Raw genomic sequence first — 57,671 nt, 5'->3', positions numbered from 1 at the left:
CAAGCCCGAGGGTGATTTTGTGGCAGTTGAGCCTTGGGGCGGCCTTTCGACCTGCTCCGATGAGGACGACGTGCTTGAGCATAAGCGTGGCTGCCTTGTCGCCAAGCCCAAGGAGACCGTTGTTCGCTCGTTCACGATTGAGATTCTGTAATTCCGTTTTGTCGACTCGTATCGCGAGGCACAAGGAGCCTGCGAGATAAGGAGCTAAAAATGATCCTCACCGTTACGATGAACCCGTCCGTCGATACACGCTATCAGCTCGATGAGCTCATTATCGACGACGTTAACCGTGTGACGCCCGAAAAGACCGCCGGCGGCAAGGGTCTCAACGTGGCCCGTGTACTGGGTCAGCTGGGCGACGACGTTGTGGCAACCGGTCTACTCGGCGGCCACATGGGCGCCTACATGGCCGAGCTCATGGATGCCAACGGCATTAAGAATGATTTTGTACCCATCAAGGGCGAGACTCGCATTTGCCTTAACATCCTCCACGCCGGCAACCAGACCGAGCTACTCGAGAGCGGCCCGACGATTGCCCCCGAGGAGCTCGATGCCTTTACCGCCAAGTTCGCCGAGCTTGCGAGCAAGGCCGCTGTCGTTACCATCTCGGGTTCGCTGCCCCGTGGTGTCGAGGCAGGCTACTACGCCAAGATCACGGGTATTGCCGAGAACGCCGGCGCCAAGGTGCTGCTCGATACCTCGGGTGCTTCGCTCGAGGCCGCCCTTAAGTCCGAAATTAAGCCCGAGCTGGTCAAGCCTAACCTGACCGAGATTAACGGCCTTCTGGGCACGAGCTTTACCACCGACGATGTGGACGAGCTCCGCGCCGCGCTCGCCTCTGATGCCCGCTTCTCCGATATCCCCTGGGTCGTCGTGTCCATGGGCGCTGCCGGCTCCGTGGGCTTCCATAATGGCCGTGCATTCCGCGCCAAGACCCCCGATATCCCCGCCGTTAACGCTACGGGCTCTGGCGATTCGACCATTGCCGGCTTCGCGCATGCGATTGCTGCTGGCGCGGATGACGAGACGGTGCTGCGTACCGCCAACACCTGCGGCAAGCTCAATGCCATGGATCCCATGACTGGCCACTTGGTTATGGATCGTTGGGACGAGGTTTACAACGGCGTTGTCGTGACCGAGCTGTAGGAGCTTGTGCGCCGCCCCCGGCATCGGTTGCTTGCTTGTGGTTAGAGTTGACGGCAAGTGCGGTAGCATTATCCCGGGGCGCGACGCCGATGCTGTCGTGTTCAATCCCGACCTTACCCTGGTCGAGACGTATGTGGGTGGCAACAGCGTCGGTAATGCATTTACCGAGTAGCTGCCAAATAAACGATCCGAGAGGGGATTTAGATGATTTACGGTGCATTGGGCGATATCGAGGAATACCGCGGAATGCTCAAGGGCCTCGACGTGCTGATCGACTGGCTCGAGGAGAACGACCCGGCACAGCTCGAGGTCGGCAGCCATCCGATTTTGGGTGAGAAGGTCTTTGCGAACGTCATGTCTCCCACGACGCGTCCCGAGGCTGAGGCTCACTATGAGACGCATCAGCGCTATCACGACCTGCAGATCGACGTCGAGGGTCGCGAGGCCTTCAAGGTCGCTACGGGCAGCCTGACGCTGGTCCAGGAGTTTGACGAGAAGGACGACTATGATCTGGTCGATTCCGACGCCTCGATCGCCGGCGATCTTGCCGACGACAAATTCGCGCTGTTCGTTGCCGGCGAGCCCCACATGCCCACGCTCGAGTTCCCGGGCGATGGCGCACAGCCGGTCAAGAAGATCTGCTTTAAGTTGCTTGCCGACGCCTACTGGGAGGAGTAGCGAGCTGCTCGGCTGAGCTGTTCGTCTGATGGCGTGATTCCCCTAGGGAAATCACGCTAGGACCCCGCCAAACGGGTTTTCCCTAGGGAAATCACGTTTGGCGGGGTTTTCTGTTTTGAATAGGGAAGCCTCATTTATTTGCGAAGAACATCGGCTAGCCGCAGGATTGAAATCATCGACCGATAAGTGAGTTCCACTTTTTCGCCCGCAAGCAGTCGTTTCGAGCCAATCTCATCTAGCCCCACAAGCCGAGAAAACAGCGGGCCGCTCATCGTGCCCTCGTCAATTGATTCCCTTATGGTCTTCAAAACGTCCGTATCATGAAGCGATGCCGAGCTGTAGGGGGCAACACGAGCGGAACTCTCAATTAACGACGAGACAAAAGGATGGAGATGCTTTGGACATAGTCCATCAAACACCACATCCCCATTGTCGTTCGAGCCGACCAGGCGCCAAGTATAATGATCGACCCAGTCATCCCCGTCGTATATGGCGTTCATGAGCAACTTCCCGTCTAGAGAGAGAAACCTATTTGGACATCGGGGCGCAAGACCGCAATCCATATCGGGCCTGCAGCAGCTCCAACCCAACGCACCACATAGGTTCCCTTTCGTACATGTGTATCAATCTGCCCCGAAATGCCGGTGAATGCAATTCCAGACCCGTTTGTCGGATAGCAATCGACGTATTTTTGTTTTCCGCTCACAACCTTGTATAGATATATCGTTCCAGCAAAAGAGAAGGGATCGTTCGCAATTTTGTCCGGAAGAACTTGCCACCTCAAAATCCCGCTACCAATATGGTCAAGCTTGACCGTTCCGCCGTCCCCCTCAAAAGTGGCAAGGGGATTTACCCAAGACTGAGAGTCGGCATCGCCCTCCTTAGCAGTTATCAGCAGACTGCCCGTATAAGACTGCTGAGGCTCACCTTCAGGACAGACAGCCTTGGCCCAAGAAGGGCCACTCAGGCAGAACAGTCCGAGCAGCATCAATACCAACAAAAGAAAACCCTTAGTTCTTTTCATCTATATCCCCAACGTCTCTCCCCATTTGTATATCGTGACTATTTTAGATCTATATGGCCAATTCGAGCCCTCACCATGGCAATTGTTGCAGCTGGGTTTCTTTTCATTAAGATTTCACTTTGGTAAATCCCCGCCCCTAAGCATTAAACCCGAAGTCCACCGAGTGGGCCGCTGTTGACGTGGCGATGCTTGGATTGGCGCGCACGCACTCAAAATCGGCAACAAAAAAGCCGCCCGAAGGCGGCTATCTTGAGCAATGGAGCCAGCGACCGGGCTCGAACCGGTGACCCCCGCTTTACGAGAGCGGTGCTCTACCAACTGAGCTACGCTGGCGGCCATGTGATGACGCAACTGAGGCGCCAACGGCTGTCTATGATACGGGACATCGCACATCCGCGCAAGTGTTCTGACGGCTTTTCTCACTTTAAATGCACTAATATTAGAGGCGTGATGTCTGCAGTGCCCATTTGGTACTTGACCTGCTGTTGAGTTGGTGGCCGACGTCCCGCTCGTATGGGTCTCAAACAGAATGGGGCAGCCATGGCTCAACCCAAGATCCTTCTCACGCGTATCGATGACCGTTTCATTTACGGGCAAGACGTTGAGCTGTGGAACGAAGCCGTGGGTTCCAATCTTGTCTTAATCGTCAACGATGAGATCGCGGCGGATTCGCGCCAATGGGCACCCATGAGGGTGGCGGCGCCAGAAGGCGTTTGGACGCGGTTTTTCTCGGTGCAAAGGACCATCGACATCATTTATACCGCAACGCCGCGCCAATGGATTCTCATCATGGTGGCGTCGCCCACGGATGCACTCGCGCTGGTTAAGGGCGGTGTGCCAATAACCAAGATCAGCATCGGCCATATGCGGGCGAGGGAGGGCAAGCGCTCTGCAACGCCTGCCATTGCCGTAGGCGATACGGACATCGCCGCCTTCAAAGAGTTGCAAAAGCTCGGCATAGAGCTAGAAATCCGTTATCTCCCCAGTTCCGCCCCCGACCCCATTGGCAATCTGTTCAACTGATCCCTTGGGGACGGAGGAAAACGGATCATTTTGCCCTTGCGAGGGATGCGCGCGATGCCGCCTGTCAAAAACTATGCCCATTTACTACGTTTGGTCGGCTATCGCCGAGCATGTCGAATTTGAGAAAAACAAAACCGCAGGTAGACGGCTTGCGAATTTAACAAAAACCGGTGCATGGTCGAGCATCCCGGGCTAAACGTAGTAAATGGGCATAGTTTTGATATGTCACTCATACAGTCACAGCGAAAATGAGCCAAAAGATGAAAAAACGCCCGTCGGCGGTGGTGCCGGCGGGCGTTGCTGTGCGATATGTCGCGTTGTGGGCTTAGTGCCTCATAAAGTGATATTCGATCACATTGCTATAGGGATGACCCGGGCCCACAATGCCCTGCGGGAACAGAGGCTGGTGCGGCGTGTCGGGGTACATCTCGGCCTCGAGGGCAAAGCCGGCGCCCCAGCCATAGTTGGCATCGTCCTTGGCGTGCTCGTCGCCCAGCCAGTTGCCGGTGTAGAGCTGCACGCCCGGGGCAGTGGTGTAGTAGTCCATCTCACGACCGGTCCACATCTCCTCGACGTGCATCGCGCGGCGCAGGTTGCGGCCGTACTGATAGCCATCGATGCACAGGCAGTGATCGTAGCCACGGGCCTGCTTGATCTGCGGGTCGTCGGCCTCCATGCCGGGTGCGACGGGGCGAAGCTCGCGAAAGTCAAACGGTGTTCCCTCGACCGGAGCGATCTCGCCGGTGGGGATGTTCTGCTCGTTAATGGGCAGGTAGTGGGCGGCGTTGGCGACAAAGAAATGTTCGCAGTCCATGCCGGCGTTATGGCCTGCAAGGTTAAAGTACGTGTGGTTGGTCATGGACACGTAGGTGGCGCGGTCGCTCTCGCAGCCATAATCGATGCGGAAGACGCCGGTGCGCGTAACGGTAAACACGGCCGTAAAGGTTCGGTTGCCGGGCAGGCCCAGCTCGCCATCCTTAAGCGAGGTGGTCATGCGCACGGCGTTATGGACCTCGTCGAGCTCAACATCCCACACACGTTTGTGCAGGCCGTGCTCAAGGTCGCTGTGCAGGTTGTTGGCGCCCTCGTTGGCGGGCATATGCCAGTCCGTGCCGTCGATGGCGATCGTGGCGCCAGCGGTGCGGTTTGCCACAGGGCCGATGGTCGCGCCAAAGCAGGCGGGGTTGTCAAAGTAATCCTCGAGCTTATCGAAGCCCAGCGCCACATCGCGCACGTTGCCGGGAATGTCGGGCACATCGATACCAAGCACCGTGGCGCCATAGTCCATAATGCGAACGCAGATCTCGGGCCCGTCGAGGGTGTAACGATGAACGGGGGTACCGCACGGCGCGGTGCCGAAAAGCTCGGAAGTGATCATTTAGTTCCTAACATCGAGGTATTTCCGACAAACTGTAGCGCGAACAGGCGAGATTATCACTACACCCCACTAAAGCAGGGGGTATTTTTCTCAAAAAAGTGATGATTGACTTACTGTGGACAAACAAAAAGAAACCCGCCGGGATGCGACGGGTTTCTTCCACAGGGGATATGTGGCAATGAGTTAGGCGTTTGCCTTTGCGGACTCGGCTTCCTTAGCAGCCTTGAGGTCCTCCTCGGTAAACTTGCCGGTGGTGAGTGGCGAGAGGGTGCACTTATCCTGCTTCGCGTACTCGATGTTACGGGCGATCATCTGCTTGCGATACCAAGCAAAGAGCACGACGTAGATGACGATAGCAACGACCGTAGCGATAATCATGGTCACATCGCCCGTGGTCGCCTTGCCCACGAAGAAGGCCAGGAACTTCTCGACAGGTCCTTCCATGGTGGTCTGAGAGATCAGGCCGGTAACACCATCGGGGAAAGCGCCGACAGTCTTAGCGGTGAAGGTAACGAAATCGGCGACGAGGGTGCCAGCGCCCAGGAAGACGGGCAACAGGACAGCACCGATAACGACCATGCGGATCACGCGGCCGCGGGTGACAACGAGCAGTGCCGGCGTCAGGCCCATGGCGATGATGCCGCCGAGCGGCAGCAGGCCGTTCCAAGTGCCAGTCGGGGAGAGGGGGCAGGGAACGTTGGCGAGCAGCAGTGCCTCACCCAGCATGATGGGGGCAAGGATGTTAGCGGCAGCCCAGATCTCGGCGCGGCCGGCGATGAAGGGCCAGTCGAGGCCGACGTTGAGGGTACGGCCCTGGAGCCACTTGCTGTTGTTGGCAAAGTCGGAGATGCCCTGAGACAGCGGCTCAACGGCTGCGATGAACCAAGAACCGATCATCGAGAACAGCTCAAGGCAGGTTGCGGCGGTAAAGGCGAGCGTGCAGATCTGCTGCGGGGTCTGGTGCGAAAGCAGACCGACGAAGACGCCCAGGTAAATACCAATAGCAAACTTGGAGCCCCAGAAGCCAATCATGTTGTTGAGCTTGGCAGCATCGAAGTCGTACTTATCGAGGAAGGGGAGCGCCTTGTCGATGATCTTGTTGAGCAGCATGGCCAGCGGGTTCATCATGTAGTTCATGTGAGTCGTGGTCATGGGGTTCTCCTCGGGAGCACCCAAAAGATCGTTGAACGTGGGCTTCATAAGGTCGGAGTTCATGATCTTCATGACGCCGACGAAGACGACGAGCAGCGTGGCGACGACAATGTTGGCACCAAAGTAGATGCAGGCAAGGCCGACAAAGGCGAGGTGCCAAACGTCAAAGATGTCGACGTCGATGGTGTTGGTCTTGGCGAGCACGATCATCGCGATGTTGACGATGACGAGAACCATCAGGAAGTACAGCGTGTAGGGAGAACCCCAGGTGATGGTGGCCAGCGGTGCCCAACCCACGTCGGTAACGGTGAGCTGAAGGCCGGTGGACTCAACGAACGTCGTCATGGCGCTCGAGAAGGCCGTCGTCAGAATGTTGATGATGGCACCGATGCCGGTAATGGCGATACCGAGCTTAAGGCCGCCCTCGAGGGCCTTGGTAAACTTTACTTTGAAGAGTAGGGCGATAACCGTCAAAACGATGGTCATCATAGGGGCTGCGCCAAGGTCGATCAGCGGCTGAAAGACGGCATTAGCAAACCCGATTACTGCGTCCATGTCTCCCTCTTTCCTAAAAGAGAATTTCCTTTTCCGTATGTTGCCTTAAAAAAGGAAGATGCCGTTCCCGGTCGTCATCTTCCTTAAAGCCAAAAATTGCGCAGAGCGAAGCTGCAAAAGATTAGTTGAGACCCTTTTCCTTGATAATGGCCTCGATCTTGTCGTAAACCGGCTTAGCCATGGCAGGCATGCGGTAAAGGATCGGGCCAGCGTCGACGATCGGGGTCTTAACCTCAAAGCCAAAGTCGGTCTTGGCGATCTGTGCGAAGATGTCGTACTGAGAGAGCATCTCCTCGTTGACGTCCTTGATCATCACGGCGTCGCAGTGCAGGTTGTAGCCGCGATTCTTGAACTCGGACTCGATGGCGTCCTTGATCTGATGGCTGGAGTTAACACCGGCGCCACAAGCTGCGAGAACCTTAATCATGATGAATTCCTTTCTCTATGCGGGTTATTCCGCGGATTCCTAAGGGTAATTGGCTAGTCGGCAGGAAAGTTGTCGACCAAGAACTGGTAGATGGCCTTGGCGTCGGTCATGGAGAACAGCTCCTTGACGCGATCGGTGCCAAGAGCGTTAACGAAGTCCATGATCTTGGCGAGGATGCCCACCTGGGCCTCCTTGTCGTCGTTGAGAATCATGAACAGGAACGAGACGGGGAAGGTCTGCGAGGGGTCGATCATGGAGTGCCACTCAACGGGGGTCGTCAGCTTGACGGGGACGATGCGACGGGTGTGAACGAACTCGACCTCGGTGTGAGGTACGGCAAAGCTGGGCAACTCGGGGTCGACGACGGACATATCCATGCCGGTGGGGTAGCCCTTTTCGCGCTCGATGATGTTCTCGAGAAACGCGGGCGCAACATAGTTTTTGAGTGACAGCTTATTGGCGATCTCGGTAAAGACCTCTTCTTGCGTGGTGCGGTCGCAAACAAACACGGTGTCTTCGAAGAACAGATTGCTCTCTGCGGACATGTCTGCAACTCCTTCCGTTCCATGCAGATCGAACGTGTTCGAATCTGTTTGTTTAAGTTGCTTATTATTTAAGTCTAAGAGAATTAGTGTGTCAATCTGTTTTCTACTGTTCGGAAAAGTTCAATTTGTTTTATTGAGGTGCATCGGATTGAGATGATCTTAAAATTGCAGCTTTTTGCCTATGTATAGCTGAAGTTGATGTGTCGGATACATTCGATATTCAACGTTTGGCGTTTACTATCCTACCGTTCACCGGGAAAAATCGACCGTTTAGGGTGAGTGAGCATAAATGTTCGATTACTATAAATGCGAACAAAACCACTCAAAGGAGTAAAAATGATCAAGGCGGAGCGTCAGGATAAGGTTCGTCAGCTGCTCGAGGAACAGGGGACGGTCTCGGTAAAAGAGATTTCTGATGCGTTAGGTGTCTCGGACATGACGATCCGCCGCGACCTTGAGGAACTTGCGAGCCTAGGCGAGATCGAGCGCGTGCACGGCGGAGCCCGCAGTGCACAGGGCCGTCCCCACGCTATGCTGCGCCATGAGTATTCGCACAGCGAAAAGCGCACTAAGCATGCCGAGGAAAAGCTGCAGATCGCGCGCCGCGCTGTGGAGCTTATCGAGGAAGGCTCGACCATCTTCTTGGGTACGGGCACCACGGTTGAGCAGATGGCCTCGATGCTGCCGGCGTTTCGCCTGCGCATTGTGACCAATTCGCTTTCGGTGTTTAACTTGCTCGAGGCGCGCGAAGACTGCGACCTGTGCCTCGTGGGCGGCATGTATCGCCGCCGCACCGCCGCCTTTGTGGGGCCAATGGCCGAGGATACCCTGCGCGCGCTGGGAATCGACGCAGCCTATATCGGCGCCAACGGCATTTTGAACGGCGACGTGTCCACGTCTAACATGGAAGAGGGCCGCATCCAGCAGCTCGCCTTTAGCAAGGCCGACTCGCGCTATCTGATCGCCGACTCCAGCAAGATCGGCAAGCGCGACTTCTACACCTTCTGCCGCCTGGACAATTTGGACGCCGTGGTGTGCGAGCCGGGTATTACCGCCGAGGACCGCACTGCCATCGAGGAACACACGCGAGTCATTTGTTAACTGGCGCTGCAGGCGAGGTAGTCATTGGGGACAGTCTTGGTGCGCTCCGTTGTCCTCCCGTTCGGTTTTTTACTGGGTGGGTATACTTCCATCCGCAATACAGACCGGACTGAGGAGGTATCCAAATGCCGGATAACGGGTCAATACAAAAAAGAGATGCGCGCGAGATGGCTCATGGGCGTCCTGTCCAGATAACCGAGCACACGACGGTAACCGAGCTGCAGCCCAGCCTGTCCGATGTCGTGTGCGCAAACAAAAAGCTGCAGATTGGCTTTATCGTTGCACTCGTGGTACTGGCGCTGCTGTCGGGCTTTGTGGCTCGTCCGCATTTTGCCGATACCAAAACATGGGACTCCACCATCGAGGTCATCGATCAAAAGAAAGGCAACGTACTGGCGCTCACGACCTCGTGCGTGGCGCTGTCTGCGGGCATTACCGCGCTGCCGGGTGATACGGGAACGCCGGTTGCCGAGCAGCTCGCGCAGCTTTCGGGTAACTTGGGCATCGTGCTTGCCGTGCTCTACCTCGAGAAATACCTGCTGACCATTTTGTGGTCGGTTGGCCTGGGTATCCTGATCCCGTTTGCGCTGGTACTCTTTGCGGTGTCGCTCGGCATTCACGGGCGCTGGAGCACGAGCGCCGTCCTGCGCCGTGCGGCGACGCGCGTGCTGGTGGTTGCCGTGATCGGCATGGCGCTTGTGCCCGCGAGCGTATGGGTGTCGCAAAAGGTCGATGAGACGTATCAGGTGAGTATCGAGCAGACAGAGCAAAAGGCGACTGAAGCGAGCAAGGCGAGCTCCACAAAGAGCGAGAAGAAATCCGAGACCACGGAAAACAAGAATGTGCTTGAGCAGCTGACCGATGGGGCATCGAGTTTACTCACATCGGTGACCGACAGTGCCAAGTCGATGACCGATAAGGTGGTGCAACAGGTGACCGATCTGATCGAAGGCGTCATCGTGATGATCGTGACCTCGTGCGTTATCCCGTTGCTGGTGCTCGCGGCGTTTCTGTGGCTGGGGCACACGCTGCTGGGGATCGATATCTCTGGCCCGGCGAACTATTTGACGGGTCGTTTTCTGAGGGCTCCGTCCAAACATGCCAAGAAGAGCGGACAGTCTGAGTAGGCGGCAAAGCGATCCTTGGAAGACCAACCGTAAGAAGGGCGGCCGAGACACGTTCTCGGCCGCCCTATTTGTTTGTTGAATACGTGGCAGGCTAGGTTTTCCCGTTCCCAAACGGTCAGCAATCATCCGTGAACGGTATTTGTTCAAAATAGAACAAAGACAAACAAATAATTGTTGCAGTTGATGTTCGAATGTGTTCAAATAAACATGAACAGTGAAGAACCGCACATTCAGATGCCCGGACCTGAACGCGATTCAACACTTCCAAACAGAAACTACGCACCTGCGTATCTCTCAAGGAGGATGTCATGAGGGTTGTAATCGCTTCCGATGCCGACGGTATGTCGATGAAGGAGTCCATCAAGGAGATGCTCATCGCCGACGGTCACGAGGTCGTCGACTATTCCGAGACCCCTGCCGCGGACTTTGTCGATTCCGCGACCGCCGTTGCCAAGGACCTGCTGGAGCACAAGGATTCCCAGGGCTTCGCATTCGATAAGTACGGCGTCGGCTCCTATATGGCCGCCGTCAAGATCAAGGGCATGGTCGTAGCCAACATTTCCGACGAGCGTTCCGCTTACATGACCCGCGAGCACAACGGTTCGCGCATGGTCACCATGGGCCCGGGCGTTGTGGGCACCGAGGTCGCCAAGAAGATCGCCCGCGAGTTCCTGCGCGCTCAGTACGCCGGCGGCCGTCACCAGATCCGTGTCGACATGCTCAACAAGATGGCCTAACGAGAGCCACCGAGAACTCGAACTTCTACCTCAACTTGTGAATTCAGACGAAAGGACGTTCTGATGAAGAAGACCATCGCAATCGGTTGCGACCATATCGTTACGGACGAGAAGACCTATCTGGCCGACCGCCTGGAGCAGGCTGGCTACAAGGTGCTCGACTGTGGCACCTACAGCCACACCCGTACGCACTATCCCATCTACGGTAAGGCCGTGGGCGAGGCCGTTGCCAGCGGCAAGGCCGACTTTGGCGTGGCCCTGTGCGGCACCGGCATCGGCATCACCAACGCCGTCAACAAGGTTCCCGGCGCCCGTTGCGCCCTGGTTCGCGACATGACCTCCGCCCTGTATGCCCGTCGCGAGCTCAACGCCAACATCGTGGGCTTTGGCGGCAAGATCACCGGCGAGTTCCTGATGGCCGATATCATGCTTGCCTTCCTGGAGGAGCCCTACGAGAAGACCCCCGAGCACGATGCCCTGATTGCCAAGATCGATGCCTGCAATAAGGCCGACGCTGAGGCTCAGGCTGACCCGCACTTCTTTGACGAGTTCCTCGAGAAGTGGGACCGCGGCGAGTATCACGACTAAGGAGGTTACGCGGTTTTACCAAACCGCGTAACGGATCGACGCTGCGCGGCGCTCAGGCACCCCATCTCGCTGCTCAAACCGTCGCTCGCGTACATGAAGTACGCGTCGCTCCTCTTTCGCGGCGACCTGGGGCACCTGAGCGCCGCTCGCTGACGTTGGGGGTATCTGCAGGGTTACCGCTGTTGTTGCGAAGCTTTCTGGTTCGGTAAGCTGCTCCGATAACACGTTTGCTTGCTGAGCTTGTGTGCTTCGTTTTGGCGGTACCCGGCATTCTGCAGCTTTTCAATTGACGGCTCGCGTTTCTGTGAGGGGGCGCGGGCCGGTTTTCTATCAGCCCTATTGACTTGGCGGGCTGTCGTAAGAAAGGGAAGGCTCCTATGGAGTTTGTTCTTGATAACGGTTTGATTTGTGTGGCGTTGACCACGGCGGGCGGGTCGTTCACTTCTATTGCGGCCAACGGCCGTGAGTACCTGTGGCAGGGCGATCCGGCGGTCTGGTCGGGCCAGGCACCCATTTGCTTTCCGATTTGCGGCGGCCTTCGTGGCGGCCGCGCGATGACCATGGGCGGCCGCGAGGTCAAGCTTGCCCGCCACGGCTTTGCCCGCAAGCAGGAGTGGAAGCTCGAGGAGCAGGGCGACAGCATGGTTGCGCTGAGCCTAAGCTCTGCCGACCACGCCGAGCTACTCGAGCAGTATCCGTATCCGTTTAAGATCGTCGCGCGCTACACGATCGATGCGGCTAAGGTGGCCGTGTCGTACGAGGTGACCAATGAGGGCACCGAGGATATGCCATTCTTTGTGGGCGGTCACCCCGGCTTTAAGTGCCCGCTCGACGAGGGCGAGTCCTATGACGATTATGAGCTTCGTTTTGAGCAGCGTGAGGCCACCGAGCTCTGTACTGCCGTTCCCTCGACTGGCCTGATTGATGTTGAGCATCGCAGCAAGAACCCCATGATCGACCAGAGCCTGCCGCTTACCCACGAACTCTTCGACTTCGCGGAGACCATCTTTGACGTGCTCGAGAGCCGCGTGGTTACGCTGACCAAGAAAACCGAGGACAAGGGCGTGCGCCTGGCGTTCCCCGATATGCCGTACCTGATTGTGTGGAGCAAGCCCGAGGGCGACTTTGTGGCTGTTGAACCGTGGGGTGGTCTGTCCACCTGCTCCGACGAGGACGATATTCTGGAGCACAAACGTGGCTGCCTGGTGGCCAAGCCGGGAGAGACCGTCACTCGCTGCTTTGAGATCGAGATCCTTTAAAGAGCTATCGTATGTTTGGGGTCGCACACGTCGTGCCCCGGAAACAGGAGTTCAATATGATTCTGACCGTTACCATGAACCCGTCGATTGATACGCGCTATCAGCTCGACAAGCTGATCATCGACGATGTTAACCGTGTGACGCCCGAAAAGACCGCTGGCGGTAAGGGCCTCAACGTGAGCCGCGTGCTGCTGCAGCTGGGCGACGATGTGCTTGCGACCGGTCTGCTCGGCGGCCACATGGGTGCCTATATGGCCGAGCTTATGGATGCCGATGACGTCAAGAACGACTTTGTGCCCATTGCCGGTGAGACGCGCATTTGCCTGAATATTCTGCACGAGGGTAATCAGACCGAGCTGCTGGAGAGCGGCCCGCAGATCGCCCCGGCCGAGCTCGAGGCCTTTACGGCTAAGTTCGCCGAGCTTGCAGCGAAGGCGGACGTTGTGACGCTTTCGGGCTCGCTGCCGCGTGGCGTCGATGCCGGCTACTATGCCGAGCTCGTCAAGATCGCCGAGGAGGCGGGCGCTAAGGTGCTGCTCGACACCTCGGGTGCATCGCTGGAGGCCGCGCTGGAGTCCGACGCTAAGCCTGAGCTCGTAAAGCCCAACCTGACCGAGATTAACGGCCTGCTGGGTACGTCCTTTACGATCGATGATGTCGATGCCCCGCGCGAGGCGCTTGCCGCCGATGGCCGCTTTGCCGATATTCCCTGGGTTGTCGTTTCGATGGGCGCTGCCGGTTCGGTGGGCTTCCATGAGGGTCGCGCGTTCCGCGCCAAGACGCCCGCGATTGCGGCTGTGAACGCGACGGGTTCCGGCGACTCGACCATCGCCGGCTTTGCGCATGCCATTGCTGCTGGTGCCGACGATGTCGCGGTGCTCAAGACCGCCAATACCTGCGGCAAGCTCAACGCCATGGATCCCAAGACCGGCCACCTGGTTATGGACCGCTGGGACGAGATCTACAACAACGTTGAAGTAACGGAGCTTTAATAGTTACGCGGTTTTACCAAACCGCGTAACGGCTCGACGCTGCAAGCCCGCCCGAGCGGCAAACTGCCTTTCAACTTCGGCGGCATGACCAGAAGGTCAATGCCGCCTCGTTTCAAGGCACCTTGCTCACTCTGGCGGGCTTTCGCTGTCGTTGCCAAAACATCGGCGCTGCTTTGGCCGACATTTGGCGCCACCTTGTCTCAAATGCGATCCGCTCGATGTCGTTGCCAAAACATCGACATCGAGCGGATCGGCGATAACATGGCCACCCTCGTGGACGGTGTGGTTGCCGCTGATCTTGGAATGGCCAGGCGCGTGCACGTAGAGCACCTGGCGGTCGCCGATGGGGCGGTACTGCCGTATGGACTTATAAAGCAGAAGAGATGCAGATAGAAAAAGTAGAGTACGTTAACATGCGTCCGACGATAGCGGGCCTCGGCGCGGGATGTATTTCTGCCCGGGCCGGCATTCACGCTATTCAGATCTCTCAAGGGTGAAGGTGATCCTGTGGCAAGGCGCCCGTCCAACGATACCAGTTCGCGTCCGGTCTCCATGGCCGACGTCGCCCGCGCTGCTGGCGTTTCGCAGCAGACGGTTTCGCGCGTCGCCAACGGCTTGCCCAACGTTAACGAACAGACGCGCCGGCGCGTGCAGGCCGCTATGCAAGAGCTTGGCTTTCGTCCGAGTTATGCCGGTCGCTCGCTGCGTGACGGCCGTTACCATTCGGTCGGGCTGTGCGTCAACGATGTCACCAAGTTTGGCAACCTTTCAATGATCGACGGCATCGCCAGTGCTGCTCGCGAGCATAATTGCGCCATCACGCTGGTCGAGATGTCCAAGACCGAGGAGTTTTCGCTTGCCGAGGCCACGCGTCGTATGGCCGCGCTGCCCGTGGACGGTATCATCATCGGCATGAGTCGCATGGCGCCCGATTTTGAGACGTTCGATCCGTTGCCGGGCATTGGAACGGTCATCGTTACCATGTACGCGCATCCGCGCGTGACCACGGTCGATTCCGACCATTACGGCTGCTCGCTATTGCTTATGGATCATCTGTTTGAGCTGGGGCACGAGCAGATTCGCTATATTGGCGGCCCGTCGTTCTCGGTCGACGAGCAATTTCGTCGCGCCGGTTGGCAGGATGCGCTCGAGCGTAAGCACATTAAGCCGCAGGCGCCACTCGAGGGCGACTGGTCTGCCAACAGCGGCTACGAGGCCGCTCGGTACCTGGCTGAGCACGACCGCACCATGACGGCGATTTATGCGGCAAACGACCAAATGGCAAACGGCGCCATCGCCGCGCTGCGCGATAGCGGCTTGCGCGTGCCCGAGGACGTGAGCGTGGTGGGCGTTGATGACTCGCTCGATGATTTTGTAGCACACAACGAGCTCACGACCGTTCGATTCGACTTGCATCAGCGTGGGCGCGAGGTGTTCGAGCATGCGGTTCCCGAGGCGGATACGGTGGGCAAAACCGTTGCCATTCGTATTCCCGGCCAGCTCATCATTCGACATAGCACGGCGATACCGCGCTCATAGTTTGTGCTGGTAAACGGCGATTTATCGCATTTCAATAACAATCGGTAAGGATGCCGGCAGATAGCTGTTGGGATGCAGCCGAGTGCTATGATAGACGGGCTCTTTTGTCTATCTAGGAGGCTTTGCCTGATGGAGATCACCAAGGATATCCGCTACGTTGGCGTCGACGATCACGACATTGACCTGTTCGAGGGCCAGTACGATGTGTCCGAAAACGGTATGGCATACAACAGCTACGTTATCTTGGGCGAAAAGATCGCTGTCGCCGATTCGGTCGACGGCGGTTTTGTCGACGAGTGGCTCGGTAACATCGAAGCCGTGCTCGACGGCCGCACGCCCGATTACCTGGTCGTTCACCATATGGAGCCCGATCACTCCGCTGGCATCGCTGCCTTTATGGAGCGCTATCCCCAGGCACAGATTGTGGCTAGCATGGGCGCCTTCCGCATGATGGTCAACTACTTTGGCACCGACTACCCCGAGCGCAAGATGGTCGTCAAAGAGGGCGACGTGCTCGATCTGGGCAGTCACAGCCTAACGTTTGTCGGCGCTCCCAACGTGCACTGGCCCGAGGTGCTGTTCTCTTACGAGGCCACCGACAAGGTGCTCTTTAGTGCCGACGGCTTTGGCAAGTTTGGCGCCAACGACATCGAGGATCCGGAAGGGTGGGCCTGCGAGGCGCGCCGTTACTACTTTGGCATCGTCGGCAAGTTCGGCAAGTTTGTGCAGGCCGTGCTCAAGAAGGCCGCCGATCTGGACATCCAGGTTATCTGTCCGCTCCATGGCCCCGTGCTAACCGAGAACCTGGGCTACTACCTCGACACCTACAACACCTGGTCGAGCTATCAGCCCGAGGACGAGGGAATCACCATTGCCTACGCGAGCGTCTACGGCCACCTGAAGGCCGCCGTCGATGAGCTCGCATCTGCGCTCGAGGCCCGCGGCCAGAAGGTCTCCGTTTTTGACTTGGCTCGCGACGACATGGCCGAGGCCGTTGAGGATGCGTTCCGCTATGACCGTCTGGTACTCGCTTCCATTACCTATCAGGGCGAGATCTTCCCGTTCATGAGCACCTTTATCCACACGCTTGCCGAGCATGCCTACCAGAACCGTACCGTGGCGCTTGTCGAGGCCGGTTCCTGGGCGCCCACTGCCGCCAAGGTAATGACCAAGGAGCTCGAGGGTATGAAGGACATCACCCTGACGCAGAACAAGGTGACTGTCCTGGGTTCGCTCAACGACGCCTCGCGCGCTCAGATCGAGGCCCTCGCTGACGAGCTCTCCAAGTAACGACACGTTCACTTTTAACGCTCAAACCACCACAAAGGGGACAGGCACCTTTGTGGTGGTTTTTGTTTAAGCGCCGGCGATGAGGAGATTTGGGCGGGCGTTGTCGACGATCTCGGCGATTGAGGTGGCGACGGCGTGATCGGGGTCACGGTCCATCACGATGGCGTTGACGTCGATTAGCTCGGCAAAGCGGTACATGCCGCGTCCGTTGACCTTGCTGGCGTCCATGAGGGCAACGCCTTGACGGGCGGCGGAGATCATGGCTGTTTTGGTCTCGGCCATCTGCGGAAAGTCGGTCGTAAAGCCGCAGCCGGGAACAAAAGCGCCGGGGCACATGACGGCAAGGTCGGCATGGACCATTTGGAGCGCCTGCATGGTGAGCGGTCCGTACAGATAGCGATGACCTTTGCGCAGTGCCCCGCCCAGCATGACGACATCGACCGAGGGCATGCTCTCGTCGATGTAATCGGCAATGGTAATGTCGGCCGTGATGACGGTGATGCCATCGCGCTGGTCGAGGAGCCGGACAAACTCGAGCGCCGTGGTGCCCGAGTCGACGAGCAGCGTGTCGCCGTCATTGACGAGCTCGATGGCGCTTTGCGCGATGGCCTGCTTGGCGGCGACATTGACGTTGATACGGCGATCCTGGGTGGATACGGTCAGTCGCTTCTGGAGCGACACAGCGCCACCATGCGTGCGGCGCAGCTTGCCGGACTCGGCGAGCGCGTCTAGGTCGGCGCGGGCGGTAACGGAGGACACGCCAAAAGTCTGGGCGATTTCTGCCACTTGCACTGAGGCGTTATGTTCGAGCATTTCCATAATGGCGGCGCGACGCTCATCGGCGAAAGCTCGGGTTGTTGCATGGGCCATATCCGCTCCATCATCGTCTGAAATTTGCAGGAATTGTGTTGAGTCTATTTTCGTTCATTTTCTTTTTAAGTAAGAAAACGCCTTTCGATTACTTACTTTTTCTATAAAAGAAAGATGATCAAAGCTCAAAACTCAATTTCGAACACGCACGCTCGGGTTCGACCCCTTCCGTTTGCTTTTCAAAAATGAAGGTTGGACCTCGCGCGATGACAATATCTCGCACATGCATACCCGCTGAATTTCATACAATGAGCGCAGCAAAACGCAAGGTAAAACACCTTGTGAACAACTACGCCCGATGTCCAGATGCGGGCGAGGGAGAGGAGCAAACGCTCATGGCACTTGTTACCACCGAAAAGATGCTCAAGGACGCTCAGGCCGGCCGCTACGCCGTCGGCGCGTTCAACGTCGAGAACCTCGAGTTCGTTATGGCCGTTCTGGCCGCTGCCGAGGAGACCAAGTCCCCCGTCATCATGCAGACCACCCCGGGCACCATCAAGACCGCTGGTCTGGACTACTTCTACGGCATGGTCAAGGCTGCCGCCGAGCGCGCTTCCGTGCCCGTTGCCCTGCACCTCGATCACGGCGATGGCTATGACCGCTGCATGCAGGCTTTCCGCACGGGCTACACCTCCGTCATGATCGACGGTTCGCACGAGTCTTTCGAGGACAACATCGCTCTGACCAAGTCCGTCGCCGATGCTGGCCGCGCCATGGGCGTGCCCGTCGAGGCCGAGCTCGGTAAGGTTGGCGGCAAGGAGGACGACGGTCCCGCGGTTGAGGGCGAGAGCCCCTACACCGATCCTGCCGAGGCCAAGGAGTTTGTTGAGCGCACCGGCTGCACCTCGCTGGCCATTGGCGTTGGCACCAGCCACGGCGTGTACACGAGCGATCCTCACATCGAGCAGTCCGTGGTCAAGGCCATTCGCGACGCCGTCGACGTGCCGCTGGTCCTGCACGGCACCTCCGGTGTGCCCGATGAGCAGGTTGCCGAGGCTGTGAAGAACGGCATCTGCAAGGTTAACTACGCCACCGAGCTGCGTCAGGCTTACACCAAGGGCTTCATGGCCTACATGGCCGAGAACCCCGCCTGCTTCGATCCTAAGAAGCCGGCCAAGGAGGGCATGCGCGAGATCACCGAGCTGGTTAAGATCCGCATGACCAACCTCAACTCTGTGGGCAAAGCAGAGTAACAGCAAGGGTACTCCGACTCGCTACATATCCCGGGGAGGGACGAGGGCTTAGTTCCCCAATCGTCCTCGGGCATGCAAAAAGCCTCGCTGCGCACTTCGTGCGGCGAGGCTTTTTGCCCCCTGCGGAAAGATTGGGGAACTAAGCCCTCGTCCCTCCCAGGTTGACCTACTCGAGGTCGTCGCCCTTGTGGCGTTAGGTCTGAAAATAATAAGAAGCCTTCGCGCTGCGGAATGATTTTGGAAACTAAGTACGGGGACCCGCCCAAGCCGTCCTGCTCAATCGCCCTTGTGGCGTTGGGGCGGAAAGGGTGGGGCGCGTGGGTTATTTGGTTGTTAGGGTTAGTAGGTCGTTGGGGGTTTTGAGGTTGTAGGTGGCGTTTGGGATATCTTGGTGTGATCCCCATGCTGCTCGGGCAAAACTGACCCCTGCTGAAGTTGCGCACTGTTCGTCGTAGACGGTGTCGCCAACGTAGACGACGTTGCCAGGATTCGCGCCCGCACGTCGGAGATATTCGAGCATGGGCGCGGGTGCGGGTTTATGTTCGGTTGTGTCTTCGACAAGGATGATGTGCTCAAAATACTTATCGAAACCAAGGGGTGCAATTTCTTTTGCGTATTCGTCGCGCGCACGTGAGGAGACGATGCCAAGTTTGCAGCCGCTATCGGCGAGTGTTGCGATGACTTCAAGCAAACCTGGAAACACGCTGATGGTGCTTTTAAAGCTGGCGGCAACTTGGCACCAGCGATCCAACGTTGCCTGCGAGTAGATCCCAAGTTTCTCAAGGGCATCCTTGCCGGGTATGCCGAGGGCAAAGTCAAGCTCGTGTCGGGGAAGCGTTTTGCTGGTCTCTTCTTGGACAATCTGGACAAGCGATGACAGAACGCTTTCTTCTGTATCTGCCAATGTCCCATCAACGTCAAATACGATATGGTCAAAGTGCTTCATATGATTGCTCCTCTCTGTTGTTTGCCTGCAAGTTTGATGCAGTGACAGAAGAAGGGTTAGCGGGATTTCTGCCTGGTGCTATCGAGATTCTGCCTCGCTGCTCGATAGCTCGAAGGAGTGCACCCCATTTGTTCTTTAAATACCTGGCCAAGATGGCTTGCTGTTATAAATCCGCATTGGCGCGCGACTGTCTGTACCGTTCGCGTGGTGTGTGCCAAAAGTTCGCAAGCACGGTTTATGCGGTATGCGCGTAGATATGCCGCCGGGGTCGTTCCTGCACAAGCTTCGATAATGCGGTAACACTCTCTTTCGCTTACGCCGGCTGCAGATGCCATCTGGGGCACATCTATAGCGGCTGCATAGTTTGCGCGGATAAAGTCCAGGATTGCCTTGAACTGTACGTCGCGGCTGGTCATCCAAGAGGCGCCGTCGGAAGAAAAGAGCGGTTCGGCCTTGGCGTTAATCTGAATCCAGAGCTCTGACAAACTATTTCGAAGCGCCATCTCGTTCTGCGGCCGTTGAAGGTCGTGGCTAAAGGAGCTCTTCAGCAAATCGATAAAGGGCATATCGTCGGGATTGGTGGGCGACCATTTGAGCACATCGACGCCTCGACATTGAAGCAATGGGTTGATGTAGCGCTTTTGGAGACGTCCCGCGGGATCGCCGAGCATCGACGGCTGAAAGATATGCAGCATTTGAATGGCTGGCGCCGAATTGGGTGATTGCAGCGTGCTGTGCAAAACGCCGCCGTTGATAAAGCCGGCGGACCCTTCCTCAAAGCGTACGTGCTCATGAGCCGCGTGCGTTCGATAGTCAATCGCTCCCTGCTCCATATAGAAAAGCTCAACTTCGGAATGCCAGTGCCAGGGGACGGAATTGCCCGGATAGCGAGCGAATTCTGCGCGTTCGGCAATATAGGGCCAGTCTTCGGCGGTCTCGGGAAACGCTTCCTCGCGTCCTCCGCGGTGCAATTCTATGTGATCCATGTTTCGCATGGCATCAGTATAAAGCGCGATGGGCTTAGATTGCTCTTGCCTGTTCGGGGAACGCCTTGTCTAGGGATGCTTGGAGCTTTTCGAAGGATGCTCGTAAGTTGAGGCTCTGATCGGCTGAGCGCTTGGCTTTTGTGGTGGGGGAGTCGAGGAGACCGTTTCTCTGTGTCGGGGGGGAAGGAGAAAAGGTTTGCATGTTTTAGGGATGGCTGCTGTGCTGCGTCATTGGAAGAATGCATGCTTATGCGGCCTCCTCGATGTCCACCAAAAGGTTGCGCACAGGGTGTGCTGCTAGGTCCCGTGCGTTGGCAGTATTATGCAGCGGACCGTTCAAAGAAGCGCTAAAGAAAGGCTTAACCTGGTTTGGTGTTACGATGAAACCGCAGGTCAAGGCTATTGAGTAACACTCTTGAAAGGTTTTGGGCTTAAGGGCTTTCTAAGGTTTGTGACGTGGATGTGGCTCGCCTGTGTGGGGCGTGTGAATGCTCGCTGTTAGCGCTGCGGCTCTGCAGCCCGTACCTGCTCGATGACCTTTTCCATCGTGGCGTCGATGCGGTCTTTTTTGAGCTCGCATTCCCAGATGGTTATGGGTGTCCAGCCCATTTGAGTGAGTGCCGCCACGGCAGCGCGGTCGCGCTCGACGTTGCGACGGAACTTTGCCTCCCAAAAATCAACATTGCGCTTGGGCTGGCTCGGGTTGCACTTGGGGCAGCGGTGCCAAAAGCAGCCGTTGACGAAGATGGCGATCTTGCGCCCGGGAAAGGCGATGTCGGGCTTGCCGGGCACCTTCCATTCCAAACGATAGCCCGTGAGGCCGGCGGCCCGTAGGCGCTGGCGAACGAGCAGCTCGGGCTTGGTGTTGGCGCGTTTGTTGCCCTTCATGGACTTTTTGATGGCGGCTCGACGGCGGACCAGTTCGCGCTCGTCAGCGGAGAGGTCCGAGGTATCGATGCCGTCCAGCAGGCCGGGCTTGGGGCGCTTTTTGCTGTGGCGCTTAGGCTTGCGCTTGGGTTTGGTAGCGGGCTCGTCGGCCGTGGTCTCGGTATCGTTGGCAGCGCCATTAGCCTCAAGCCGGTCTTCCTTCAGCTCAATCAGCGCATCAATGAGCCCCTTGTCGGCGGGCATCCATTCCACCGTGGCAAGCGAGGTGCGCGGAATCCAGCGGATATCGAGCTGGCGGTCGTGCTTCTGGGGCTCATCGGATTCATCAGCCAGCGAGCAGTAGTAACACTCCATTGAGAGATGAAAATCGGGGTAGTCATACTCAACGGTGTAGAAATCACGTAGGTTGGTGACCTTTACCTGTAGCTCTTCCATAAGCTCGCGGCGCACAGCGTCTTCGGGTGTTTCGCCGCGCATGAGCTTGCCACCTGGGAACTCCCACAGTCCCTGCATGTCGCCGTAGCCGCGCTGCACGGCAAGCAGCTCGTCAGATCCATCCTTGCGAATGATCCCAGCGGCAACATGAACAGTCTTCAACAGGAGTCCTCTCTCCACATCAACACATGGCAGGCTACCCTTACCTTACACAACGGTAAGGCAAGCGTAAGCCATATCGATGGTAGCCGACTCGGCTCCTTGCGACTATAGATGCCGTAGACTAATCGCAAGAAAGGACTCGGTATGCAAACCACCCAAATGGCGACCCCGGTACTGGAGGTCGCGCATCTCGAAAAGGTATATGGAGCGCTGGGCAACGTGACCCGCGCGCTCAACGACGTCAGCTTTACCGTCAACCGCGGTGAGTTCGTTGGCATCATGGGCGCCTCGGGCTCGGGCAAGTCGACGCTGCTCAACTGCGTGTCGACCATCGATAGCGCCACGAGTGGCACCATCCGTATCAACGGCCAGGACGTGACGCGCATGAAGCAGGCCAAGCTTTCGCAGTTCCGCCGCGAGGAGCTGGGCTTTATCTTCCAGGACTCCAACTTGCTCGATACGCTCACGGCGCGCGAGAACATCGCCCTGCCGCTCACCATCGCCCGCACAAACTCGGCAGAGATCTCGACCCGCGTGCAGGATGTGGCAGCGCGCCTGTCCATCAGTCAGGTGCTCGACAAGTATCCCTACCAGATGTCCGGCGGTCAGCAGCAGCGCGTTGCCGCGGCTCGCGCGCTCGTCACCGACCCCACCATGATCATGGCCGACGAGCCCACCGGCGCCCTCGATTCCAAGAGCGCTCGCCTGCTGCTCGAGAGCCTGGAGGCCCTTAACCGCCGCCTGCGCGCCACCGTGCTCATGGTCACGCACGACAGCTTTGCCGCCAGCTACACGAGCCGTGTGCTGTTTATTCGCGACGGCAAGATCTTCACCGAGCTGCGCCGCGGCGACACCGACCGCCGAGAGTTCTTCGACCGCATTATGGAGGTCGTTGCCATGATGGGCGGTGAGGGCTCCGATGCTCTGTAAACTCGCTTGGGGTAACGTTCGCCGCGCCGGCCGCGATTACCTCGTCTACCTTTTGACGCTCACCTTGGGCGTCACCGTTTTCTATGCCTTTAACACCGTCTCGATGCAGGTCGATATTGCCGGCATTGAGGAGGAGGGCCTATCCGAGCTCATGGGGACCATGCTCGGCTATCTCACGTACTTTTTGGCCGGCGTCATGGCCTTTTTGATGGTGTATGCCAATTACTTCATCATGAAACGCCGCAAGAAGGAGTTTGGCCTGTACCAGGTGCTCGGCATGGGGCGCGGTCGCGTTGCCACGATCATGGCGCTCGAGACGGTGATCGTTTCGGTCGGCGCCTTTGTCGCCGGTATTGTGCTGGGCGTGGGGCTCTCCCAGCTCATGACGTTCTTTACGGCTTCGCTCTTTAAGACACGGATCGCCAATTTTCACTTCTTTTTCTCGGTGCATGCGTTCAACCTGACCCTTGCCTGCATGCTCGTAATGTTTGTGCTCACGCTGCTGCTGAACCTTCGCGCCGTGCGTCGTACCAAACTCATCGAGCTTATGGGTGCCGAGCGTCGCAACGAGAGCATCAAGACACGCAGCCCCTGGATCGCGATTGCCATCTTTGCCGTGGGCGTGGTGCTTGTGGGCGTGGCCTATTACCGTCTGCTACGTGATGAGTTCCCGCTAACCGCGACGGACAGCAAGCTGCAAGAGGCCATGAGCCAGTTTGGCATTACGACCGCTATGGTTACAGTGGGCACCTTTGCCCTGTTCTGGGGACTCTCGGGCATGCTTATCAAGCTGCTGCAGAGCCTGCGCAGCGTGTACTGGCGCGGCCTCAACATGTTTACCGTGCGTCAGCTTTCGGCCAAGGTCAATACGGTGTGCTTTTCGATGGGCGTCATCGCGATGATTCTGTTCCTCGCCATCACCTCGGTGACCTGCGGTATGTCGATTGCCAACGTGATGAACGAGAATCTGGAGCGCTATAACCCTGTTGACGTGTCTCAGACATATGTCTATTACACGCCCGAAACGCTCGACTACTACAAGGAGTATGTCAATCCGTCTGAGGCCGATCGCATGGTGCTGGCCGATGCAACGGTCGATTTGTACGCTGCATGGCATGGCGATCGTAAAGATCCCGATAACGTTGCAGACGGTATTAAGGGCAAGTCGGCGGACAACAACGACGAGACCGGCAAGAAGGTCAATATCGCCGATGTTGCCGGTGAACATGTGCAGATCGATTCGTATCTGAGTTACCCGCTTGGCGGCTCGGGCCCCTCGGTGGTGGCGGGTGAGATGTGCAAGGCCATGGGCGAAAAGCTTCCCAAGGCGCTTGAGGGAAGCAACGCCGATGCGATGGGTCTGTTTGTGACGCCGGCGAGCCAGTACAACAAATTGCGCCAGATGATGGGCGAGGAGCCGGTGAGCATTGGCCGGGACCAGTACTTGCTTACGTGTGATATGGGCGGTGAGCTGGGCGACCTGTACACCAAATACATGGCCGGCGGCCATGCCCTCACCTTGGGCGGGCATGAGCTCAAGCCCGCAACCGATAAGTCGGACGAGGACACGGCGGCCATCGCCAACTCGGCGATGGGCAGCAATCCCGGTACCGTGGTCGTAGCCGATGAACTGCTGTCCCAGCTTAACCTGCAGCCGTATTCCAGTAATCTGCTCGTTAACTACAAACAGGGGATGGATACGACCGAGGCAGACGAGAGCATTAAATACACCTTGCTCGACAATCTGCTCGTTGACGGCAAGGAGCCGGGGTCGTGGGGAGTCTTCATCACGCGTTCCGAGATGTACACGCAAACAGCGCAGATGAACGGCATGATTAGCTATCTGGCCATCTACATTGGCTTTGTACTGGTCGTTGCGTGCGCGGCAATCCTATCGATCCAGCAGCTCTCCAATGTGGCCGACGGCAGCCGCAGCTATCGTGTGCTGGCACAGATCGGCTGTGACGACCGCCAGATTCGCCATTCGGTGATGGCGCAGCAAGCGGTATTCTTCCTGTTCCCGCTGGCAGTGGGCCTGGCGCACTCCTTTGTGGCACTTAAGGTGATCATCGAGCTGGTGAGCATATTCGGAAATATGAGCATCGGCGGCACCGTGGGCCTCACCTGTGCAATCTTCCTGGCAGCCTACGGCGGCTACTTCTTGGTGACGTACCTCATGAGCGCCGGCATGGTACAAGCTGCCATCGCCACCCGCTACAGCGAGTAACCTGCCTAGCGAAAAGTAAAATCATCACAGGTTGAGCATAAGTCAGCGAAAGCATCCCTAGGCGAGCAAGGTGACGTGAAAGAGGAGGGAAGCGTACTTCGGTACGCGACCGACGATTGAACGTCAGATTGCCGCCTAGGGGCGCTTGCAGCGTCGAGCCGTTACGCGGTTTGGCAAAACCGCGTAACCTCAGCGCTTCCAAAAGTGGAGGATCAACGTCGTGCGGTTTTGCTGCTCGGTTTTGACCAGGATGTTGTGGATGTGGGTCTTGACGGTGCCCACGGCAAGGAATAGCTCGTCAGCGATCTCTTGGTTCGATTTGCCCAGCACAACCAGACGCATAACTTCGGTCTCACGGTTGGAGAGCTTGTAGGCGTTGCGATAGAAGGGCATCTGCTCTTCGATGTGTCGATCAAGATCGCTGACGTTCTTTTCCTCGGGTGCCTCCTGCATGCGGATTGAAAGCACGTGGTAGGAGTAGATGATCAGCAGAATCGCAAAGTAGCAGGCAAAGACGTTTTCGCTAAAGTTGCGCTCGGACAGATATAGTTGCAGCCAAGAGGGCGCCAGACTCATGGGGACAATCAGAATGTTGTAGAAATCCTCGGCAACGATGCAACCGACCAGAATAGCGCCGATAATCAGGTGCTTTTGTTGGTTGTTGACACGTGCCTTCAGCTCGACTTGTGTGCTCTTGCGTGCCGTCCAAAAGATATATAGCCCCACGAAAACAAGGAATACCTGACGCATCGTGTAGTAGAGCCATTGATGAATGGGGCCGTAGGGGACAGCGACGATAATCAGCGACTCGCACAGCAAAAACGTTAAGACGGGGATAGCGAACTGCTTTTTAGAATGTTTGTCGAGCAAGTCCATGGCAATCAGCCAAATAAAAGCCTGCGAAGCGGTCGCCACAAGGGTCCGCAACACAGGCATGGTAATGGAGTAATAGTCGTTGGCCGGAAAACTCTGGTTTTGCAGCGTGTATTCAAAAAAGAAAATCTCGGTCATCTCGATGGCATAGCAGATAAATACGCCGCTGCCATAGACAAAGAAGCGTCGACGAGATGAGGCATAGGCGGCAAGCGAAAGCACTGCCGTCACAATACAGATCACGAGTATTGCTAGGGTATAGAAGAACATCAGAGTGTTCATCTGTCACCGTCCCATCTCATTTAATCTATGGCCGAGCTCTGTATACCTTGTGGGATATAGACGTCTCAACCCTTCGTTTCATTGCGGATTAGGCGCCGAGATACAGCATAGCCGTATACCGTTCGCGGTTCTAGATGGTAAACCCCCTGTAAACTCTTGACCTGCGGGTTTATATTGGTTTAGAGGGGATGTAACTCCGTGAACGGTCTTTAATCCCGAATAAACTAGGTAAAAATTGCATACGGGTGAATGATGGTCTTGTCAACACGAGGCGTGATGTTCGAGCGCCTCATAGTAATAGTCGGCAAGACCGGCGGAAAGGAAATCGACATGGCACTGCCTAAGGATTTCATCGACACCAACGACTTCACCAAAGAGCAGATCCTGGCTATCGAGGATCTTGGCCTGGCAATGAAGAAGGCCATCAAGGTTGACGGTTATTATCCGCACCTGCTCCGCAACAAGAGCCTTGGCATGATCTTCCAGCAGGTTTCCACCCGCACCCGTCTTTCCTTCGAGACCGCTATGACCGACCTCGGCGGCCATGCTCAGTTCTATGGCCCTGGCACCATCCAGCTCGGCGGTCACGAGTCCCTGGGCGACACCGCTCGCGTTATGGGCTCGCTGCTCGACATCATGATGGCTCGCGTTGACCGTCACAAGGACGTCGTCGGCCTCGCCGAGGGCTCCGCTGTGCCCGTCATCAACGGCATGTCCGAGTTCAACCATCCCACGCAGGAGATGGGCGACCTCATGACCATGCTCGAGAACCTCCCCGAGGGCAAGAAGATCGAGGACTGCACCCTGGCCTTCATCGGCGACGCCACCCAGGTCTGCGTCTCCCTCATGTTCATCGCTTCCAAGGTCGGCATGAAGTTTGTCCAGTTTGGACCTAAGGGCCACCAGATCCCCGACGGCGGCCTGCACGTTGGCACCGTCGAGGAGCGCGCCGAGTTCGGCAAGCAGATGATGGCCATCGCCGAGGAGAACTGCAAGGTCTCCGGCGGCTCGGTCGTCATCTCCGACGACATCGAGTGCATCAAGGGCGCCGACTTCATCTACACCGACGTGTGGTATGGCCTGTACGACGAGGAGGTCTCGGGCGAGAACTACATGGACGTGTTCTATCCCAAGTATCAGGTCACCATGGACATGATGAACTTCGCCGGCGCAGGCTCCAAGTTCATGCACTGCCTGCCGGCCACCCGCAACGAGGAGGTCGTCGACGAGGTCATGGACGATCCCGAGCGCTCCCTGTGCTGGGTCGAGGCCGAGAACCGCAAGCACTCCATCCGTGCTCTCCTTGCCGCCCTGGGCAAGCGCACCCCGCTCAACGACGAGGGTGTCGAGTACTCCGCCAAGGCTGAGCTCCACGCCGCTCTCGAGGCTCTCGAGCAGCTCTAAGCCTCAAGGCTTCTAAAAGCACGTTTGCGGGCGGCGGATGCTCGTCTCCTGTCGCCCGCTCACCGAGGCCCAAGCAATTGCCTTAATACCTTAGGGCCTCGGATCTGTCCAAGACTGAGCGAAGGAGCTCATCATGAGCGACGGAAAGAAAAAGCTATCCTTCTTGACGGTCATTTCGACCATCATCTGCGTCGTCTTCGTTTGCGAGGCCGCCGCTCCTGCTGCTGCCATTGGCAACCAGCAGTTCTTCTGGTGGATCTTCCTGATCCTGACCTTCCTGCTTCCCTACGGCATGGTTGTCGCCGAGCTCGGTACCACCTATGACGGCGAGGGCGGCATTTACGACTGGGTACGCGATGGCCTGGGCGACAAATGGGGCGCCCGCATCTCGTACTACTACTGGGTCAACTACCCGCTGTGGATCGCCTCGCTGGCTACCATGTTCCCCGACATTTTGGGCATGGTCTTTGGCGTCGAGTTCAACTTGATCGCCAAGATGGGTATCGATCTTGCCTTTGTGTGGATTGTCTACCTTATGGGTCGCTCCAAGGCGGCCGACTCCGAGTGGGTCCTTAACGGTGGCGCCATCATCAAGGTCGCCGTCGCCGTTATCGTCGGCGCTTTGGGCATTTGGTATGCCATGGAGAACGGTTTTGCGAACGACATGTCCGCTGCCACCTTCCTGCCCGAGCTCACCAACACCAACGCTCTCGGCTACCTGTCGATCATCATCTTTAACTTCATGGGCTTCGAGGTCATCTGCACCATGACCGACGATATGGCCGATCCCGCTCGCGATATCCCCAAGGCCATCATCGTCGGTGGCCTGTCCATTGCCGTCATCTACCTGTTCGCCGGCTTCGGCATCGGCGCCGCCGTGCCGGCCGATTCCATCGATCCCGACTACGGCATGATCGTCGCAGTCCAGACCATGGTGGGCGACTCCATGATCTTTAAGGTCATCTGCATCGCCTTCCTGATCACCCTGTTCGCCAACATGGCCGCTTGGTCCTTCGGCGTCAACTCCGTTGCTCGCTACGCTGCCGAGCACGGCAACATGCCCAAGGTCTTCGCCTCGATGATTTCGGATGACGACATGCCCAACGGCGCCAACCTGGTCAACGCCATCGTTGCCTCCCTGGTGCTGTGCCTGCAGCTCGTGCCCATCGACGCCATCTCCAACGGTGTCTTCTGGATGCTCTTCGGCACCTCCGTCGTCTTCCTGCTGCTGACCTACATCCCGATGTTCCCGGCGTTCCTCAACCTTCGCAAGAACGACCCCAACCGCGAGCGCATCTTCACGTTCCCGTTTAAGGGTGCCATGATGAAGGTCATGCTGGCCATCCCTTGCATCGAGCTGATCCTGGCCATCGTTGCAACGCTGGTGCCGCTCTCTGCCGCTGAAATTGGCGACAAGCTCCCGATGATCGTTATCTTCATCGTGCTTCTGCTCATCGGCGAGGTTGTCCGCGTCGTCAGCGCCAAGGGCCGCGAGACCGAGTACAAGGGCCTCACTCCCGAGCTGGCAGCTCAGCGTCTCGCTGAGGAGGCCGCCGAGGCCGAGGAGAACTAGGGCACCCGGTTCTGGGGCTCCAACCCTCCTCGCGTACCAACGTGCGCTTCGTCGGGCTTGTCGCTCCCGACTCCGGGCACTCTAGCTTCTTCGGAGACGTGCCCAAGCGACAGGTTTGCTAACCATTCCCCGGGGTGGGTGTGAGCGATAGCTCCGGTAACCACCGCCCACCCCAATCTCTCTTCCGTATCCTTCGTGCGTTTTGTCTCCGCGCACTTGGTTACGTCGTCGCTTGCCGGTGCGACTCCGTGAAAACCGGCGCCGGGCGCCCCGACCTTTGCCGGGGAACGGGCGCCTACCATCTCTTGGTTTTAGGCTGCGGGTAACCCGCCCGCAGCAAGCGATCGTTCGATTTGGAGGAAATCTTATGCGTACGATCACCGAGTCCGAGTCCACCCCCAAGGCCGACGGCTTCTTTATGCCCGCTGAGTTCGCCCCGCAGGATCGCGTGTGGATGGGTTGGCCCCACCGCACCGACACCTGGGCCCACGGCGCCAAGCCGGCTCAGAAGCAGTATGCCGCCATCGCCCGCGCCATCGCCGAGTTCACCCCGGTTACCATGTGCGCCAACCAGGTCGACTATGCCAACTGCAAGGCCGTCTTCGAGGAGGACGAGAACGTCACCGTCATCGAGATGACCACCGACGACGCCTGGTTCCGCGACACCGCCGCCACCTACGTCATCAACGGCAAGGGCGAGAAGCGCGCCAACCACTGGCACTTCAACGCTTACGGTGGCCTTGTGGATGGCCTCTATTTCCCGTGGGACAAGGACGAGCAGATCGCCCTTAAGATGGCTGAGCTCTCCGGCTGCCGTCGCTATCGTCCCGATGACATGATCCTCGAGGGCGGCTCCATCACCGTCGACGGCGAGGGCACCCTTGTCGTGACCGACCAGTGCCTGCTTTCCCCGGGCCGCACCTGCTCTGCGGTTCTGGAGGAGGAAGAGGATCCCGAGTCCATCTGGCCCAAGTTCCACAAGAAGTTTGAGCCCTGGAGCGAGGAGCTTCGCGCCTATATGGACGAGCACCTCAAGGATTACCTGGGTGTCGAGAAGGTCATCTGGGTCAAGGAGGGCATCGACCCCGAGGAGACCAACGGCCACATCGATGACGTCGCCACGTTCATCGCTCCGGGCGTCATGGCCTGCATCTGGACCGACGATCCCGAGTATCCGTTCTACGAGCAGTGCCACGCTGCCTACGAGACCCTCTCCAACGCCGTTGACGCCAAGGGCCGCAAGATGAAGGTCTACAAGCTCTGCATGCCCGTGAACCCGCTGTTCATGGACCAGGCTTCCTGCGACACCATCGACGCCGACGAGAACGCCGAGCCGCGCGTTCCCGACGAGCCGCTGATCGCCTCCTACATGAACTACCTGGTCACCAACCACGGCGTTATCGTCCCGCAGTACGGCGACGAGAACGACCAGCTGGCCGTTGACACGCTCCAGAAGATCTATGACGAGGTCTGGGGCGAGGGCGTCTACAAGTGCGTCGGCGTTCAGTCCGAGCAGGTCGTCTTCGGCGGCGGCAACATCCACTGCATTACCCAGCAGGAGCCCTCGGCGTAACTCAGGCACGCCACCTTGGCGTTCACTCGTCGCTTACGTAGCGTCAGTACGCTACGCTCCTCGTTCGCGCCAATCTGGCGCACCTGAGCACGCCGAGTAAACGTCTGACTTTCCGAGCCGTGATGCTTCGGGAACCCAGCCGATCAATCGGACAATCGGCGAATCGAACCATCTTGGGGCATTGATGGTCGGCTTGCCCGATGTCTTGGTCGGTTGGGTTTTCTTTGGGCACTCCGTTGCCTCCACTTCGGAGTGCCCTTTTCTTTGATTGAGTACGCGTCTGGCCTGGGATTTTTTGCGGGTTAGGCCAATTGTTCGCTTGAATTTCCCAGGTCAGACGCGTTTTCAATTGCCGAAAGTTATCGGTCGTGAACGCGGCCGTTTTGATCGGAGTATCTATGTACCAGCGTATCGTTATCTACACGCGCCTGTTCCGCGAGCGTTGGTCCAACAAATGCATCCTCTCCTCTCTCTGGGATGGCACCTGCACCGGTGACGCGGCCTGCAACCCTACCTTGGGCTGCGCCTTCGGTACAGATGCCATCCTTTTTGCTGTAGGGGGCGCGCGCCATGGCAGGTAAAAAGTTCTCCCTGATCGAGGTCATCCTTTCGGTTATCTGCGTCGTGTTTACCATCGAGGCGGCGGCTCCGGCATCTGCCATGGGTAACGTACAGTTCTTCTGGTGGATTTTCCTTATCATTACGTTTTTGCTTCCCTATGGTCTGGTGGTGGCCGAGCTGGGTACGGCGTTTGATTCCGAGGGCGGCCTGTACGATTGGGTTCGCTTGGGCCTGGGCGACCGTTGGGGCGCCCGTTGCTCTTGGTGCTACTGGGTTAACTTTCCGCTGTGGGTGGCAAGTATCGCCTGCATGTTCCCCAGTGTCATTAATGCGGTGTGGGGTATCGAGTTTTCACTCGGGATCCGAATTGCCATCGAGATTGCCTTTGTGTGGGGCGTCACGGTCATGGCAATGCAGCCGGTGGCGGAGGCCGATTGGGTTATGGACGGCGGCGCCGTCATCAAGGTGCTCATTACCGCTGCGGTGGGAATCGTCGGCATTTGGTTTGCCTGCAATAACGGCTTTGCCAACGACATGTCGTTTAAGACCTTCATTCCAGATCTGGGCGACACCAATTCGTTGACGTACCTATCGATTATCCTGTTCAACTTTATGGGCTTCGAAGTGGTCGCGACCTTTGCCAGCACGATGAAGAACCCGTCGCGTGATATCCCCAAGGCGGTTATTGCCGGTGGCGTGGCCATTGCGGCGATCTACATCATCTGTGGCATTGGCATTGGAGCCGCGGTTCCCACCGAGCAGCTTTCACTCGATTCGGGCATTGTGGACGCAGTCGCCGCTATGGTGGGGCGCACCCACCCGCTGACGATGGTCGTGGGCGTGGCCTTTTTGGTGACGCTGTTCGCCAATATGATCTGCTGGAGCTTTGGCGTCAACAACGTAGCGAGCTGTGCCGCACGTCACGGCAACATGCCGCGCCCCTTTGCGCTGGTGTCCAAAAAGACCGGCATGCCCAACGGCTCGGCGCTCATTAACGGCTGTTTTGCCAGTCTGGTGCTGCTGCTCCAGATTCCGCTGGGTGAGGGTTCCGACGTCTTTTGGGTCTTCTTCTCGATGAACGTCGTCTTTCTGCTCATGAGCTATATTCCCATGTTCCCAGCGTTTTGGCGTCTGCGCAAGCACGATAATCGCTCGCGTGTGTTCCGTGCGCCTTTCGAGGGCAAGGTGCTCGCGGTGGCGCTTGCGATTCCCGTGGTGGAGCTCGTGCTTTCGATTGTTGCTACGATTGTGCCGCTCAACAGCTCACCTGCCGAGATGGCAAAGTTGCCGATTCTCGCGGGCGTAGTGATTGGCCTGTTATTGGGCGAGGTTTCGCGCCTCATATCGCGCCGCGGCCGAAGCGTCGACAATCCCGGCGTTGGTGCACGGGGGTCAGGTTACTTTGCACCAAAACAGTAAGCGCCGCGAGTTACGCAGCGCTTGGTGCATCTTGGATTACTGTTCGCGGTGCTCGGGATCGGAAACGAGCTTAGGCGCAAAGTAGGGGACGTGGCCCAGATAGGGGCAGCTGTCCGAACGCTCTTCGACGACACAGGGGACGTCATTGTAGGTAAGTGAGTCGCACAGGTGGACGATGGCCTTGGCGGCAGGGGCAACGAGTATTTTGAGCGGTGCGATAGGCGCCATGGCATCTCCTTTCATCGGTGAGACACAGCTTGTTTATCTAAACGATACAGTACGTTTAATCGGTGAGTCTAATCTTGCGGCAAAGAATCTGTCAACATCCTCACGGCATCTAGACAGGGGAGGCGGGCATGAGTTTCGCGTTCTATATCTACACCACGATTATCATGGGTGTGGCTCTGGTGACCAGTGCCGTGGCATTGGTGGTTTGGCTCATGACGCACCGTCGCGACAGCCTAGTGGCCGCGGCGGGCTTTTTTCTCTACATGCTCGATATGTCGGTCATCTTTTTTGACGAGTACACTCGGCTCAAATATGACTACGCCGTTACCTTTAGCGAGCCGCTGCAGCACCCCTTGCTGCGCTGCGTGCTCGGTATTGCCATCTATGCTTGCATTGTGCTGTGGATGTTTGCACGCTTGCGCAAAAGGCCGACGTCGCGCATGCTCGGGCTCGCTATCGTGCCGTTTTCAATCTTGCAATTGCTGCTGGTGCCTCGCAGCGGCGCTGCCGGAGAGATGCAGCAGTATCTCTTTTGGCTCACGCGTGACCTGGGCAATGTAGGATGTCTTGCCTATGCCGCCTGGCATTACCGGTGCAGAGCCACTCGTGTTGAGAAGCTGGACCTCGACCGCTCAAAGCTCTTTTGGAAGGTGGCACTCGTTCTTGCGTTTTGCGTAATCGCCGAGGACACCTACATGATCTTGTTCTGCCACCCCGACTTTCAAAACCCCGTCATCAGCCTCTTTTTGTGGTATCTGTCCGAGCGCAATATCTCCGAAAACGTGCTGCTCGTGGTATGCGCGGCTCAGCTTTTTTGCCAGTTTAGCCATATCCTGCGTGTGTATGCCCGTCATCCGCGTGCCGATGAGGACGTGGCGGCCGAGAGCGCAAGCTCTGAGGACGACCTCGCATCGCGTGTGGTGATTTATGCCGACGCCCATAAGCTGTCACGGCGCGAGCAGGAAGTGCTCACACTGGTGCTGAAGGGCAACGACGCCCAAAACATCGCCAGCGAGTTGGTCATCAGCCCTGGCACGGTCAAGGCACACTTGCATCGCATCTACGTTAAAAGCGGTGTCTCCAACCGAGATGACCTCATAGATACCTTTTGGCGTTCCTAGCCCTATTCTTCCTTGCATGCGGGTCTTGCCGTGTGGGCGGGCACGCCGTTGGGCGTAATGACGCGGTAATAATCTCAGACAATAAACCTGCAGGTAAAGCGTGTAAACCTGCTTAAACTGACCGTTTGCGGTCCCTGGCCTTGGCATGGATTTGCCCCTGTGTATCAATGGGTGTAGCGCGAAGCCGCGGACGTGGGACAGACGTCCGAGCACGGCTTGTAGGCACGCGCCGATGCGGGAGCGCTACGCTCCCAACCGAGTGCCCACGCGGGCGGTGCGTCCGCGTTGCAACCAAAGATGCCTGAGGAGGCTCACATGGACAAGGCTGATGTAGTTATCAAGAGCAACGCCGTTTTTACCGGCGATGGGCTCGAGCCGTTTAAGGGCGGCGTTGCCGTGCGGGGCGATAAAATCGTTGCCTGCGGTGACGATGCCCACCTGGCACCGTTTATCGGTCCCGATACCGAGGTGCGCGACTTTGGCGACCAGCTCGTCATGCCCGGCCTGATTGACTCGCACACGCATTTTGCCCAGGGCGCGTTCATGACCGACCCCGATTTTGCCGTCAACCTCATCGACTGCACCAGTTTTGAGATGGCGATGGAACGTGTCGTGGCGTTTGCGGCCGACCATCCCGATAACGAGTGGATCCTGGGCTGCCAGATTATCCAGTTCCAGTGGGATGTCCCCGAGATGCCCACAGCCGCGATGATCGATGAGTACATCTCGGACCGCCCGGTCTTTCTGCAGCAGGTTGACCTGCATACCTTTAGTGCCAATACCTGCGCCATCAACAAGGTGGGAGTAACTTCGCAGACGCCCGATCCCGCAGGCGGCAAGATCCTTAAGGATGCCGAGGGCAATCTGACGGGCGTGTTTTCCAACAACGCCGGCGTCTTCTTTATGGACGAGGTCTACGACCCAGCGCCCGAGGTTGTTGACGCGTCGTTTGCAAAAACCGCCCGGCGCGCCAATGCCCTGGGAATCACTACGGTCGGCATGGTCAATCCTACGTTTGTGAGCATGGAAAACCCGTATGCGGTGTTGGCAGGTCTTAATGCCAAGGGCGACTTGCCACTGCGCGTGTTCCTGTACACCGATCTGTTCGAAAACGAGTCCTTAACGCTCGAGCAGATCAAGGAGAAATACGCCTTCTCGGGTACGCAGGTCGAGTGGCACGGCTTTAAGCAGTTTCTTGATGGCGTGTGCTCCGACCACACCGCTTGGATGCTTGAACCCTATTCCAACGCGCCCGATACCTGCGGTGAGCCCGCGGAGGATCCAGAGCGCATCCGTGCCGCCATTGTCAGGGCGCAGGAATGGGGCGTTGACACGCGCGTCCATACGATCGGCGATCGCTCGGTGCGTTTTGTGCTTGATTGCTTTGAGGAGGGCGAGCGCTTGCATGGTAAGCGGGGTTGCCGCCACTCCATGGAGCACAACGAGACGGTTGAGCCCGAGGATCTGCCGCGCTATGCCGAGCTGGGTATATGCCCTGGTATGCAGCCGTGGCACATGCTGCTCGATATGGCTGACCTTGCCAAGGACGATGCCGTGGGCCCCGAGCGTGCTGCGCTTTCGTGGCCCCTGCATAGCCTGCTTGCCAGCGGTGCCGTGGTGCACCTGGGCAGTGACTTCCCCGTTGTGGGCTTGGAGCCCATGGAGGAGGTGTACGGCGCGGTCTTCCGCATGCTCGAGGACGGCTCCAACCCAGAAGGGTGGTTCCCGCAGGAGCGCATCACCATGGCCGAGGCCCTGCGCGCCTACACCTACGGCAGCGCCTACGCCATGCATGCCGAGGATCGCATCGGTACGCTCGCATGCGGCAAACAGGCTGATATCTGTGTGCTCGACCGTAACCTCTTTGACTGCGAACCGGCTGAGGTCCTCGAGGCCACGGCGTCTCTCACGATGATTGCCGGCAAGGTGGTCTACGAGGCCTAGCGGGGCTGCTGCATCGCTGGGCGGTGCCGCAGCCTGTGCGTGCCGCCCATCCATTCATGCATCCATTCATCAATCTCTCATGGAAAGGGGAGAACAATGGCAGAAGAAACGACCGCCGCTGTTGAGGAGGAGCGTGAGCTTGCCTCGCAGCCGATTCCCGGCCTGGTGCGCAAGTACACCATCATCACCGGCCAGGGTATGCTCGCCCAGATTATCATGGTGGTCCTTGAGGGCCTCGTGATGGGTTGGGGCCTGGGTGCACACGGCCTGGCCTGTGTTTCGATCATCATGTCGGTCGAGTACATTAACCTGGCCTTTGGCAACCTGTTTGGCACCGGCGTGCCCGCCGTGGTGGGCAACCTTTTGGGTGCCGGCGACATTAAGGGCGCCAGCAAGGCGTTTAGCCAGGGTTTTTGGCTTACCACGATTGTGAGTGTGCTGCTTGCTGTGGTGATGGCTGTGTTTACCGAGCCCATCTGCGCATTCTTCGGCGCCACGCCCGACATCATGGCCGATACCGTTGCCGGCGTGCGCACCTTCTCCGTGCTGCTGCCGCTCACGGTCATTGGTCAGATGGTCACCGCCGTCATGCGTGTGGACGAGAAGGTTCAGATCCAGGCCAACCTCATGACCGTGTCTGCCATCGTCGCTATCTGCTGGCTTGCGCTTTCCACGTTTGTGCTCAAGCTTGGCGTTATGGGAGCTGGTGTGTACTACGGTCTTTCCATCGGTATCTGGGCCATCGGTATCTTCTGGTTCATCGGCGGTAAGAAGTCGCAGCTCCAGATCAGCGCCGCCGACCTCAAACTCGACATGGCCATCTGCGGCCAGATCATCAAGATTGGTTTCCCGTTCTTTTTGGTGCAAGCTGCCACGTTCATCTTCAACACCGTTGCCAACTCGTTGCTTGGCCAGCTCGGCGGCGACATGGGTTCGCTCTACATCGCGGCCTTTGGTGTGATCAACGGCTACATCCTCTACATTACCATGATGGTCGCCCAGTGCTTCTCGTACGGCCTGCAGCCCATTGCCGCCTTCAACGCCGGCGCCAAGGCGTGGGCGCGCCTCAAGGAAACGCTCTCCTGCACGCTTAAGTACCAGGTCGTGACGCTTGCTGCGGTGTCTGCTGTGCTATGGGTGGCCGCAACGCCGGTCTGCGCCTTTTTTGCTGGTAGCGATCCGGCGCTCGTCGAGGTTGCCGCCAACGCCACGCGCATCGTTATCCTGGCCGTGGCCCTGGGCTATCTTGCCATGACCATGTCGATGTACTTCCAGGCGGTTGAGAAGGTGGGTATCGCCACGTTCACCGGTCTGCTCCGCTACGTGATCTGCTCCGTGCCGCTTATGTACCTGCTTGGCAACATGATGGGCGTTCAGGGTGTCTGGTTTGCCTTGGTGGCGGCTGACGCCATCACTGGTCTTATCTCCATCGCCCTCGCCGTCCGCGAATCCAAGCGACTTGCCACGCTCTAGACTCGGACACGGCCGGCCCGCGATAGTCGAATAAGTCAACTCGCCTGCAAGCCACCACAATGGGGACAGTTCCCATTGTGGTGGCTATTGTTATTTAGGGTCTGAGATTTCGGCTCTATAAATAACGTTTTTGAACTGGGCTACTAAAAGATTGTGGAAAACACTACTACAAGATTATGGAAAACGCTACTGCAAGATTATGGCAAATGATACTATACGATTATGGTAACAGCGTTATAAGGGGCGTTGATATGGCCGAGTACATTAACAGGGATTTGCATGAGTTGCTCATTCGCATGGCGGGTTGGTTTCCTGTTGTGTCGTTGACGGGGCCTAGGCAGAGCGGTAAGTCTACGCTGGTTAGGCATGCCTTTCCCGACTATTCCTATGTCACGCTTGAGGACCCCCAAACGAGGCGCGCGGCCTTGGAGGATCCGGTGAGTTTTATCCGCAACCGAAAGGGCGGACTCATCATCGATGAGGCGCAATACGCCCCGGATTTGTTCTCGATGATTCAGGTTGTTTCGGATGAGCGGGGAGACGCCGGTCAATACATCCTTACGGGATCGCAAAACTTTTTGATGATGAAAAGCATCGGCCAGTCTCTTGCCGGGCGAGTCGGGATCTTAAAATTGCTGCCATTTTCGTTTCGAGAAGCGGAGAGGGGCCAGCAGGGGCAGTTGGAAGTGGATTTGTTTGCGCTCGAAGGGGGATACCCTCGCCTGCGTTCCGCCGGAATGCCGTCCTCGGTTTATTTCCCCAGCTATATTGATACCTATGTTGAGCGCGATGTTGTGGGCTTGCTTGACGTGCGCAATAAAGCAGAGTTTCATAAGTTTCTGTCCATAATTGCCCAGAGCGCCGGTGCTCTCATTAATATATCTTCGCTTTCTCGAGATACGGGTGTGAACGTATCGACCATTAAAAGCTGGTTGTCTATCCTGGAGCAGAGCTACCTGACGTTTTCACTGCAGCCCTATTATGCAAATGCCAGGAAACGTTTGACTAAAACGCCCAAGCTTTATTTTTACGACACGGGGCTGCTCTGCTACTTGCTCAAAATTGGATCACTGGAGCAACTTTTGGAGAGCCCTTATCTGGGGGCAGTTTTCGAAAACCTCATCGTTTCCGAAACGGCGAAGAGCCATCTCAACGTGGGCGAGAATCCCGAGTTGTATTTCTATAGGGACGACGGCAAGCGAGAAATCGATTTGCTCGACTGCACAAACTCAGGGAGGCCCAAGGCTATCGAAATAAAATCATCCAGAACGTATCACGATAAGTACGCCCGCCATTTACAGGCTGTATGCGATGAGATCGACATTGCAAAAGATGCGCGCTATGTTGTGGCCCGCGTGGATTCAACGTATGAGTCGAAAGACTGTAGCGTGGTCTCGGCGCGTGATTGGCTTTTGCGATAACAAGTTCGGCGTATTAACAACTGCCGCGAAGAGGATCGGACCCCTTTCGCGGCGGTTTTTTGCCGATCCGGTGCGCCTCAGATGCAAGTGAGTAGGCTTTTTTGGATCTGTCGAGCACACCGCGACAAACGCTAAATAAAACCGCAGGTCAGAGCTGCGGCGTTTTGGGGTGTGCTCGGGATCCCGCCAAAAGCCTACTCACTTGGTTTTCACGGTTAGTAAACCGCCGCGAGGGAAAGCAGCTCCCCCGCGGCGGTCTTAACGTTCGCCCAGATAAAACCTGTCACCACAAGGGGGATGGGCGCCTTTTGTGGTGGTTTTGGTACTTGCTTAGCGGGTTAGCCCTGCGTGTCGCCTCCGTACATGTAGACGATAAAACCGTCGCCGGTGTCTTGACTGTGATCCTCCAGGATGCGCTTCATGTTGAGGTGCTCGTAGAACTGCCAGTCGGAGTTGCAGTCGCTCATCAGGAAGAACTTGGTGCAGCCTGCCTTGGCGAGCTCGGCGCGCGCAAGGTCGATAAGCGCGCGGCCGAGCCCCTTGCCCTGCCACTCGGGCACGATGATGATCAGGTTGAGCTGGCCCTGGGCATACTCGTTGCCTGTGGCGGCAAAGCGATCCGCCGTGGCCTTTTCGCGACTGTCGCCGAAGAGCGAGCCCTCGAGCTTGGCGTCGGCGGCCTTTGCCATTTCGGTTGCCTGGGCGAGCATCTCGTTGTAGCAGGACTCCCACGTGGGGTTGGTGCGCGGCTTGCCGTCCTCGAAGATGCCGATGCAGCAGGCGGCGATAATGCGGCCCTCTGCCTCGGCGACGAGCGCGATGGGGGAGCGCTGCAGCTGCATGGCAATGTTGAAGCGCGCGCAGAAATCGGCAGCTTCGACGTCGCCGTGGTTGCGCAGCGTGTTGCACCACAGCTGGTTGTAGATGGCGGCGATGCCAGCCAGGTCGTCGAGCGTGGCGGCGCGCAGGGTTACGTTGTCAAGGCTCATGGAGGCTCCTTCCAAGGTGGGTCAGGCCACCTCTGAGTGTGACATGGGCGCACCGCTGCCGCATCAACCATTCGGTAGACGAGCTTCGATCTCTCGGGGACGGAGGAAAAGGGGCCACGAGCGAGGATTTTCGGACGCTTGCTCGACGAGAGTGGATAATCTCCCGCTTTTAGCGCGAACATAGGTCAAAAACGGGAGATTATCCACTCTCGTTGGAAGCGCCCGAAAATCCTCGCTCGTTATCCATTCCCTTTTTGGCTGGTTGTGCTTGCACTTTAGCGTGCGACAGCGGATAATGCCGAGCATTCGACAATGTTCTCGTTGCCATCAATTGATTGAGGAGGCCCCGCATGGCCATGGAATTTAAACGCAGGCTGCCGATCCCCATGGAGATCCGCGAGGAAATGCCGCTTTCCGCCGAGCTTACCGCTAAGAAGCAGGCATTCGACGCCGAGGTCGCCAAGGTCTTTACCGGCGAGGACGCGCGCAAGGTGCTCATCATCGGACCGTGCTCTGCCGACCGCGAGGACTCGGTCCTCGAGTACATGAACCGCCTGGCCAAAACCGCCGAGGAGGTCAAGGACAAGCTCATCATCATTCCGCGCGTCTACACCAACAAGCCGCGTACTAAGGGCACTGGCTACAAGGGCCTGCTGCACAACCCCGACCCCGAGGCGCCCGATGACCTGCTCGAGGGCGTTAAGGCCATCCGCCACATGCACCTGCGCGTCATCGAGGAGACTGGCTTCTTCACTGCCGACGAGATGCTCTACCCGTCCAACTACCAGTACCTCGTCGACCTGTTGAGCTACGTCGCCGTGGGTGCGCGCTCGGTCGAAAACCAGGAGCATCGCCTGGTGTCGAGTGGCATTTCGGTGCCGGTGGGTATGAAGAACCCCACTGCCGGTTCCACCACCGTCATGCTCAATTCCATCTACGCCGCCCAGGCGCATCAGAGCTTTATCTTCCGCAACTGGGAGGTCGAGTGCGACGGCAACCCGCTCGCGCATGCCGTCATGCGCGGCTACATCGGCCTCGACGGTCGTACCTACCCCAATTACCACTACGAGCACCTGGAGCGTCTGGCCGAGCGCTACACCGAGCACGCCGGCTATGCCAATCCGGCAGCGGTCATCGACTGCAACCACGACAACTCGGGCAAGCGTCCGCTGGAGCAGTATCGCATTTGCAAGGAGGTGCTCGACAGCTGCCGCCGCAACGAAGCCATTTCAAGGCTGGTCAAGGGCTTTATGATCGAGTCCTACCTTGAGGACGGCAACCAGCCGGTCGACGGCGGTGTCTTTGGCAAGTCGATCACCGATCCGTGCCTGGGCTGGGAAAAGACCGACTACCTCATTCACGAGATCGCGGAGCGGGTTTAGTTACGCGGGTTTTCGCTGACTCTGCCAAGACATCGGCGGTCCCGTTGCTGCCGGGCACTCATTGGGGACAGACTTAAATGAGTGCTCGCAGAATGAGAGTGGATAATCTCCCGTTTTTAAGTAGTCGTTGGGGACGTTCTTGTTTGACTGGTCGTTTAAGAACGTCCCCAATGACTACCCTGTTGGCCTTTTCCAGGCCCTGTGGGCAAAAAATGGCAAATATGAGTACTGTTGCTATCGTAGTGTCATATTGCCGGCATAAGATAATAGACATAACAGAAAATATGTTCATTAACCTTAACACATATAAGCCCGCTATAGAACTATTTGAGTAATTTAGGGGCGCTTGCAAGCCGTGCGGGCAGCATATGGGGCTGTTTTGGCTGTTACTAAAAAGGTAACAGTACTCATATTTGCCATTTTTTGCCCACAGGGGCTGGAAAGGACCGTCAATTCGGCTCCAGGGGATGCGGCCCAAGGGCCGCAGAACGAAAAATGGGGGCGCTGGTTGTCCTGCGCCCCCATTCTTTGGGTATTGCGGTTGTTTGCCGCCGGTTTTACGCCGCCTCGTCGAACTGCGAGTTGTACAGGTCGGCGTAGAAGCCGCCCTGGGCGAGCAGTTCGTCGTGTGTGCCCTTCTCGACGATGTCGCCGTCGCGAATCACCAAGATCACGTCGGCGTTGCGGATCGTGGACAGGCGGTGCGCGATGACAAAGCTCGTGCGGCCCTGCATCAGCGCATCCATGGCGCGCTGGATGAGCTCCTCGGTGCGGGTATCGACGTTGGAGGTCGCCTCGTCCAAAATCAGCGCCGGACGGTCGGCCAAAATGGCGCGGGCGATGGTCACGAGTTGGCGCTGGCCCTGTGAGAGGTTGGTGCCCTCCTCATTGATCATAAAGTCGTAACCGCCGGCGAGCGTATGGATAAAGTGGTCGCAGCGTGCGGCGCGCGCGGCGGCCTCGACCTCGGCGTCAGTCGCATCGGGACGTCCGTAGCGGATGTTCTCGCGGATGGTGCCGTTAAACAGCCAGGTATCCTGCAGCACCATGGCAAACTCGCCGCGCAGTGCCGCGCGGTCCCAGTCGCGCACGTCGACGCCCTCGACGCGCAGCGAACCGCCGTCCACGTCGTAGAAACGCTGCAGCAGCTTAATGAGCGTGGTCTTGCCGGCGCCGGTGGGGCCGACGATGGCGATGGTCTGACCGGGCTGCGCCTCGCAGCTAAAGTCGTGGATGATGGTCTTGTCGGGCGTGTAGCCAAACTTGACATGGTCAAACTCAACGTGGCCGGGGCGCTTCTCGGGAATCTGGGCGTCGGCCTTCTGCTCCTCCTCGGGCGCGGCGAGGAACTCAAAGACGCGCTCGGTGGCAGCGGCCATCGACTGCATCGTGTTGCTCACGTTGCCCAGCTGCTGCACCGGCTGCGTAAAGTTGCGCACGTACTGGATAAAGCTCTGGATGTCGCCGGGCGTGGCATTGCCGGTCAGCGCGAGCTGTGCGCCCACCACGACAACGCCCACGTAGCCCATGTTGCCCACCAAGCTCATAAGCGGCATCATCAGGCCCGATAGGAACTGCGAGCGCCAGCCACTAATAAAGAGACGGTCGTTTTGACGGTCGAACTCCTCGATTGAGGCCTCGGCGCGGTCGAACACCTGAATAACGTTCTGGCCGGCAAAGTCCTCCTCGATAATGCCGTTGACGGCGCCCAGGACTTGCTGTTGCTCGCGGAAGTACGGCTGCGAGAAGTGAATCATCACGGTCAGGATAATCGCGGCAGCCGGCAGCGTGAGCACGGTGACGCCGGTGAGCGGCAGACTGATCGACAGCATCATGACGAGCACGCCGATAATCTGCGTCACCGATGTGATGAGTTGTGTCACGCTCTGGTTGAGTGACTGACCCAGCGTGTCGACATCGTTGGTGATGCGGCTGAGCACGTCGCCCTTGCTGTGGCCGTTGAAGTAGCTCATCGGCACGACAGCGATCTTGGCGGCGATCTCCTTGCGCATGCGGTAGCAAATCTTTTGCGTGACGCCGGTCATGAGCCAGCCCTGGATGAGGCCGCAGACAGAGCTTGCCAGATACAGGCAGAGCAAAAAGCCGAGCGTCTTGGCGATCCAGGCAAAGTCAACGTCGCCGGCACCGTTGACCTTGGCAACCAGGCCCTCGAACAGCTTGGTCGTAACCTGGCCGAGCACCTTGGGCCCCACAATGTTAAAGATGACCGAGCATACGGCAAAGGCGACGGCGGCAAACACGGCAATCTTGTGCTGGCCGATATAGCCGAGCAGCTGCCTCATGGTGCCCTTAAAGTCCTTGGCCTTTTCGCCGCGGCCCATACCACCCATGCGGCCCATGGGACCGCGCCGGCGGGTGGGCTTGGGAATCTGAGTCTTGGTCTCGTCTGCCATTAGCGCTCGCCTCCTTCCATGACGGCTTCAATCTCTTCTTGGGTAAGCCCCAACTCCTCGGCGGAAAGCTGCGACTGTGCGATCTCCAGGTATGCCGGGCAGTTGTGCAGCAGTTCCTCGTGCGTGCCGGTGCCCACTACGTGGCCGTCGTCGAGCACGATGATCTGATCGGCGTGCATGATGGTCGCGATGCGCTGGGCCACGACCACGAGCGCGGCGTCGGTAACGTTTTTGGCAAGCTCCTCGCGCAGGCGCGCGTCGGTCTTGTAGTCGAGGGCGCTAAACGAGTCATCGAACACCACGACCTCGGGCTTTTTGGCCAACGCGCGGGCGATGGCCAGGCGCTGGCGCTGACCGCCCGAGACATTGGAGCCGCCCTGGCTGATGGGGGAGTCGTAGCCGCCCTCGCGCTCGGCGATAAAGTCCTCGGCCTGTGCGATGCGTGCCGCCTGGCGCATGTCATCATCGCTCACCATGTCGCCGGCAAATTTGAGGTTGCTCTCGACAGTGCCCGAGAACAGACGCCCCTGCTGCGGGATATAGCCAATGCGGCGGCGAAGCTCGGAAAGGGTCATATCGCGCACGTCGATGCCGTCGAGCGAAATGCTGCCGCCGGTGACGTCGTACAGGCGCGGGATGAGCTGCACAAGCGTGGACTTGCCCGAACCCGTGGAGCCGATGATGCCGAGCATCTGGCCGGCGTGCGTGGTGAAGTTCACACCGCTGATGACATCGGCGTGGGCATCGGGATACTGGAAGCTCACGTCGTGGAAGGCGAGCTCACCGCGCGGCGCGTTGGCCGCGGGCAGTTTGGGCGAGACGGGGTCGTTGATGCTCGTGGGACAGGTGATGACCTCTTCCACGCGCTCGGCTGCGACCTCGGCGCGGGGCAGGATGACCGAAACCATGGTGAGGATCATAAACGCCATGACGATCTGCATGGTGTAGGAGATAAACGCCATCATGTTGCCGACCTGCATCACGCCGTCGGACACGCCCTGCGCACCAAACCAGACGATAAGCACGGTGATGCAGTTCATGACGAGCATCATGAGCGGCATCATAAAGCTCATGGCGCGGTTGGTGTAGAGCTGCGTGGTCATCAGGTCGAGGGACGCCTGGTCAAAGCGCTCGAGCTCATGCTCCTCGCGGTTAAACGAGCGGATGGGCATAAGGCCGTCGAGCAGCTCGCGGGCGGTAAGGTTCACGCGGTCCACAAAGCTCTGCATCTTTTTGAACTTGGGCATGGTGAGGCCCATAAGCACGCCGACGACGGCCGAGACCGCGATGATGGCCACGGCGATGGTCCACTCCAGGCCGGTGTGGTTGGCCAGGACGCGCATGACGGCGACGATGCCCATGACGGGCGCCATGAGGCACATGCGGATAAACAGGGTTGCGGCCATCTGAATCTGCTGAATGTCGTTGGTGCAGCGGGTGATGAGCGAGGCTTGGCTAAACTTGCCCACCTCGGCCGGCGAGAAGTGCATAACCTTGTTGAAGGTCTCGCGGCGCAGGTCGCGGGCGATGGAGCAGGCGGTGCGCGAAGCCACGGCACCGGTCAGGATGGTGGCGACCAGCGACACCAGACACAGACCAAACATCGTGGTCGCCATGCGGCCCAGGTAGGCGTTCTGCACGTCGGCGGGGTCGATACCCTGTGCCTTGTACTCGTCCTGCACATAGCTCACGGCGCGTTGGGTCACGATGGAGCCCGACATGGAGCCCATTTTGTCCGCCATACCGTTGGCGCCCTCGACGAGCTTGCCTTGGTCGATTAGGCCGCCTTCAACGCCTAGACGCAGGCTCTTCATGGTGATCTTGCCGCCGTCGGCATCAATCTGCTTTTGCATATTCTGCGCCGCTGCGGCCTTTTGCTGCATCTTGGCGAGCTGGTCGGGCGTCATCGCTGCCATTTGCTCGGGCGTGGGCATGGCTTGGGCGTCGCTGTTGCCTTTCTCGCTGGACGCGCCCATCATGTCGCCCATGGAGCTGGCGTCGATGCCTTGGTTGAGCGAAAGGACGACGGTCTCGGGCAGGCTCATGATATCGGCAATCTTGCCGCCGTCGGCGCGCTCATCCTCGGTTCCCCTGTACGTGCGAATGCCGTTTTTGTCTGCCCTGCCAAACGCAGCTTCTACTGTCTTGGCGTCTTTGGCGCTCATAAAGAGTTCGAGGTCGTCGAGCGATTCGGCACGAATGGTGTCGGGCACGGGCGAGGCGATGCCGCCTTGCTGCACGCCCACGTCGACGATGTCGCTCATATAGGTAGGCAGTGCCAGATCGGCGTTACAGCTGATTACGATAAGTACGATAGCTGCGAACAGTGATGGGACATGCTTTTTAAAGAGCTTGAGAATCCTCACTTGGCATTTCTCCTTTCTTGATTGCAGTCGATAATTTCGTTGAGACGCCTTAGAAGGCGCACCATCTCTTGGGTATCTGTTTCGCCGAGCTGCTCGAGGAAGGCCGCGGTGCGCTCCTCGAATTCCCGACGTTTGATTTCGAGATTCTGGAATCCCTTGTCGGTCATCGTGACGTGTACACGACGACGGTCGGTCTTTGAGTGCTCGCGCTCGACCCAGCCCTTGGCTTCGAGAGTGCGTAAGATATTGGCGATGCGGGCACTCGAGACCCAGGCGCGATTTGCGAGTTCGCTCGGCGTGAGCGAACCGCCAGCGAGCATGAGGGCGCGCATGACAGCCATCTCGCCGCCGAGAGCTTTGTCCGCAGAGCGTGAAATGCGATGATGCATGCTGCCAAACTCAGTTAAGAGCTGACGTCCAAGCTCATGGAAATCGGTATCTTCCACCGAAAACCCCTAACACTAGAAACTATTTTCGGTGAAAGATGATACCCGCATATTCGGGCCTCATGCAGTGGGCAATATAAAGAGCGCATAAAGAGTTAAAAAAATCAATTGCTGAAGCGTTTCAAAGAACTACTATGCCCGCGGTTAGGCGAGGGGTTGTCACCACCATGACGACTGGGACTCATTTATCGCCACGTGCGATGCTCCAACTTCCCGCAAGGAGACACCTGAATCAAGGGGGTTGGAGTCATGGCATTTGACTTCACGGGCAAAACCGCGATCGTTACCGGCGGCACTCAGGGCATTGGCCTCGAGATCGCCAAGGGCATCGTCGCGGGCGGCGGACACGTCGCGCTCATCGCAAGGAACGCTGCCAAGGGCGAGGCCGCTGTGGTCGAGCTTGGCGAGGGCAACAAGTTCTATCAGCTCGATGTCGCCGATGCACCCAAGGCACGCGAGACCGTCGAGCAGATTTTTACGGACCTGCCGCAAACCAACATCCTGATCAACTGTGCTGGCGTCATCAGCACCAAGAAGTTCGACGAGATCGATGACACCGAGTGGCGTCGTACCATCGACATCAACCTCAACGGTACCTTCACTATGATGAATGCTGTGTACCCGCACTTTAAGGCGGCCCATGCCGGCACTATCGTCAACGTGAGTTCCGTTGCGGGCAAGATCGGTGGCGGCCTGCTCGGCACCGCGGCTTACGCGAGCTCCAAGGCCGGTGTTAACGGTCTAACCAAGGCAGTCGCCAAGGAAGGCGGCAAGTTTGGCGTCCGCTGCAACGCCGTGTGCCCGTCGCTCACCCTTACCGATATGACCTCGATTCTCTCTGACGAGAACTCTCAGCGCATCATCAACGGTATTCCTCTGGGCCGCGCCGCCCAGGCCAGCGAGCCTGCGCAGATGGTGCTGTTCTTCGCTTCCGACCTCGCCAGCTTCGTGAACGGCGAGATCGGCGACTGCGACGGCGGCATCGTCCTGGACGGGTAATACCCCACGACGATTATTCGGCGACGGTTCCTGCGACTCGGGACCGTCGCCTTCTTTCTGACATAGGCGCGTGCGGCTACGATTCGCATGCATCCAAAGGAGATATATATGAGTGAATCGACTGCGGTGGAGGCGCCGGCGGCAAAGGAGCCGTTCTTTAAGATGTCCTCCATCCCGGGTGCCAATATTTTGGTGCCGCTTTTGTTGGGCTGCCTGCTCAACACGCTGTTCCCCGACCTGTTCAAAACGCTCGGCAGCTTTACGCTCGGCATGACCCAGCAGGGCGCAGGCCCGCTTGTTGGCGCTTTTTTGCTCATCGTCGGTACGACGATTTCGTTTAAGAGCGCTCCTGCCGCCGCTGCCCGCGGCGCCATCATCATCGCCGTCAAGCAGATCGTGGTCGTTGCCGTGTCGCTGCTCATCCTTTATGTATTCAACGACAACCTGTTTGGCATCTCTGCCATGGTGATGCTGGCCGCTTGCACCGGCGCCAACAACGCTATGTACGCTGGTCTGATGGGCACCATGGGCAATGAGGCCGAGCGTGGTGCCGTCGCAATCACCACGCTGGTTGTCGGCCCTCCGGTCACGATGATCGTGCTCGGCGCTGCCGGTCAGGCTCCGATCGGTTGGTCGCTCGTGGGCGCCATCCTGCCGATCGTCGTCGGCATTATTCTGGGTAACCTCTTCCCGAGCTTTAAGAAGATGATGGCACCGGCACTTTCCGCCATCATCGTGCTCGTCTTCTTTGCCATGGGCTCGACCATGACCTTTGGCCAGCTTATCAACGGTGGTCTTCCCGGCATCCTGCTCGGCGTGATCTGCTCGGTAGTCTTTGCAATTCCCGTCATCGCGGTCGATAAGCTCACGGGCGGTACGGGTGTCGCAGGTGCGGCCATTTCGAGCTGCGCCGGAGCCAATGTGGCCACGCCTGCTGCCATGGCAAGCGTCAACGAGGCCATGTACGGCGGCGCGGTGCTCGCGACGGCTACGGCGCAGGTTGCAGCATGTGCTATCGTGACGGCCATTTTGACCCCGCTGGTCACCAGCTGGTGCTACAAGCATTTTGAGGGCCAGGGCCACAGCAAAGCAACGACCGACAAGGCCGCCGCAGCCGCCTAATGCCAAACGGCAATCAAAGCTAAATAACTAGCCATGCCACAGGGCGGCCCCGGGGGAAATCCCGTGGCCGCCCTGCAGTTTCTGCGGGGTCTCTGGGGCACTTTACCCTGCTAAAACTGGCATAACAGCTAGAGTGAACGTCGTACAAAGGCAAGGAAATATACCAAACAAATCGGTGAACGGTAGTTGTTCGCGCTCGCATTTCCTGCGGATTTGTTAAAAACGCACTAATGGTATAAAAAAAGAAACATATAACAGCCCTGATGAAGGGGGTGGCTATGTTATCCTTCTCAAACGGGTGAAATCTTGGGTTTTGGGTTGTAGTTCCAAGGTGGACAAACGTTTTCCCTGCACCAACGTGTGGTGAAGAACGGAAGAAGCCGGTAGTGCAAGCCGAACATTCAAGAATTCAATAAGCAGCGGTGTGAGAGAGCGCCGCATTACACGTAACTAGGAGCGTGGTTACACAATGCAGGAGGCATGGGAAGGCTTCAAGGAAGGCATCTGGACGGGAGAAGTTGACGTCCGAGACTTCATCCAGAAGAACTACACCCCCTACGAGGGCGACGAGTCGTTCCTCGCCGGCCCAACCGAGCGTACCAAGGAGCTGTGGGGCGAGGTTCTCGACCTGCTGCTTAAGGAGCGCGAGCAGGGCGGTGTCCTCGATATGGACACCAAGACCGTTACGGGTATCGTGAGCCACCCCGCTGGCTACATCGATAACGCCCACCGCGAGAAGGAGACCATCGTCGGTCTCCAGACTGACAAGCCGCTCAAGCGCGCGCTGCACGTCAACGGCGGTATCCGCATCGCTTGCCAGGCTGCCAGCCAGCACGGCTATAAGGTCGACGAGAACGTTGTCGAGCGCTACACCTTCGAGCGCAAGACCCACAACGCTGGCGTCTTCGATGTTTACACCCCCGAGATGCGTGCTTGCCGCTCGGCTCACATCATCACCGGTCTGCCCGATGGCTATGGCCGCGGCCGCATCATCGGCGACTACCGTCGTGTTGCCCTGTACGGCGTCGACTACCTGATCAAGGACAAGGAGGCCCAGAAGGCTTCCACCCCGACGGTCATGACCGCCGACAACATCCGCGATCGTGAGGAGCTGCAGGAGCAGATCCGCGCCCTCGGCGAGCTCAAGATGATGGCCGAGACCTATGGTTTCGACATTTCCAACCCTGCTACCAACACGCAGGAGGCCATCCAGTGGATGTACTTCGCCTACCTCGCTTCCGTCAAGGAGCAGAACGGCGCCGCTATGTCCATTGGCCGTACCTCCACGTTCATCGACATCTACGCTGAGCGCGACCTTGCCAACGGTACCTTCACCGAGGAGCAGATCCAGGAGTTCGTGGATCACTTCATCATGAAGCTCCGCATGGTCAAGTTTGCCCGTACCCCCGAGTACCAGGCCCTGTTTACCGGCGATCCGCAGTGGGTCACAGAGTCCATCGGCGGCATGGGTGTTGACGGCCGTACGCTCGTTACCAAGATGAGCTACCGCTACCTGCACACGCTCGAGAACATGGGCACCAGCCCCGAGCCCAACATGACCGTTCTGTGGTCGACCCGTCTGCCCGAGAACTTCAAGAAGTTCTGCGCCAAGACTTCTGTCGCCAGCTCCTCGATTCAGTACGAGAACGACGACCTCATGCGCGTCTACCACGGCGACGACTACGGCATTGCCTGCTGCGTGTCCTCCATGCGCATCGGCAAGGAGATGCAGTTCTTCGGCGCCCGCGCCAACCTGGCCAAGTGCCTGCTGTACGCACTCAACGGCGGTGTTGACGAGGTCTCCAAGAAGCAGGTCGGCCCCAAGTATCGCGCCGTCGAGGGCGATACGCTCGATTACGACGACGTTGTGGCCAAGTACAACGACATGATGAAGTGGCTCGCTGGCGTGTACGTCAACTCGCTGAACATCATCCACTACATGCACGACAAGTATTGCTACGAGCGCATCCAGATGGCTCTGCACGACAAGCACGTGCACCGCTGGTTCGCTACGGGCATTGCTGGCCTTTCCGTCGTGGCTGACTCCCTGTCCGCCATCAAGTACGCCAAGGTCCACCCCGTCCGCGACGAGAACGGCATCATTGTCGACTTCGAGACCGAGGGCGAGTTCCCCAAGTACGGTAACGACGACGACCGCGTCGACCAGATCGCTCACGACGTTGTGCACCAGTTCATGGAGTACATCCGCATGAACGACACCTACCGCAACTCCGTGCCCACGACCTCGGTTCTGACCATCACCTCCAACGTCGTGTACGGCAAGAAGACCGGTTCTACGCCTGATGGCCGCAAGGCTGGCCAGCCCTTCGCCCCGGGTGCTAACCCCATGCACAAGCGCGATAGCCACGGCGCCATCGCTTCGCTGTCTTCGGTTTCCAAGCTCCCGTTCCGCGATGCTCAGGACGGCATCTCCAACACCTTCTCCATCATCCCGGGTGCGCTCGGCAAGGAGGACCAGGTGTTCTTTGGCGATATCGACCTTGATCAGCTGGGCGAGTAACTATTGTTAGTGCTATACTAACAATAACGATTACTGATTAGTGCGCCGGTTTCGGCCGGCGCCTATCGATCGAAGGAGACACATTATGAAGGTTTCTGAAGTTTCCGAGACTCAGGCCGATAACCTGGTCCACATGCTCGACGCTTACGCCGAGAAGGGTGGCCACCACCTGAACATCAACGTCTTCAACCGTGAGACGCTGCTCGACGCTCAGGCTCACCCCGAGAAGTACCCGCAGCTGACCATTCGCGTTTCCGGCTACGCCGTGAACTTCCACACGCTCACCAAGGAGCAGCAGGACGAGGTCATTTCGCGTACCTTCCACAACAAGTTCTAAAGGGGTTTAACTCCCGCAGGATCGCCGGGGCTGTTTGGGCTACCTCCCAAAACGTCCTCGGACATGCAAGAAGCCCTCGCTGCGCACTTCGTGCGGCGAGGGCTTCTTGCGTCCTGCGGAATATTTTGGGAGGTAGCCCAAACAGCCCCGGCGGGGTCCTGTGTAGTCACCCTTTAGGCGGAACTCTCCTAATTATTTGGATGAGTCGTTTACTTACTTGTACTGTTACCGTCTTCCCACTGTTGTTGGGGTATGCTTTGTTCGTATGTAAACGTATGACATGTTGATGAGGGGAGGGTGCTATGGCTCGCGAGGGTGCTCGTTCTAAGGATTCTGCTAAGCCTGGCATCAAGGAAGTTGCAGCGGTGGCGGGGGTTTCGCCTACTACGGTATCTCGCGTGCTTAATAATCGCGGCTATATTAGCCAAGAGACCCGCGATAAGGTCCATGCCGCGATGGAGCGTATCAACTATACGCCCAACGATATCGCCCGTGCTATGCTCAACGGTCGCCTGAATCTAATCGGTATGATCGTTCCCTATGTCAGCAGCCCGTTTCATGCACAAGCGGTCCAAGCCGTTGAGCGTACCCTGGCCGAAAACGGTTTTAAGATGTTGCTGTGCAATAGCGCCAATCGACCTGATCTTGAGCGTTCTTATATCGATATGCTTCGGCGCAATATGGTTGATGGCGTCATCGTCAACTCGCTTAATATCGGTGCCGAGGCGTATGCCGAGATGGGCTTGAGTCTGGTTGGTATCGACTGCGACCTTGGCGAGGCCTCTGTTCAGATTGCGAGCGACAGCTATAGCATCGGCGAACTTGCCACGCGTCGCCTGATCGATGACGGGTGTTCGCGCATCTTGTGCCTGCGCAACAATAGCCGCATGCGTATGCCTGCCAATAAGCGTACCGATGCCTACCACGATGTTGTGGAGCAGGCCGGTTTGCCCGCGCTTGTCCGTGAGGTCGAGTTCGTTAAGTCCGACGACGAAAAGAGCGCGGTCGTTGCGAAGACCCTCGATGAGAACCCCGATATTGACGGCATCTTTGCGGGAGACGACACGATGGCGGCCATCTGTCTCAACGTGATGAAGCAACGCGGCTTGAGCGCTCCGGACGATATTAAGGTCGTGGGCGCGGATGGTGCCCGCCGCACCATGACGTTTATGCCTGACTTAACAACCGTACGCCAAGATATCGATCGCATCGGAGAGCTCGCGGCGCAATCCATCATCGCTCTTATTAACGGCGATAAGCCCGAATCGAATATCAAACTCCCCGTTGAACTCATTGAGGGCAAAACCGCGTAGTTCATCCCGTGCCAAAAGAATTCCTCAAACGCCTCTGATGACCGTTCGCCGGCATATGTCAACCGTTTGCCGACGACTGGAACTGCGAAAAGACGTATTGGTGTGAAAACGTTTGACATATGAAAACGATTGACATATCTTGCAGTTGTACCGAGTTAGTATCTTGCGGGAAAGGAAGTCTCGGATGCACAAGGTGTATTACCAGCCTGAGGGAATTTGGGTAGGCGACATCATGCCGTACGGCGAGGACGGCACGTTCTATCTCTATCACCAGCGTGACACGCGTAACCCCGGACCTTTCGGAGAGCCGTTTGGCTGGGCGCTCGCTACGACCAAGGACTTCGTCAATTACAAAGACTTTGGCGAGAGCCTTGAGCGTGGCGGCGACGAGGAAGTCGACCAGTATGTTTATGCCGGCACGGTGTTTAAGGTGGGCGACAAGTACCATGCGCTCTACACTGGTTGCAATCGCGATAAGGTCCGCGCACGTTTGATGAAGCAGGTTCTTCTTCACGCAACGAGTGACGACGCCGTCAAGTGGGAGAAGAACATCGCCGAGACGCTGCTTCCGCCCCAGGAGGGTTACGATGACCGCAACTGGCGCGATCCCTTTGTGCTTTGGGATGAGGAGAACGAAGAGTACATGCTCATCCTCGGCACGCGTGTGGGCGAGGACAAGCGTCTGATGACCGGTCGTCTGGTCAAGTTCACCTCCAAGGACCTGGATACCTGGGAGTTCCAGGGCGACTGGTGGAATCCGGGCCTGTACACCATGTTTGAGATGCCTGATCTCTTTAAGATGGGCGACTGGTGGTATCTGGTGTTCTCTGAGTACAGCGATGGCAACAAGACCCGTTACCGCATGTCTCGCTCTATCAACGGTCCCTGGATTACTCCTGCGGACGATTCCTTCGATGGCCGCGCGTACTATGCCGCACGTACCGCATTTGATGGCGAGCGCCGCGTTCTCTTTGGTTGGGTTCCTACGCGTGACGAGGGCGGCGACCCCAGCTCTTACCTGTGGGGTGGCACCTTTATGCCCCTCGAGATCGTTCAGCGTGCCGACGGAACGCTTGGCACCAAACTCCCCGACAGCATGCTTGGCGCCTTTGGCGAGGCTAAGGCAGTCGAGGCCTTTGAGCTTTCCTGCGAGTCGGGCAAGGTCGAGCAGGTGCTCGCTGCGGATGCCGGTTCCACCTATATGCTCGACGCCGACATCGAGCTCGCCGGTGACGCTGCCGGCTTCTCGGTGAAGCTCGCCGAGGACGCCGAGTCTGGTCTTGCCTATGAGTTCCGCGCCAACCTGCGTGAGGGCAAGCTCGAGTTTACGGCGGCCCCCCAGTATCCGTGGTTCCAGGTCAACAACATGGGCCTCGAGCGTCCGTTGTTCTTTAAGGGCGAGGGCACTCATCATGTGCGCCTGGTCGTTGACGACGATATCGCGACCATCTTTGTCGATGATGTTGCGCTTAACGCTCGCTTCTGCAATAAGCAGGGCCAGGGTGTGGCGCTGACGGTCACCGACGGTACGGTCAAGTGCGCAAATGCAACGATCGCATCTCTGTAATGGCCACAAAACGTCTTATGATTTCGTAAGGGAATGGAGAGGAACATGGACTACAAAGTAGTGTCTCAGCAAGTCGTCGATAACGTCGGCGGTCTGGATAACATCGAGGGTGCCACGCATTGCGTTACGCGTCTGCGTCTGGTGCTCAAGGATACGAGCAAGTACAACAAGGCCGAGCTCGAGAACATCGATGGCGTCAAGGGCGTGCTGTACAACAGCGGCCAGCTCATGATCATCTTCGGTACCGGTACCGTAAACAAGGTCTATGATGAGTTTATGGCTCTGACGGGCGTTAAGGAGATCAGTGCTTCCGAGGTCAAGGGCGCCGAGGCGGACAAGAAGGGCAAGTTCTTCTCGGTCCTCAAGGTATTCTCGGACATCTTTATCCCCATCATTCCCGCTTTCGTCGGCGCTGCTATCATCATCGGCCTTAAGTCGCTGATCGTTGCCAACGGCCTCTTTGGCATGGAGGGCAGCCTTGCCGACCACAGCGAGTTCCTCAAGAACCTCGCAAGCTTCTTTGCCATTATCGCTACCACCTTCGATTACCTGCCTGTCCTGGTGATGTACAGCGCGGTCAAGCGTTTTGGCGGCAACCCGATCCTAGGTATCCTCGTCGGCATCGTCATGGTTCATCCGAGCCTTATGAACCGCAACGCGTTCGTTATGGACCCGACGGGTGCTGAGTATTGGAACTTTGGTCCGCTCTCCATTCCCATGGTTGCTTTCCAGGGCGGCGTGTTCCCCGCAATCCTGACCGCCTGGTTCATGGCCAAGGTCGAGAAGATTGCCCAGAAGTACATCCCCGAGGTCGTCTCGTTCGTCTTTGTCCCGACCGTTACCCTGATTCTTGCCAACGTCGCCCTGTTCACCGTGTTCGGCCCGCTCGGCAACCTGATTGGCGACGTCCTTGCCGGCGTAATCGATGTCCTGTACAACAGGATGGGCGTCTTTGGTGCCTTCGTCTTTGCCGCGTTCCTGCAGCCGCTCGTCGTTACCGGTACGCACCAGTTCATTCAGGGTATCGAGGCTAATCTCGTTGCCACGACCGGCTTCAACTACATCCAGGCCATCTGGTCCGTTTCCATCATCGCCCAGGGCGGCGGCGCCATCGGCATGTATCTCATTCACAAGAAGCATTCCAAAGAGCGCAACATCTGCATGTCGTCCTTTATCCCGACGCTGGTCGGAATCTCCGAGCCCGCTATCTTTGCTGCAAACATGCGCTACTCGATCATTCCGTTCATCTGCGCTTGCATCGGTGCAGGCTGCGGCGGTGCCTTCGTGAAGCTCTTTGAGGTGCGCGCTATCGGCCAGGGTCTGACCGGCGTACTTGGCCTGCTCATCGTCACGCCCGAGACCCTCGTGTGGTATGTGGCTGGCAATCTGATCGCTTTCTTCGTCCCGATCATCCTGATCTTTGCCTACAACAAGGCAAAGGGCGTTCCGACCACCGATGAAGAGGGTGCAGGCGCCGGCTTTGATGTCAGCTTCTAATCCAGATCCGTCAAGGTAATGTACGGGTCGACCTGTTGGAGAAGGGCGTTTGGCTCGCATGGGCCGGGCGTCCTTCTCCTCTACAAGAAGGACGATTGAATGTTCGATCAAAAACATAAGGTGACGCGCTCGGACTACGAGCTGTGGCGTGCCGGGCAGGATGAGACTGCGGCTCGCATCGCGGCTGACTCCGATAGACTTCTGTTCCATGCGGAGCCCGAGCTTGGCTGGCTCAATGATCCCAACGGTTTGGTGCAGGTTGGTGATACATACCACATCTATCACCAATACGATCCGTTTGATGCCGCGCACGGCGGACCGGTGCTGTGGAATCATCTGACGACGAAGGACTTTGTGACGTACGAGAACCGCGGTCCCGCGCTATTCCCCGATTCAGATCTAGACTCGAGCGGTGCGTATTCGGGGTCTGCATTTATGCACGACGGCAAGATTCACTACTTCTATACCGGTAACGTCAAGCATTTTGACCGCGATGATTATGACTATGTGCTGACAGGGCGCGACCAAAATCAGATTCACATGGTTACCGAGAACCCCGATAAATTGGGGGAGAAGCACATAGCTGTTGGTCCGGTCGATTACCCCGACGATATTAGTACGCACGTGCGCGACCCCAAGATCCTGGAGCACGACGGTATCTACTATATGGTTCTTGGTGCTCGTACGAAAGACGACCGCGGTTGCGTGCTCGTCTATACCTCGCACGATCTTGAGTGCTGGAAATATGCGACGCGTATTGAGCTCGGCGAGAAGTTCGGTTTTATGTGGGAGTGCCCCGATCTGTTTGAGCTTGATGGCGAGCTTATTCTCGTTTGCTGTCCGCAGGGCGTGCCCGCCGATGGTTGGCGTTACCAAAACCCGCATCAGTGCGTGTGGTTTCGTATTGAGGCCGATTGGGAGGCGCCTAGCTTTAAAATCGCCGGGCAGGGTATGCCCCCGATGGTCGATGCGGGTCTTGACTTCTATGCCCCTCAATCATTTGCAGATGCCGACGGTCGACGGATTATGATCGGTTGGGCCGGCTGCCCCGATGCAACGGCTCAAAACCCGACGGTGGAACGCGGATGGCAGTGCGCGCTTACCGTGCCGAGGGTGCTGAATATGCGCGACGGTAAGCTCTGTCAGTGGCCCGCGCGCGAGGTTGAGCAACTGCGCAAGGAGCGTGTTTCGGTGACCGCCGGAGAGACCGTCGGCTCTCCTGGTCGACTGTTTGATGCCGTCGTGTCGTGCCGGGGGACGAAGTCCATTGAGCTGGAAGTTCGTGAGGGCGTTGTCGTGTGCTTTGCCAACGGAATGCTCACACTTGATATGGGCGATGAGGGCTATGGACGCGACAAGAGGTCGGTTGAGCTCGACGAGCTTTACTGCCTGCGAGTCCTTTCGGATGCCACGATGCTCGAGGTATTTGTCAACGACGGCGAGGTTGCGCTTACGAGCCGCACCTATTCGTCTGCGGCGCCGGCGATGCAGTTGCGCGCCGAGGGCGACGCCTCGATGGAGTTTTACCGTCTGGCTCGCTAGCCGCATTGTGAGTGACCATGGCGTTTTGGATACACAGGCTTTCTTGGTGGCTACCGTTTATCGCATATAGCTACCGTTTGCGGAGTAAGTAACACTCATTACCAAA

At 57.8% G+C, this 57,671-nt stretch carries 51 protein-coding genes and 1 tRNA gene (1 of these 52 running past the window's edge); 34 read left to right on the top strand and 18 right to left on the bottom strand.

Annotated elements, in window-relative coordinates; all coding sequences use genetic code 11:
* The 4 genes in view from DW661_RS00515 to DW661_RS00500 are tightly spaced (at most 59 nt apart) and all read left to right on the top strand, a layout consistent with a single transcriptional unit that may run on beyond the window.
* Nucleotides 1-151 carry the end of an aldose 1-epimerase family protein gene (locus DW661_RS00515; RefSeq protein WP_089572398.1) on the top strand. It extends 731 nt beyond the left edge of the window, so only the last 151 of its 882 coding nucleotides appear in the window; its start codon lies beyond the left edge, outside the window; it ends in the stop codon at nt 149-151.
* Between the two features lie 59 nt (nt 152-210).
* Entirely contained in the window at nt 211-1,146 is a 936-nt protein-coding gene (locus tag DW661_RS00510; RefSeq protein WP_117648435.1) for a hexose kinase, read from the top strand.
* A 37-nt stretch (nt 1,147-1,183) separates the two neighbouring features.
* Nucleotides 1,184-1,318 (top strand): hypothetical protein, encoded by a 135-nt coding sequence (locus tag DW661_RS10420; protein WP_255413573.1) that lies wholly within the window; start codon nt 1,184-1,186, stop codon nt 1,316-1,318.
* A gap of 32 nt (nt 1,319-1,350) precedes the next feature.
* The gene (locus DW661_RS00500; RefSeq protein ID WP_089572396.1) at nt 1,351-1,824 is read left to right on the top strand and encodes a YhcH/YjgK/YiaL family protein; all 474 of its coding nucleotides are present in this window, start codon (nt 1,351-1,353) and stop codon (nt 1,822-1,824) included.
* A gap of 134 nt (nt 1,825-1,958) precedes the next feature.
* On the opposite strand, the gene DW661_RS00495 is transcribed toward DW661_RS00500, so the two are convergent.
* The 3 genes from DW661_RS00495 to DW661_RS00485 all read right to left on the bottom strand — a co-directional run bounded on the left by DW661_RS00495 (nt 1,959) and on the right by DW661_RS00485 (nt 3,181).
* Nucleotides 1,959-2,324 carry a hypothetical protein gene (locus DW661_RS00495; protein ID WP_117766459.1) on the bottom strand — a complete coding sequence of 122 codons (366 nt, stop codon included), beginning with the start codon at nt 2,322-2,324 and terminating at the stop codon, nt 1,959-1,961.
* Between the two features lie 14 nt (nt 2,325-2,338).
* Entirely contained in the window at nt 2,339-2,848 is a 510-nt protein-coding gene (locus DW661_RS00490) for a hypothetical protein (protein WP_117766461.1), read from the bottom strand.
* 257 nt (nt 2,849-3,105) lie between these two features.
* Nucleotides 3,106-3,181: transfer RNA gene (locus tag DW661_RS00485), tRNA-Thr, on the bottom strand.
* A gap of 207 nt (nt 3,182-3,388) precedes the next feature.
* Here DW661_RS00485 and DW661_RS00480 point away from each other — a divergent pair.
* Nucleotides 3,389-3,871, top strand: a complete 483-nt coding sequence (locus DW661_RS00480) for a PTS sugar transporter subunit IIB (protein ID WP_117766463.1) — start codon at nt 3,389-3,391, stop codon at nt 3,869-3,871.
* 325 nt (nt 3,872-4,196) lie between these two features.
* Here DW661_RS00480 and DW661_RS00475 read toward each other — a convergent pair whose 3' ends face one another.
* The 4 genes from DW661_RS00475 to DW661_RS00460 all read right to left on the bottom strand — a co-directional run bounded on the left by DW661_RS00475 (nt 4,197) and on the right by DW661_RS00460 (nt 7,928).
* Nucleotides 4,197-5,249 carry an aldose epimerase family protein gene (locus DW661_RS00475; RefSeq protein ID WP_118934108.1) on the bottom strand — a complete coding sequence of 351 codons (1,053 nt, stop codon included), beginning with the start codon at nt 5,247-5,249 and terminating at the stop codon, nt 4,197-4,199.
* A 183-nt stretch (nt 5,250-5,432) separates the two neighbouring features.
* Nucleotides 5,433-6,956: a PTS transporter subunit IIC gene (locus DW661_RS00470; RefSeq protein WP_117776789.1), complete on the bottom strand. Its 1,524-nt coding sequence runs from the start codon at nt 6,954-6,956 to the stop codon at nt 5,433-5,435.
* A 121-nt stretch (nt 6,957-7,077) separates the two neighbouring features.
* Entirely contained in the window at nt 7,078-7,383 is a 306-nt protein-coding gene (locus DW661_RS00465) for a PTS sugar transporter subunit IIB (protein WP_117716300.1), read from the bottom strand.
* Nucleotides 7,384-7,436: 53 nt separating this feature from the next.
* On the bottom strand, nt 7,437-7,928 hold the full coding sequence (locus tag DW661_RS00460) for a PTS sugar transporter subunit IIA (protein WP_117716301.1): 492 nt from the start codon (nt 7,926-7,928) through the stop codon (nt 7,437-7,439).
* Between the two features lie 336 nt (nt 7,929-8,264).
* Here DW661_RS00460 and DW661_RS00455 point away from each other — a divergent pair, with 336 nt between their 5' ends.
* The 6 genes from DW661_RS00455 to DW661_RS00430 all read left to right on the top strand — a co-directional run bounded on the left by DW661_RS00455 (nt 8,265) and on the right by DW661_RS00430 (nt 13,732).
* A complete protein-coding gene (locus DW661_RS00455) occupies nt 8,265-9,029 on the top strand; it encodes a DeoR/GlpR family DNA-binding transcription regulator (protein ID WP_118934106.1) in 765 nt (254 codons plus the stop codon).
* 125 nt (nt 9,030-9,154) lie between these two features.
* The gene (locus DW661_RS00450; protein WP_147345871.1) at nt 9,155-10,156 is read left to right on the top strand and encodes a hypothetical protein; all 1,002 of its coding nucleotides are present in this window, start codon (nt 9,155-9,157) and stop codon (nt 10,154-10,156) included.
* A gap of 308 nt (nt 10,157-10,464) precedes the next feature.
* Nucleotides 10,465-10,893, top strand: coding sequence for a galactose-6-phosphate isomerase subunit LacA (gene lacA, locus DW661_RS00445; RefSeq protein WP_006234830.1), 429 nt, complete (start codon nt 10,465-10,467; stop codon nt 10,891-10,893).
* Nucleotides 10,894-10,956: 63 nt separating this feature from the next.
* Nucleotides 10,957-11,481, top strand: coding sequence for a galactose-6-phosphate isomerase subunit LacB (gene lacB / locus DW661_RS00440; RefSeq protein WP_118934104.1), 525 nt, complete (start codon nt 10,957-10,959; stop codon nt 11,479-11,481).
* Nucleotides 11,482-11,858: 377 nt separating this feature from the next.
* Entirely contained in the window at nt 11,859-12,740 is an 882-nt protein-coding gene (locus DW661_RS00435; protein ID WP_118934102.1) for an aldose 1-epimerase family protein, read from the top strand.
* 56 nt (nt 12,741-12,796) lie between these two features.
* Nucleotides 12,797-13,732 (top strand): hexose kinase, encoded by a 936-nt coding sequence (locus DW661_RS00430; protein ID WP_118934100.1) that lies wholly within the window; start codon nt 12,797-12,799, stop codon nt 13,730-13,732.
* A 126-nt stretch (nt 13,733-13,858) separates the two neighbouring features.
* Here the strand turns inward: DW661_RS00430 and DW661_RS00425 are convergent, their stop codons facing one another.
* Complete coding sequence (locus DW661_RS00425; protein WP_370448131.1) at nt 13,859-14,062, bottom strand: galactokinase family protein; 204 nt, start codon at nt 14,060-14,062, stop codon at nt 13,859-13,861.
* Nucleotides 14,063-14,284: 222 nt separating this feature from the next.
* On the opposite strand from DW661_RS00425, the gene DW661_RS00420 reads away from it, so the two are divergent.
* Both DW661_RS00420 and DW661_RS00415 read left to right on the top strand, forming a co-directional pair.
* On the top strand, nt 14,285-15,271 hold the full coding sequence (locus tag DW661_RS00420) for a LacI family DNA-binding transcriptional regulator (RefSeq protein ID WP_118934169.1): 987 nt from the start codon (nt 14,285-14,287) through the stop codon (nt 15,269-15,271).
* 129 nt (nt 15,272-15,400) lie between these two features.
* The gene (locus DW661_RS00415; protein WP_233547423.1) at nt 15,401-16,561 is read left to right on the top strand and encodes an FprA family A-type flavoprotein; all 1,161 of its coding nucleotides are present in this window, start codon (nt 15,401-15,403) and stop codon (nt 16,559-16,561) included.
* A 66-nt stretch (nt 16,562-16,627) separates the two neighbouring features.
* Here DW661_RS00415 and DW661_RS00410 read toward each other — a convergent pair whose 3' ends face one another.
* Entirely contained in the window at nt 16,628-17,431 is an 804-nt protein-coding gene (locus tag DW661_RS00410) for a DeoR/GlpR family DNA-binding transcription regulator (RefSeq protein WP_118377573.1), read from the bottom strand.
* Nucleotides 17,432-17,766: 335 nt separating this feature from the next.
* Between DW661_RS00410 and DW661_RS00405 the strand changes: the two genes are divergently transcribed.
* Complete coding sequence (locus tag DW661_RS00405; protein WP_118934096.1) at nt 17,767-18,624, top strand: class II fructose-bisphosphate aldolase; 858 nt, start codon at nt 17,767-17,769, stop codon at nt 18,622-18,624.
* Nucleotides 18,625-18,946: 322 nt separating this feature from the next.
* On the opposite strand, the gene DW661_RS00400 is transcribed toward DW661_RS00405, so the two are convergent.
* The 3 genes from DW661_RS00400 to vsr all read right to left on the bottom strand — a co-directional run bounded on the left by DW661_RS00400 (nt 18,947) and on the right by vsr (nt 22,041).
* Entirely contained in the window at nt 18,947-19,570 is a 624-nt protein-coding gene (locus DW661_RS00400) for an HAD family hydrolase (protein WP_089572377.1), read from the bottom strand.
* Between the two features lie 56 nt (nt 19,571-19,626).
* Nucleotides 19,627-20,556: an AraC family transcriptional regulator gene (locus tag DW661_RS00395; protein ID WP_158568392.1), complete on the bottom strand. Its 930-nt coding sequence runs from the start codon at nt 20,554-20,556 to the stop codon at nt 19,627-19,629.
* 498 nt (nt 20,557-21,054) lie between these two features.
* Nucleotides 21,055-22,041, bottom strand: a complete 987-nt coding sequence (vsr, locus tag DW661_RS00390; protein WP_118384932.1) for a DNA mismatch endonuclease Vsr — start codon at nt 22,039-22,041, stop codon at nt 21,055-21,057.
* A gap of 144 nt (nt 22,042-22,185) precedes the next feature.
* Between vsr and DW661_RS00385 the strand changes: the two genes are divergently transcribed.
* Both DW661_RS00385 and DW661_RS00380 read left to right on the top strand, forming a co-directional pair.
* Nucleotides 22,186-22,971 carry an ABC transporter ATP-binding protein gene (locus tag DW661_RS00385; protein ID WP_118934092.1) on the top strand — a complete coding sequence of 262 codons (786 nt, stop codon included), beginning with the start codon at nt 22,186-22,188 and terminating at the stop codon, nt 22,969-22,971.
* Nucleotides 22,961-25,198 carry an ABC transporter permease gene (locus DW661_RS00380; protein ID WP_118934091.1) on the top strand — a complete coding sequence of 746 codons (2,238 nt, stop codon included), beginning with the start codon at nt 22,961-22,963 and terminating at the stop codon, nt 25,196-25,198. The genes DW661_RS00385 and DW661_RS00380 overlap by 11 nt, the downstream gene beginning before the upstream one ends.
* A 189-nt stretch (nt 25,199-25,387) precedes the next feature.
* On the opposite strand, the gene DW661_RS00375 is transcribed toward DW661_RS00380, so the two are convergent.
* Entirely contained in the window at nt 25,388-26,353 is a 966-nt protein-coding gene (locus DW661_RS00375; protein ID WP_117646252.1) for a response regulator transcription factor, read from the bottom strand.
* 330 nt (nt 26,354-26,683) lie between these two features.
* Between DW661_RS00375 and ptcA the strand changes: the two genes are divergently transcribed.
* The 5 genes from ptcA to DW661_RS00350 all read left to right on the top strand — a co-directional run bounded on the left by ptcA (nt 26,684) and on the right by DW661_RS00350 (nt 32,883).
* Entirely contained in the window at nt 26,684-27,757 is a 1,074-nt protein-coding gene (ptcA, locus tag DW661_RS00370; protein WP_117646253.1) for a putrescine carbamoyltransferase, read from the top strand.
* 133 nt (nt 27,758-27,890) lie between these two features.
* Nucleotides 27,891-29,330, top strand: a complete 1,440-nt coding sequence (locus DW661_RS00365) for an APC family permease (RefSeq protein WP_117785928.1) — start codon at nt 27,891-27,893, stop codon at nt 29,328-29,330.
* Nucleotides 29,331-29,697: 367 nt separating this feature from the next.
* Entirely contained in the window at nt 29,698-30,903 is a 1,206-nt protein-coding gene (locus DW661_RS00360) for an agmatine deiminase family protein (protein ID WP_089572369.1), read from the top strand.
* 398 nt (nt 30,904-31,301) lie between these two features.
* A complete protein-coding gene (locus DW661_RS00355; protein ID WP_117637033.1) occupies nt 31,302-31,484 on the top strand; it encodes a hypothetical protein in 183 nt (60 codons plus the stop codon).
* The gene (locus DW661_RS00350; RefSeq protein ID WP_117716323.1) at nt 31,474-32,883 is read left to right on the top strand and encodes an APC family permease; all 1,410 of its coding nucleotides are present in this window, start codon (nt 31,474-31,476) and stop codon (nt 32,881-32,883) included. The genes DW661_RS00355 and DW661_RS00350 overlap by 11 nt, the downstream gene beginning before the upstream one ends.
* Nucleotides 32,884-32,919: 36 nt before the next feature.
* Here the strand turns inward: DW661_RS00350 and DW661_RS00345 are convergent, their stop codons facing one another.
* Entirely contained in the window at nt 32,920-33,111 is a 192-nt protein-coding gene (locus DW661_RS00345) for a hypothetical protein (RefSeq protein ID WP_118206356.1), read from the bottom strand.
* Between the two features lie 128 nt (nt 33,112-33,239).
* On the opposite strand from DW661_RS00345, the gene DW661_RS00340 reads away from it, so the two are divergent.
* The 4 genes from DW661_RS00340 (at nt 33,240) to DW661_RS00325 (ending at nt 39,070) form a co-directional block, all read left to right on the top strand.
* Nucleotides 33,240-34,232, top strand: coding sequence for a helix-turn-helix transcriptional regulator (locus DW661_RS00340; RefSeq protein ID WP_118934089.1), 993 nt, complete (start codon nt 33,240-33,242; stop codon nt 34,230-34,232).
* Nucleotides 34,233-34,547: 315 nt separating this feature from the next.
* Nucleotides 34,548-36,176, top strand: a complete 1,629-nt coding sequence (locus tag DW661_RS00335) for an amidohydrolase (RefSeq protein WP_158568391.1) — start codon at nt 34,548-34,550, stop codon at nt 36,174-36,176.
* 96 nt (nt 36,177-36,272) lie between these two features.
* The gene (locus DW661_RS00330) at nt 36,273-37,649 is read left to right on the top strand and encodes an MATE family efflux transporter (protein ID WP_089572364.1); all 1,377 of its coding nucleotides are present in this window, start codon (nt 36,273-36,275) and stop codon (nt 37,647-37,649) included.
* A gap of 251 nt (nt 37,650-37,900) precedes the next feature.
* The gene (locus DW661_RS00325; RefSeq protein ID WP_199408051.1) at nt 37,901-39,070 is read left to right on the top strand and encodes an ATP-binding protein; all 1,170 of its coding nucleotides are present in this window, start codon (nt 37,901-37,903) and stop codon (nt 39,068-39,070) included.
* 338 nt (nt 39,071-39,408) lie between these two features.
* On the opposite strand, the gene DW661_RS00320 is transcribed toward DW661_RS00325, so the two are convergent.
* Nucleotides 39,409-40,059, bottom strand: a complete 651-nt coding sequence (locus DW661_RS00320) for a GNAT family N-acetyltransferase (protein WP_118934087.1) — start codon at nt 40,057-40,059, stop codon at nt 39,409-39,411.
* Between the two features lie 350 nt (nt 40,060-40,409).
* On the opposite strand from DW661_RS00320, the gene DW661_RS00315 reads away from it, so the two are divergent.
* Complete coding sequence (locus DW661_RS00315) at nt 40,410-41,441, top strand: 3-deoxy-7-phosphoheptulonate synthase (protein WP_089572362.1); 1,032 nt, start codon at nt 40,410-40,412, stop codon at nt 41,439-41,441.
* Nucleotides 41,442-41,998: 557 nt separating this feature from the next.
* On the opposite strand, the gene DW661_RS00305 is transcribed toward DW661_RS00315, so the two are convergent.
* From DW661_RS00305 to DW661_RS00295, 3 genes are read right to left on the bottom strand one after another with little or no spacing between them, the layout of a single operon-like run.
* Entirely contained in the window at nt 41,999-43,855 is a 1,857-nt protein-coding gene (locus DW661_RS00305) for an ABC transporter ATP-binding protein (protein WP_118934085.1), read from the bottom strand.
* Nucleotides 43,855-46,221: an ABC transporter ATP-binding protein gene (locus DW661_RS00300; RefSeq protein ID WP_118934084.1), complete on the bottom strand. Its 2,367-nt coding sequence runs from the start codon at nt 46,219-46,221 to the stop codon at nt 43,855-43,857. The genes DW661_RS00305 and DW661_RS00300 overlap by 1 nt, the downstream gene beginning before the upstream one ends.
* Entirely contained in the window at nt 46,218-46,667 is a 450-nt protein-coding gene (locus DW661_RS00295; protein ID WP_089572358.1) for a MarR family winged helix-turn-helix transcriptional regulator, read from the bottom strand. The genes DW661_RS00300 and DW661_RS00295 overlap by 4 nt, the downstream gene beginning before the upstream one ends.
* A 249-nt stretch (nt 46,668-46,916) precedes the next feature.
* Between DW661_RS00295 and DW661_RS00290 the strand changes: the two genes are divergently transcribed.
* The 8 genes from DW661_RS00290 to DW661_RS00255 all read left to right on the top strand — a co-directional run bounded on the left by DW661_RS00290 (nt 46,917) and on the right by DW661_RS00255 (nt 57,565).
* On the top strand, nt 46,917-47,666 hold the full coding sequence (locus tag DW661_RS00290) for an SDR family NAD(P)-dependent oxidoreductase (RefSeq protein WP_089572357.1): 750 nt from the start codon (nt 46,917-46,919) through the stop codon (nt 47,664-47,666).
* A 108-nt stretch (nt 47,667-47,774) separates the two neighbouring features.
* The gene (locus tag DW661_RS00285) at nt 47,775-48,788 is read left to right on the top strand and encodes a 2-keto-3-deoxygluconate permease (RefSeq protein WP_117564719.1); all 1,014 of its coding nucleotides are present in this window, start codon (nt 47,775-47,777) and stop codon (nt 48,786-48,788) included.
* A 469-nt stretch (nt 48,789-49,257) separates the two neighbouring features.
* Nucleotides 49,258-51,309: a formate C-acetyltransferase gene (gene pflB, locus DW661_RS00280; RefSeq protein ID WP_117637024.1), complete on the top strand. Its 2,052-nt coding sequence runs from the start codon at nt 49,258-49,260 to the stop codon at nt 51,307-51,309.
* An 85-nt stretch (nt 51,310-51,394) separates the two neighbouring features.
* Nucleotides 51,395-51,646: an autonomous glycyl radical cofactor GrcA3 gene (gene grcA3 / locus DW661_RS00275; protein ID WP_055252439.1), complete on the top strand. Its 252-nt coding sequence runs from the start codon at nt 51,395-51,397 to the stop codon at nt 51,644-51,646.
* A 302-nt stretch (nt 51,647-51,948) separates the two neighbouring features.
* Nucleotides 51,949-52,959, top strand: coding sequence for a LacI family DNA-binding transcriptional regulator (locus tag DW661_RS00270; RefSeq protein WP_118934082.1), 1,011 nt, complete (start codon nt 51,949-51,951; stop codon nt 52,957-52,959).
* A gap of 184 nt (nt 52,960-53,143) precedes the next feature.
* Nucleotides 53,144-54,526 carry a family 43 glycosylhydrolase gene (locus DW661_RS00265; RefSeq protein ID WP_055252441.1) on the top strand — a complete coding sequence of 461 codons (1,383 nt, stop codon included), beginning with the start codon at nt 53,144-53,146 and terminating at the stop codon, nt 54,524-54,526.
* Nucleotides 54,527-54,571: 45 nt separating this feature from the next.
* Complete coding sequence (locus tag DW661_RS00260) at nt 54,572-56,023, top strand: PTS transporter subunit EIIC (RefSeq protein WP_117818102.1); 1,452 nt, start codon at nt 54,572-54,574, stop codon at nt 56,021-56,023.
* A 99-nt stretch (nt 56,024-56,122) separates the two neighbouring features.
* A complete protein-coding gene (locus DW661_RS00255; RefSeq protein ID WP_117818104.1) occupies nt 56,123-57,565 on the top strand; it encodes a glycoside hydrolase family 32 protein in 1,443 nt (480 codons plus the stop codon).
* Nucleotides 57,566-57,671: the final 106 nt, after the last annotated feature.

This window comes from Collinsella sp. AM24-1 (assembly GCF_003470325.1).
Classification (GTDB): Bacteria; Actinomycetota; Coriobacteriia; order Coriobacteriales; family Coriobacteriaceae; genus Collinsella.
This window is presented reverse-complemented; position numbering and strand designations above follow the sequence as displayed.

Excerpts from the sequence above, each read along its gene's own strand:
- DW661_RS00510 (WP_117648435.1), top strand. The coding sequence starts at position 211 with ATGATCCTCACCGTTACGATGAACCCGTCCGTCGATACACGCTATCAG.
- DW661_RS00500 (WP_089572396.1), top strand. The coding sequence starts at position 1,351 with ATGATTTACGGTGCATTGGGCGATATCGAGGAATACCGCGGAATGCTC.
- DW661_RS00495 (WP_117766459.1), bottom strand. The coding sequence starts at position 2,324 with ATGAACGCCATATACGACGGGGATGACTGGGTCGATCATTATACTTGG.
- DW661_RS00490 (WP_117766461.1), bottom strand. The coding sequence starts at position 2,848 with ATGAAAAGAACTAAGGGTTTTCTTTTGTTGGTATTGATGCTGCTCGGA.
- DW661_RS00480 (WP_117766463.1), top strand. The coding sequence starts at position 3,389 with ATGGCTCAACCCAAGATCCTTCTCACGCGTATCGATGACCGTTTCATT.
- DW661_RS00475 (WP_118934108.1), bottom strand. The coding sequence starts at position 5,249 with ATGATCACTTCCGAGCTTTTCGGCACCGCGCCGTGCGGTACCCCCGTT.
- DW661_RS00470 (WP_117776789.1), bottom strand. The coding sequence starts at position 6,956 with ATGGACGCAGTAATCGGGTTTGCTAATGCCGTCTTTCAGCCGCTGATC.
- DW661_RS00465 (WP_117716300.1), bottom strand. The coding sequence starts at position 7,383 with ATGATTAAGGTTCTCGCAGCTTGTGGCGCCGGTGTTAACTCCAGCCAT.
- DW661_RS00460 (WP_117716301.1), bottom strand. The coding sequence starts at position 7,928 with ATGTCCGCAGAGAGCAATCTGTTCTTCGAAGACACCGTGTTTGTTTGC.
- DW661_RS00455 (WP_118934106.1), top strand. The coding sequence starts at position 8,265 with ATGATCAAGGCGGAGCGTCAGGATAAGGTTCGTCAGCTGCTCGAGGAA.
- DW661_RS00450 (WP_147345871.1), top strand. The coding sequence starts at position 9,155 with ATGCCGGATAACGGGTCAATACAAAAAAGAGATGCGCGCGAGATGGCT.
- lacA (WP_006234830.1), top strand. The coding sequence starts at position 10,465 with ATGAGGGTTGTAATCGCTTCCGATGCCGACGGTATGTCGATGAAGGAG.
- lacB (WP_118934104.1), top strand. The coding sequence starts at position 10,957 with ATGAAGAAGACCATCGCAATCGGTTGCGACCATATCGTTACGGACGAG.
- DW661_RS00435 (WP_118934102.1), top strand. The coding sequence starts at position 11,859 with ATGGAGTTTGTTCTTGATAACGGTTTGATTTGTGTGGCGTTGACCACG.
- DW661_RS00430 (WP_118934100.1), top strand. The coding sequence starts at position 12,797 with ATGATTCTGACCGTTACCATGAACCCGTCGATTGATACGCGCTATCAG.
- DW661_RS00420 (WP_118934169.1), top strand. The coding sequence starts at position 14,285 with ATGGCCGACGTCGCCCGCGCTGCTGGCGTTTCGCAGCAGACGGTTTCG.
- DW661_RS00415 (WP_233547423.1), top strand. The coding sequence starts at position 15,401 with ATGGAGATCACCAAGGATATCCGCTACGTTGGCGTCGACGATCACGAC.
- DW661_RS00410 (WP_118377573.1), bottom strand. The coding sequence starts at position 17,431 with ATGGCCCATGCAACAACCCGAGCTTTCGCCGATGAGCGTCGCGCCGCC.
- DW661_RS00405 (WP_118934096.1), top strand. The coding sequence starts at position 17,767 with ATGGCACTTGTTACCACCGAAAAGATGCTCAAGGACGCTCAGGCCGGC.
- DW661_RS00400 (WP_089572377.1), bottom strand. The coding sequence starts at position 19,570 with ATGAAGCACTTTGACCATATCGTATTTGACGTTGATGGGACATTGGCA.
- DW661_RS00395 (WP_158568392.1), bottom strand. The coding sequence starts at position 20,556 with ATGGATCACATAGAATTGCACCGCGGAGGACGCGAGGAAGCGTTTCCC.
- DW661_RS00385 (WP_118934092.1), top strand. The coding sequence starts at position 22,186 with ATGCAAACCACCCAAATGGCGACCCCGGTACTGGAGGTCGCGCATCTC.
- DW661_RS00380 (WP_118934091.1), top strand. The coding sequence starts at position 22,961 with ATGCTCTGTAAACTCGCTTGGGGTAACGTTCGCCGCGCCGGCCGCGAT.
- DW661_RS00375 (WP_117646252.1), bottom strand. The coding sequence starts at position 26,353 with ATGAACACTCTGATGTTCTTCTATACCCTAGCAATACTCGTGATCTGT.
- ptcA (WP_117646253.1), top strand. The coding sequence starts at position 26,684 with ATGGCACTGCCTAAGGATTTCATCGACACCAACGACTTCACCAAAGAG.
- DW661_RS00365 (WP_117785928.1), top strand. The coding sequence starts at position 27,891 with ATGAGCGACGGAAAGAAAAAGCTATCCTTCTTGACGGTCATTTCGACC.
- DW661_RS00360 (WP_089572369.1), top strand. The coding sequence starts at position 29,698 with ATGCGTACGATCACCGAGTCCGAGTCCACCCCCAAGGCCGACGGCTTC.
- DW661_RS00355 (WP_117637033.1), top strand. The coding sequence starts at position 31,302 with ATGTACCAGCGTATCGTTATCTACACGCGCCTGTTCCGCGAGCGTTGG.
- DW661_RS00350 (WP_117716323.1), top strand. The coding sequence starts at position 31,474 with ATGGCAGGTAAAAAGTTCTCCCTGATCGAGGTCATCCTTTCGGTTATC.
- DW661_RS00345 (WP_118206356.1), bottom strand. The coding sequence starts at position 33,111 with ATGGCGCCTATCGCACCGCTCAAAATACTCGTTGCCCCTGCCGCCAAG.
- DW661_RS00340 (WP_118934089.1), top strand. The coding sequence starts at position 33,240 with ATGAGTTTCGCGTTCTATATCTACACCACGATTATCATGGGTGTGGCT.
- DW661_RS00335 (WP_158568391.1), top strand. The coding sequence starts at position 34,548 with ATGGACAAGGCTGATGTAGTTATCAAGAGCAACGCCGTTTTTACCGGC.
- DW661_RS00330 (WP_089572364.1), top strand. The coding sequence starts at position 36,273 with ATGGCAGAAGAAACGACCGCCGCTGTTGAGGAGGAGCGTGAGCTTGCC.
- DW661_RS00325 (WP_199408051.1), top strand. The coding sequence starts at position 37,901 with ATGGCCGAGTACATTAACAGGGATTTGCATGAGTTGCTCATTCGCATG.
- DW661_RS00320 (WP_118934087.1), bottom strand. The coding sequence starts at position 40,059 with ATGAGCCTTGACAACGTAACCCTGCGCGCCGCCACGCTCGACGACCTG.
- DW661_RS00315 (WP_089572362.1), top strand. The coding sequence starts at position 40,410 with ATGGCCATGGAATTTAAACGCAGGCTGCCGATCCCCATGGAGATCCGC.
- DW661_RS00305 (WP_118934085.1), bottom strand. The coding sequence starts at position 43,855 with ATGGCAGACGAGACCAAGACTCAGATTCCCAAGCCCACCCGCCGGCGC.
- DW661_RS00290 (WP_089572357.1), top strand. The coding sequence starts at position 46,917 with ATGGCATTTGACTTCACGGGCAAAACCGCGATCGTTACCGGCGGCACT.
- DW661_RS00285 (WP_117564719.1), top strand. The coding sequence starts at position 47,775 with ATGAGTGAATCGACTGCGGTGGAGGCGCCGGCGGCAAAGGAGCCGTTC.
- pflB (WP_117637024.1), top strand. The coding sequence starts at position 49,258 with ATGCAGGAGGCATGGGAAGGCTTCAAGGAAGGCATCTGGACGGGAGAA.
- grcA3 (WP_055252439.1), top strand. The coding sequence starts at position 51,395 with ATGAAGGTTTCTGAAGTTTCCGAGACTCAGGCCGATAACCTGGTCCAC.
- DW661_RS00270 (WP_118934082.1), top strand. The coding sequence starts at position 51,949 with ATGGCTCGCGAGGGTGCTCGTTCTAAGGATTCTGCTAAGCCTGGCATC.
- DW661_RS00265 (WP_055252441.1), top strand. The coding sequence starts at position 53,144 with ATGCACAAGGTGTATTACCAGCCTGAGGGAATTTGGGTAGGCGACATC.
- DW661_RS00260 (WP_117818102.1), top strand. The coding sequence starts at position 54,572 with ATGGACTACAAAGTAGTGTCTCAGCAAGTCGTCGATAACGTCGGCGGT.
- DW661_RS00255 (WP_117818104.1), top strand. The coding sequence starts at position 56,123 with ATGTTCGATCAAAAACATAAGGTGACGCGCTCGGACTACGAGCTGTGG.